The following is a 55,296-nucleotide window of genomic DNA, read 5'->3' on the forward strand; positions in this document are numbered from 1 at the left end:
GTTTTGTCTTAGGATTTTGCTTGTATAGCGACTAATGATAAACTAAAGCTATCGAATAGTCATGCGCTCAAATCCCAAGGGATTGGAAAATCATAAGTGTATCTTGAAAATCAGTAATTAGTATAAATTTGGGGGTGGCTATATAATGTGGCCTTTTAGTCAAGATGTTTACTCACTCGAAGATATTTATGGGATTGGAGAAGTACCGCCAGAGGATTGTCCTACTTATATTGAAAGAAAGGCACACAAAAGTTTTGTTTATACTGTCCAACATGAAAAACAACATATTGTGGTGTACGGTGCATCGCGGCAAGGTAAGTCTTGGTTAATTGAGAAGTATTGTCCTAATTTTATTAGAGTGGGTTGTGATGCGAAATTTACTCGTGAGAGTCTATTTAAAGCCATGCTTCACGAATTAAATATTAAAGTGGGTAGTCTTCAAAGAGGGAAGAACTCGGAGAAAAATAATGAACTACAAATAAACGGTGCAATACAGTTGCAGTTACCACTATTTGCAAAATCCGACTTAAAAGCCGGAGGCAAAGCTGCTATTAAAAAGGCAGAGAATGAGAGTTTCACTTATGTTAACATAGATTTGGAAAATCAAAGCGAGGTAATAACTGCTATAAGTGAAGTGATCGGTGATAAATTCATCGTACTAGAAAACTTCCATTATCTCGAACCGAGTGTTCAAAAAACTTTCGCTAGCTCTCTAAAAGAGTTTCTTTACTACCCGATTAGGGTAGTAATTGTTGGTGTATGGAAGGAAACGACAAAGCTTGTCTCCCTAGCAAGTGATTTAACCAACAGAGTTGAGCCAATTGACATTGGTGATTGGACTAAAGATGAACTACTTGAAATTGTATCTAATGGCGACAAAGCGTTAAACACATATACAGACAGTGCAATAATTGAGAAGTTTATTGAACATTCGGGGAGAAATGTCGGCATATTTAAATCTCTGATGAAAAACTACTGTAAATTGCACGGAGTATATCAATCACAAAAAAAGAAAACTATTTTAAGTGATCATAGCTTAGCAGATGAGGCTTTGGAAAAAAGTTATCAAGAAGTGGTCGTTCCTGCATTGGATAGACTCCATAAATTGGCTAGGTCTAAGAAGTCTGGAGGAAAAGGGCTAAGATACTATATTGTAAAATCATTGCTTGAAATAATGACTGAAAGCGACATTGATAAATTGGTGGATGGAATTCTAGTGAATCATGTAATTCAAAAAGTGCAATCTAACAAGGAAGTGAAATTTCAACAGCAAAATATCAAACAGGAACTTTTGATATTGCATACACGTGAGGAAACGGTAGCATCAGAAGGAACTGCCAGTACAAATTTTATACCTTTGTTCTATTTCGACCAAGGAAAAGATCGGGTTTTTATTGTGGAATCTGCTTTATTGGCGGCGTGTAGAAGTGGTAAAGTTGACTTATCAAATGTCCTTGGTCCTAAAACAATATATGTAAAGTAATTAATTAGATATATTGAAGCATTCTCTTATCGAGAACTAAGTAAATTCCCCCATTCCAATGGGGTATCAAACATTTAAAGCCTCCTGATAATCTCAGGAGGCTTTATCTTTGGGAACCTGTGCAAATGGATAATAACAAGTAACTTTGTGTACAAATGAAGATGGTTTATATATAATTACGATATAAACAAACTTTACTTTTCATTCAGTTGCTACGAGGGGGCATTCATTAATGTCTACGGTTGAATATATATCGACTTCGACGCTGGCGAGGATAACTTTGGCCAGACGGATCTCGGAATTGATGTCCGAGAAAGGGGATGCATATAGCATTCGTGCATTTGCTGAAAAAATAGGGATGAATCGTGAGACATTTCGTCAGATGTTGCTCGGAACAAGACGGATAGCTCCTTCTGAACTTGATAGTATAGCACAGGGCTTGAATATCTCTTTGGAACGGTTGAAGCAGGAGGATACGTATCAGAAAGAGCAGGAATTGAATACAATCTTGACCGGAAAACGCAGGACAAAAGTGATGCTGATTCGTGCGCAGGCGATTGCTAAGGAATTGGTCGAAGTATCGCGAGGTATCACAGAACGCGGCTATAGTTTGAATAACTTAGGCAGAGTTCATTATGTGCAAGAGCAGTATGAAGAAGCTCATAAAGTCTGGTTGGCTGCTTATGAGTATGCCAAGCGCTTGGAAGAAGACTTTGCAGACACTCAATTGTTACACATCGTAACTGCAAACCTGATGTTGACTTCCACTATTCGGAGGGAGTATAGCAATATTGAGGAAATGCTGAATCTCGTTGAAAAAGTATTCTCCGATGACTTTAATAAACTTGGGATGGCCTACTATACCCGGATGAAGATGTACGAAGACCGTGGAGAACTGAAAATGGCAAAAGAGATTGCATACCGTTCTCTGGAGCTTTTTGAGAAGACGAACGACGAGAAGCAAATCGGACACGCCCTCATCAATGTTGCTCATTATGAATACGTACTGGGTAACTACAATTCATCTGCTGAAGTATTGCTTTCTGCGATCAATACGGTTCAGCCGTTCGAAGGGATCTTGATAATCGCGGTAAAAGAATATGTAAAATCACTGATGCAACTCCGGGACTACCAAGCAGTCAAGAAAGTCATTGACGAATATGAATCACTCGCACAGGAATATCCTGAATATTGGGGCCGGTTACAGATTATGAAAACTGTCGTGTGTGATAATTCCTCGTTTGCTGAGGCCGTATTCAAGGACACAAGTCTTTCTGTTAATCTCCGTTATTTTGCTTGCAAAGCATTGATGGAATATTACTACTTGAAAGGTGACTGGGAAAGTGCAATAAGATACTATGAAAAGAGTCGCATGATAGCAGGTACGAAGAGTGAATTCTTAAATGAGGAGGAGTTTTAGTGAAAAAATGGGCTATTTCAGGCCTGATGTTTGCAGCCATACTTAGTTTGCTGTTAGGAACTTCTACAGTAACGAATATTGCGCAAACGTCTCCCCCTGACCCTGCAGGAATTGCATTCTATAAGTAGGAAACCGGCCCCTCGTTATTTATAGCGAGGGCATTTTTATGTCGTTTTTCAAAATGACATATGGCATTTTATATTATGGCAGATCAAATTAACTAAAATGAATTCTAACTGTGCCGGTCCAATTATCCTATTCTTAGTAATTAACATAAGGAAAGGATGTTGAGAATGGAGACTTTGGGTCAAAGGATACGTGGTTTCCGCTTGAAAAAAGGGCTTACTCAAATCGAGCTTGCGAGAGGTTTTATCACACCAAGCATGGTCTCACAAATCGAATCGGATCGGGCTCGCCCGTCTTATAAGGTTTTGGTCGAAATCGCATCGCGGCTTGATGTGTCGCTGGAGCAACTTATGAATGGGGTAAATTTTGACCTGGAATATACGAGCAAATATAAGTTGGCAATTGGCATGGTGCGGGCAAAAGAGTTTGGGGCAGCGATACCTTTGTTGGAGGGGCTTTTGGAAGCGGCGACACCCAAGGTATCCAAAGAGAATTTACTGATGGAGCTGGCACGGTGCCAGCTTGAGTTGGGGAACGTGGAGGAGGCGGAAAGCAAGTTGAACCAAGTGATGGATACCGACCAGGGGACAACATTGCTTCCGCTGGTATTGCTCTACCTGGGGAAGGTTGCACAGGTAAAGAGTGAGATTCCAATCGCCCTTTTCCACACGAAGCGAGCCTTGAATGAAGTTCAAAAGGCGCAGGCGATTGAAGCGGATCTGCATGTGAAGATTCTCATGCAGTTGGCGCTGCTTTTGGAAAAGGTCGGTAAGGCAGCTGAAGCAGCCAAGTACTATGAGCAGGCCTTGAAGTTGGATCACTGCAGCAGCGAGGAACGGGCGAAAACTTATCTCCGCTTGGCGGAGGTGTATGACCGGCAAAAGAAGTATGAACAAGCGGAAGAGTACGCTACGAAGGCAGCTATCTTACTTGGTGAACAGTCGAACCAGAAAATGAGGCAAGATCTGCAACACCGCTCGATCATGCTCCGTCGCGGCTCGGGAGATTGGAAGGAGTCTGTGCAAAGCCTTTTAAGCATTGCAGAAAAGTATGAGCAAAATGCTGACAGTGTAGTTGCGGGGAAAATGTACGCGGATATTGCTCAGATTTGTAGAGAAAATAAGGCTTTTGACGAGGCTCTTTCCTACGCCGAAAAAGCACGAATGAGTCTGCTGGATACTGATCCCGTGATGGGGAAAGTTCATCGTGTGCTGGCAGATGTCTTTTTTCACAAGCATGATGATCTAAAGGGCCAAAAACATCTCGATAATGCGATCAAGATTTATGAACAGCAGGGCATGACTGCCGAGTTGGAGGAGGTCATGCTGGCTAGTTGCCGACTCTTGAACAATAAAGGCGACTTCCAAGAAGCCTATCGAAAGTTGGAGCATTATCACCAGCATCTGATTCAGGAATTAGGACAGCGCGGGATAGTGCTATAAGAACACAAAAACATGTTGCAAAGTGATGTGCCACTTGTAGCCGCTCGATTTCCCTGATGGGAAAACGGAGCGGCTTTCTCATTTTGATTAGCGGAGAGAGTGGAATGGTTCTTTTGTTTTCGTTGTGGATAAGAGACCTCCCGTTTCGGATGCAGGAGGTCTTTTTTGCAGGGGGATGAACTCGATGCGCTCCGCTTGGTACATGTTGTTTTTAAAGCCATAGGTGATGTGGATCTCTCCGATGGAACCGCCTAAAAAGACGATTTGTGCTTGGGCGATGGCGGTGAGCTTGTTGTTGATGATCTCGAAGTGCAGGTGCGCGCTGAGGATGACCTCCTTTAAGATGTGCTCGGGGTCGTACTTGTATTGAGCAACGTCGACCACTGTGGTTTTGCCGTTGATGGTGATGGTGGCTTGCTGTTTGGTTAGTTTGGTATGCACGTTTTTGAGAAGGATTGCCATGGGGTTGTCGACAAGGAATTCGGGGTAGTGTCCACCACCATGAAAAACGTGCGCTTCTTGTTGGATGAGTCCGGTGCCATGGCCGGTGGTGAGTAGGATAATGATATCTTTTTGCTGATCTTGATTGATGTCTTGGAACAGCATCTGCGGGCCGAAGGCAGGGTTGTCCGAATTTTTCCAGTCTGGTCTTTGTTGGATGATGCCGTCAGTATAGAGCGTGAAGTCTCTGTAGTTGTCGCCTTGATGATGAGCGAATAAAGCAGCGTTCGCTTCGGGTTGAGTGGCGAGAAGAATGTTCAAGAATGCGAAGAGCAGGGGGGGCCAGGTGAAATGGTGTATCATGAGAAGCCTCTTTTCGGTAGTGTTGTCTTGCTTTATTATGGGGAGAAGGAATTATTTTACTCTTGTGGGCGGAACGGTACCTTTAGGAATTGGATTGCAGGCGGCAGCACACCGTCTGCTTTTTGCTAGAGTTGATGGGAAGCGGGTGGAGTATGAAACGTATAGTGGGGATAATCGCATTGCTGATGATCGGATTGACAGGGTGCTCTTATCAAACGCTGGACGAAGCGATCCAGAGCGATTGGGATACGCCGATTTCGGTTTTGATGAGAGAGGATATGAAAAACGGCGTCATTTTTTTGGATCATGATCAGTATGTCTTCAACACGTTTGAAGAAGAGGATGGAAAGTACCGCTATTCGACGGACGGGGAAGACGGCTGGTCGTTTACCGGCGGTCAGATACCGATGCTCGTCCGAACGATTTATAAAGAAGGCACCGGCCCCATTGTTTGGGGAGCGCTGAAAACAAACACCAAGCTCAAAGAGATTGAGCTGACGTTTGTTGGGCGAGAGCAAGAAGACGTCAAACACTCCATGACTCTGCCGCTCGTCAACAATGCGTTTATCGGGTATCCGCCTGCCACGCTATATTCATCGGAGACGGATGCGGCGCTCCGGTTGGAAGTGCAGACGGTCGTGTATGATGAACATGGCACTGTTGTGATGAAACGACAGGACAGGTGAGGTTAGGTGTGATTTTGAAAGATCGAACCATATCCGAAGGTGATAATCTCTTAGTAGAGCGATTTTGGACAGAGGTGTTCGACTGATCAACCCAAGATAATTAGCCATGAGAGGACTCGATCTACAACAATTGCAGAATCAAGCGTTAACTGAGAAACTCCTCACGAATTGTGAGGTTTTTTTTATTGGACAACAGCCTCAAGAATCGGTAATATTTATATATAAAAAATATTTAAATATTTATTTATGGGGTGTCTTTGATGCTGATCTCCATTACCCGATTGCACGTAAGAGGCCTGTGGGCGATGCCATTTTTCGCGATGCACGTTATTCGATCTGTCTCCCAATCCAGGCAGGCCAAAGGATTGCTGCACTTTTCTACGAATCGGGAAGGGCTTTATACGTATTGGACTTTAACTGCATGGGAAAGCGAAAGTGATATGAAGGAATTTCGGAACAAAGGAAATCACTTAAAAGCTATGCAGAAGGCGCGCGGCATTGCGGATGAGCTTCAGTACCATCGCTATGAAGGAGATACCGTCCCGAGTTGGGATGATGCGATGCGAGCGCTTCATGAGAAGTATGGGAGAGAATGAACGGAATTGTAAGTTAATAGGAGGAATCGGATTGTGAAAGAGAGACTAAAACCATTACATCATATTAATAGAATGGATTTATTTGTCACATAGGGAGGATATTGTCACAAAATATCGAAATTAGGTTTGATATTTGAGAGGAGGCATATTTGCCTAATGAAAAAGTTTTTATCAGCACTGATTGTGACCGGCATGCTCGCGGGAAGCATGGCATCGGTGGCATCTGCAGAAGTTCAGCCGATGTACACGCAGGGGAAGAACAGCAAAGTCAACGTCTACGTGAATGGAGCAACCTTGAAGGTTGACCAGCCCGCGATCGTGAAAAACGACCGCACGCTGGTGCCGCTGCGCGCGATTTTCGAGGCGTTGGGCGCGGAGATTCTGTGGGATGAGAAGACTCAGACGGTCACGGCAACGCGCGAGGACACCGTCATCAAACTTCAATTGAAATCCAAAAATGCTGTTGTGAACGGCAAAACGGTAACGCTTGACGTTCCGGCTGAGTCGATCAACTACCGCACGATGGTGCCGGTTCGCTTTGTCAGTGAAGCGCTTGACGCACACGTGGGCTGGGATGAAGGAACCGTTTCCGTTTTTGTCTCTCAGTATCCGGCTCCGTCGCTCGTGAAATTGGGCGAGTATGTGTATTTGATCAAAGAGAACTTAACTGCACTGAGTGAAGTAGCGGTAGAGTCGGATACGATCGTTAATAACTATATCAACAACAAGATCAGCCTTGAGCAGTTCCGTAGTCAACATAAAGCGAATTTGAAGGAAATGGCCGCCCTTACGGCCGAAATCAAAGCTGTCAAGGTTCCGGAAGATCAACTGGCGCAGCGATACGCGAACAAGACCATTATGCTGTTTGAAAACTTGTACAGCGTCTGTGAACTGCGCGGAATCGTCCTGGGCGAAACAACAGGCATGACTCGATTACAAGAACTGGCCGATGACAGCAAGCAATTGATGCTCGGTCAAGCCGCATATGAAAATGAGTTCGCTTTCTTCGCCGAGTTCGCAGAGTAGAGCAATCAGAAAGTAGCATCAAGATAGCAGGGCAAAACCTAGTAATCTTTCATTATTGTGAAAAGCTATATTTTGTAACCACTATATCTTACAACACACCCGATAAATCCTCGTGATTTATTGGGTGTTTGCGTTTGAGGTACTACCTTTTCATATAACCATTAAAACTATGTAATGTAGGTTACATTAATCATATACCAATAAAAGTGAAATACAGTCATAGATTGGAAGGAGTTAGATAGAGACTAATACGGAGAGAGGGATTCACATGAACAAAAGCAATAAGAGATTTCGCACTTTGAGTGTTTTGACGCTGGCTGCTGTACTGGCGATGGGAAATGCTCTGATTTTGCCGCAACTTCCGACCAAGGTGGAAGCGGCAGAAGTAACGCTTTTGAAGAATGGAAGTTTTGAACAATACACCGGCACGAATGGGGTGGCGAATGAATGGACGCTGGTCGCGCCGGATGCCCAATCCACCGCTTTGAGTGTCGTTACGTCTCCGGTGGAGGAAGGGACGAAAGCACAGAAGTTTTCGGCGAGCGGCTTGGCAAACGGCCATTACGCCGACCTTAACCAGACGATCACCAATGTGGCTACGAATACGCACTATCTGGTCGAAGGACGGTTTTATGTCGAGAGCTTGAACAATGCGCAGGTGGAGCTGTATATCGATTATTTTGATGCGACCGGCACAATCGTCGGCTCGGCGAAGACGGTGCAAAAAGACGGTCACCGACGGCTATGTGAAACTGGAAAACACACGGATCACTCCGCCGGGCACCGCTTCGATGCGGGTCTACGTGCTGCTACGCGCCACCGGGGACAACGGCTCCGGCACGTTCTATGTCGATCATATGCGTGCTGTGCAAGTGGCGCCGGTGCTTGATAATCCGGGCTTTGAACGCTATACGGGCACGATTGAAGGCATCGCGGACGGCTGGAGCACGTGGCAGGACCCGACGGCCGTCTCTGAATTCAGCGTCGTCAACGCACCCGTTGCTGAAGGGAGCCGGGCGCAGCGTGTCAGCGGAAGCAACCTGCCTTCTTACGGGGCAGTCGACGTTTATCAGGCCTATGATGTTCTCGCAAATGTTTCGTACACGGTGACCGGGAAGTTTCTGATCGAAGAACTAGACAACGCGAAAGTTCAACTCTACGTCGATTACTACGATATAAACGGCGACTCGATCAAAGTCTCGGCGGTTGACTACTGGCAGACGACAGACGGTTATATCGAGCTGAAGCACGAAGGGTTCACGCCGTCGAACACCGCTTACATGCGCGTCTACGCCGTGCTGCGCGGGATCACTGAAGGCTCGTCGGGCAGCTTTTATATCGATGACATGCACGTGGAGCGCACGTCAAATGATCTGATTCCGAAGATGATATCGAACAAGCTCCCGAGCGGTGTGGTGCTTCCGACGACGGAGCAGCTGTGGTATGAAGGCTACAAGGCGTTTGATGAGGACCCCGCGACCGCATGGAAGTCTCAGAACAATAGCGGGAACATGCTTGAATACAACTTCGAGACGGGGGCCGTCGTCACCAGTTATTCGGTGCGGGCGGTATCTGCGGAGAGCGCTCCGAAATACTGGAGCTTCCAAGCGTATGGTCCGAACGGCTGGTACAACTTGCATCAGGGATCGGCGACCGACTGGCAGCCGGGCATGGTCAAGACGTTTTCGTTCGACAACCGCTCGGCGAATAAGAACTATCGCCTCTATGTCAGCCAAGCAAACGGCGGCGCGTATTACGAGATCGCGGAAGTGGAAATGAAAGGTTACTACGCCAAGCCGGAAAAACCGTGGGGCGTGAATCTGGCCAAAGTAGGAGACGGCTACGTCATCTTGAACTGGAAGCCGATCAACGGCGTGCAAGGCTACAATATCTATCAAGGCACGGAGAAGATCAACAACGCTCCGATTACTTCGACCACGTATACGATCGGCGGTTTGACCAACCTGACCACCTACCCGTACCAGATCAGCGCGGTCAATCTGGCAGGCGAGTCGGTGAAAAGCGACATTGTGCAAGCCGTTCCTTATGCCGAAAGCGCAATTCCGGCGATGACCTCAAACACGACTCCTTACGGCTCGCTCAAATTCAGCCATTTTACGCCGGGTCACGATGGTTTCCATGCATTTGACCGCGATCCGGGCACGTATTGGGAAACTACGGTCGATGCTTCGAACAAAGCGCAGTCGGTCGAGTACACCTTCCCGCAGCAGTATTTGATCAAAGGGGTGACGATCACACCAGTCATGTCTTCTTCGGGCCCTCGCGTCATTTACTTTGCCCGCAACGGTCCGAGCGGAATGGGCACTTTTCATAACTTGACCATCACCGATTGGCAGGCAGGTGTGCCGAAAACGATCATCTTCCCGGTCGCTCAGACTGCGGAAACATACAGAATCGTGATGTACCCGCAACTGAACGACTTGTCGATGAAGATTTCCGAACTGGAGTTTATTGGCCAGCCGAAATAATAATTTGCAATCTAAAAACCCTTTGCTCTCGGCAAGCGAGCAAAGGGTTTTTACGTTTATTGGGATAAAAATTGATAGCCGGGTATGGTGGAACTGCTGGAGTAGTAGACAAGGTTGGGGTATACCCAAAATGAAGTTACGTTTGAATAAGAGGCGTAGAGCTTATAAATTCCGCCTTCTGTGACGTAGCTCCCGATTGCCCCGCCGAAGTGCGGATAGCCGGACGCGACCACTCTTTCTCCACAAGCGCACTTATACCAACCACCAGAAAAAATACGCGCTTTATTTTGATAGTTATCTGCATTTGCAAATCCCTGCGAAATCATCCGATGTGTTCCATAGATAGGGCAAGCACCGATTGCCAAAACGATTACCCCCATTCTTCTTTTTGCTTACATGCTTACTGTATATGTAGGCTATGGGGGATTTGTTACCGATCATTTTGTTTTATGGTAATGGTGGAATGGGCTTCTTGCTGCATGACGCCAGTACCGTGACCGAGCGTGAGCAGGATGAGGATGTCTTGCATTTGATCATGGTAGATGTTTTACTTTGTTTATTATACTTTTACTCCTGAAAGGCTGGGGAACAGATGAATTTGGATCGGGTACGGAAGCAGATGGATTTTCTTGTGGAGATCGACAAGTTGAAAAGTATCTATAGAAGAGCGGTTTTGATGAACCGTTCGCGAAATGAAAATGATGCGGAGCACTCATGGCATTTGGCGGTGATGGCGATGGTGTTGCTGGAACATGCAAATGAGTCGGTTGATGTGCTGCGCGTGCTGAAGATGCTGCTCGTGCATGACATTGTGGAGATCGACGCCGGTGATGTGTCGGCGTACGATCTGGCGGGGCAGGCAGGTAAACAGGAGCGGGAACTGGCGGCGGCGAAGCGGATTTTTGGACTTTTGCCGGAAGAGCAGCGGGAGGAACTTTTCGAGCTGTGGGTGGAGTTTGAGGAGCGCAAGTCGGCAGAGGCGCAATTTGCGGCTGCGCTGGATCGCTTGGCCCCGCTGCTGCATAACTACCAGACGGAAGGCCAGACCTGGAAGGAGCACGGTATCACGCTCGACATGGTCTTGGCGCGAAACAGCCAGATCGGGCAAGGCTCAGAGAGGCTGTGGGCATTTGCGCAGGAGATCATTCGTGAGTCGGTGGAAAAAGGGTATTTGCCAGAGAAGTAAATAGTGGGAAGTTCGAGCAGGCGGAAAAAGTCCGTCTGCTTTTTGTTATCGTTGGATTTTGGATATGACCCAGTGGGATTAGTGTCATTGATGGTCTCTGGCGGGGGACTGCACAAGAAACTTAAAATACTGTAAATTGTCAGACATCTTGATTCTGGTGACGGAGTTGTTTATCCTAGACCCACAGAGCAGTTCTAAAGCCAAAGGAGGCGTTTGGAATGGAACGGGATCTTAAGGATTTTAGCACCGAGGAATTGACGCGGGAGATCAAGCGGCGGAAGTTCGAGGAGATGAGATCACGCAGCCGACAGAGGGACCCGGAAAGTTTGCGGCGATTTTTTGCAACATTCGGATCGGTAAATGCGGCACCAGGTATCGACACGCAACAACTCTGCCGAGAGTTAAGGGGGAAGGCGTAAACGATGCCACTACATCCTGCTGATTTTGGAAAAGATGTCATTCCAGTTTTGGAGGGTGACATCTTTTTCCTTGATACGAATGTGATTGTCGCTGTACTTTTTCATATTGACCTCTTCCATAACCCCGCAACACTCTTCGTTCATTACCTCATGTTTCGGTCAGTTACCCTCATCACTTCCCATACGGTTATTACAGAAGCCATGCATATTTTAGCGAAGAACTTTTATTCTCAAGATCAACTCCTGTTAAAGGGAGGGAGGCTCTCCACGCATCGGGCGAATTGGAATAAGGTGATCAAAACAGAGCCTGAGGAGCTCGCCAAATACAATCAAATCGCCTGTGAAAAGCTCGCTGACCTTTTGAAAGAAGTTGAAGTCGTGTCTGGAGACGATCTGGACTTTGTTGATGCGATGGAGCGATGCGTATCCATTCCTTTGGGGTCCGCCGACGCATTTATTGCAACAACAGCCTGCAATTTGATGCAGGAGGGAGTGACCAGAATTGTCAGCCTGGACCGGGATATGGAGAATGTGCCGGAGTTGGAGGTCTACTCGACGGAGGTGCAAAACGCCTTTTTTGAAGCGGACAGGCTCATTGAGATGCTGGGGCAGGATTTTGAAAGATTTCTGATGGATGCGATTGGCCGGGAGCGGTTTACGGAGAAATATCGGTCGGGAAATGGAGTGCAGAGCATTCCGTGATTGATGAAATTAAACTGATCGGCGTAAGGTGTTTTACTTTTTATTTATCTTGCATACCACCGGCTGATCTTGTCGCTGGGGCTGGTCTTGACGTTTGCTTTAAGAGATTCGCACCAGCATGGAAGGGTCGTTCCAGGATCTGCATAGGCTGATTCAGGAACTGAAGGAGATCACAAAGCGTTCCGTATAACGGGGAAGGCTGTTGAAGAGATTCGGCAGTCTTTTTTGTAACAAGGAGCGGGCTGAAACGTCTACTTGCTGATCGGTTAGGAGGTGTTTCGTTGTGAAGAGAAAACTCGGACTTGTCTTTATCATGCTGCTTTTGATGGTCGGAACGTGGGGGGCGTGGCAGTGGGCGGAAGGGAAGACCGGACTGCAGACACCGCCGCAGGGGTCGGCGCCCGATCTGACGCCGAAGCCGGAGCAAGGACCTGAACAAGAGCCAGAGCAAGAACAGGTGCAGCCTGTCCCTGAAGAGCAGGAATTTGCGGTGCGGGGCGTGATTGAAGGGTTTTACGGCGAGCCGTGGACGCATTCGCAGCGCTTGGATCTGCTGGCGTTTATGGGGCGGCAGCATTTTAATACGTACGTCTATGCGCCAAAAGATGACCCGTATCAGCGGCGGCAATGGGGCGATCTCTATCCGCCGGGCCTCGGCGGGCAGATGCGGTCGCTTGCCGAGACTGCGAAGCGGAACGGAATTGATTTTGTCTATTCGATCTCGCCGGGCATCCCGATGCCGCTGCCAACGGAACAGGCGACCCCGGAGTGGGTGACGAACTCGATCACGATCACTTCGCAGGGCGATCAGCAGCGCCTGCTGGCCAAGATTGATCAGTTGCGCGGATATGGCGTGCATGATTTTCTGCTGTCGTTTGATGATGTGCAGGAGATCGTGAAGCCGGAAGATCAGGCGGTGTATGGAAACGACTACGCCACCGCGCATGTGGATCTCGCCAATGAAGTGTATCGGATGGAAAAGGAAAAAGATCCGGATTTTCAGCTCTGGTTTGCCCCGACCGACTATTACGGGCTGGGCGACTCCGGCTACTGGCGGGCGATCCGAAGCGGGCTCGACCCGGCGATTCCGGTGATCTGGACGGGGGAGTGGGTGCTGAATCAGGCGGTCACTTCGCAGCAGGCCGATCGGGTAGCCGAACTGCTCGGTCGCAAGCCGATGCTCTGGGACAACTTTCCGGTCAACGATTATACGTACGCGATCAACAAGCGCCCGCAGCTGATCATGGGGCCGCTCGAGAACCGCTCGGCCGACCTTGGGGAGCATTTATCCGGCTATCTCACCAATCCGCAGATCCAGCCGGAAGCGTCAAAAGTTGCCCTGGCAACGATCGGCGATTATCTCCACGATCCGCACGGGTATGACGCCCAAGCTGCATGGAAAGCGGCGATGCAGGCTCCGGACGGGGTGCAGGATGCGGAGGCGTTGCTGCTGTTTTGCAAGTACGCGGCGGAGAGCAAACTTCGCCCGGCTGGCAACCCGGATTTTGCAACGCTGGCGGCGAACTATTGGCAGAATCGCGACCCGGCCGCGCTGCGGCAGGAGTTCCAGGCACTGGCCGGTTTGCCGGAGCGCTTGCGCCGCAGCACGAACAATCCGGCACTGCTCGCGGAGATCGACCCATGGCTGACCAAGCTCGGGCGGGAGGGTCAAGCCGGCCTGCTTGCGCTTGATTACTTGCAAGACCCTGCTGACACAGGCGAGCCATTCCGCGCACTGCTTGGGCAGATCGAAGCGAACAACTTGAAGATCGGCGAGGAGATCGTTGAATTCCTGCAACAAGCGGCCCAACAATAAAGCGGCAGAGCGCATAGGCTGTAAAAAAAAGGATTACCAGCTCTTACAGCGAATAGAATCGGGATGTAAGGAAAACAGACAGGTGGTGGCATTATGAAAGCTCTCATTTTACTCTTTGACGGCTATGCGGAATTTGAAGTGAATCTGGTCGGGCTGTTTTTCAACGGAGACGGCAATGAAGTGGTGATGACGGCAGACCGCGACGAGGTGGACTATGTGACCGGTGGCGCTAACTTTCGCACCGTGCCGCATGTGAAACTGTCGGAAGTCAATCCGGCCGAATACGACGTGCTGGCGATTCCGGGCGGCAGTCTGACACATCTGCTCGACCATGAGCCGGTGCTGAACCTGATCCGCGCTTTCCATCGTGAAGGGAAAGTCATCGGCGCGATCTGCGCAGGCCCGGCGCTGCTCGGAGCGGCAGGGGTGCTGGGGGATCACAGCTACACGACCTCCTATTCGCCGGAGAACCATGAGGTTGCACATCTCTTTAACTGGGAGACATGCACCGGTCGAGCGGTCACCGTGGACGGCAACCTCGTGACGGCGAAAGGCAACGGATACGTGGAATTTGCCGTGGCGCTGGCTGAGCGGGTCAACATGTTCGATTCGCCGGAAGAGAAGGAAGGAACGCTCGACTACTTCAAGAACCGCCTGCCGGATGAACCGCAAGTCCTCTCCTAAAAGAGGGCTTTTTCTTTTTGAACCAGAGGACTATTTTTTGCATATTCTGCGAGCAAGTCTAAAATGTGAGGTTCATTACTTTCAAAAGGGAACCTGCAGTATAGACTAAAGCATTATGGGGAAAAGAAAGGGCGTGATGACGACATGGATCATGTGATGTCCAAAGTCCAGGAGATCCAGCCTGTCGAAGTGGCGGAGCGGCTTATGAAGAAGGAAATGGTCAAGATCATCGATGTGCGCACCGATCATGAAATCGAAGAGGGGAAGATCCCGGAAGCGGTGCACATTCCCATGTTCGAAGTCATCGACCGTTATCTGGAGTGGGATCGCAGCGAAGAGATCATCTTTGTCTGCCGTTCGGGCAGACGCAGCCTCGCCGTCTGCCAAGTGTTGGCTTTGGAAGGCTTCCGCAATGTCAAAAACATGGTTGGCGGCATGCTCGCCTATCCTGCCGTATAGCAGTTCGCAACAGCAAAACCTCCCCTTTACGGGGAGGTTTTTTCATGTTTGCGGAGCTGTCCGCCTTCCTTTTTCCAATACTCGACGCCGCCAAACATCTCTTTGACCTGGAAGCCCAATTCGCTCAAACAGAGCCCCGCTTTGGCTGCTGCGTTGCAGGCCGGGCTCCAGCAGTAGGTGACGATCAGCCGGCTTTTGTCAAAAGCGGCTGTGCTCTCGGCGGTGATCTCCCGGTACGGCAGAGAGATTGCGCCGTCGATGTGTCCGCTCGCAAACGCTTCCCGGCTCCGGGCATCGAGCAGCAAAAAATCAGCCGCGCCGCTTTCCAGCTCCATCCGCACATCGGCGGGGTCGGTCTCAAAGGCCAGTTTGTTGGCAAAATGACGGTATGCTTCCTGATTCATGGAAAATCGCTCCTTCTCATCTGGGTTACGTTTACAGTATCATGGGAAGAAGCATCACAGTTATCGATAAGAATTGATGATTGCCATCAACCATTTTGAAGATAAAGGGGGAGTGCTGGTGATTTTGCAGTATTTGCGGACGTTTTGCATGGTGGCCAAGTCGGGCAGCTTTACGCGGGCGGCAGAAGAATTGGGCTATGCACAGTCGAGCGTCACAACCCAGATTCAAAAGCTGGAGCAGGAATACGGCGTGGTGCTTTTCGAGCGCTTCGGACGCAAAATGCGGCTGACCCACAGCGGCGAGGCGCTGCTCGGCTACGCGGCGGAGATGATCCGCCTGCATCAGGAGTCGAAAGAAATCCTTTCCGCACAAACGGGCGGGACGCTGACCGTCGGGACGATCGAATCGCTGGCCGCCTACTTCCTGCCGCCGCTGTTGCAGCAGTTCCAAGCCGGGCACCCGCAGATGAACCTGCTGTTAAAACCGGGCTTGGAGCCGTCTGTCATCCAAGGCGTGAAGGAGGGGGATTATGACTTCGGCCTGATCCTCGACGTGCCGTTTGCCGACCCGGATCTGGAGGTACAGACGGTGCAGAGAGTCGACTTGATGATCACCGCTCCACCGGGCCATCGGCTGGAAGCATGCAGGGAGGTGCGCTATGCCGATCTGGCGCAGGAAAGCTTGATTTTGACCGAGGAAGGCTGCACCTACCGCGCGATGCTCCTGCAAGGGTTAAAAGAGGCGGGTGTGCCGTACCGCCTGACCTGCGAGTTTGGCAGCTTGGAAGCGATCAAACACTGCGTGATCCAAGGCCTCGGGATCGCCCTGCACCCGCGCATGGCGGTGCAGGCGGAGATCGACTGCGGCAAGCTGATCGCCCGTCCGTTGGCCGGACATCCGCCTTTTTACGTGCAGGTGATCCGACACAAGAAAAAATGGCTGTCACAGCCGTTGCAGGACATGTTGGGAATGCTTGTCGAAAAGGGATGAAACGGTTCCGCTCCCGTTCGCGTCTGATAGTTCATAAGGAGGGGAAGTCGTGAGAAAATCATTCTTGCTGGCCATTTCATTTTTGCTGATGATGCAAGTGCTGTCTTTGGTGTCGCCAATTCCGAGCTACGCCTGTTCCTGTGTCGAACCGAAGGCGCCAAAGGAAGCGTTGGCAGACGCAACGGCCGTCTTTGCGGGCCAGGTGCAGAAGATTGAGAAGCAAACCAAGTATTACAAGGTCACTTTGGCTGTGAACACCGCTTGGAAAGGGGTCGACAGCGCGGAAACGTCTGTGTTGACGGCGATCGGCGGGGAAGCGAGCTGCGGTGTGGAGTTTAAGCAGGGTCAGGAGTATTTGATCTATACCAACCAAACGCAGGACGGACAGAATTACGCCTCCCTGTGCAGCCGGACCAAGGAGTTGACCCGGGCTGATGAAGACCTGAAGGCGCTGGGAACCGGAACGGAGCCGGGGGTAACGCCGCCTGTGCAGCAGACCGAAAAAGCGATTGTGCCTGCAGCGCAGGAAGAGCCGTCCAAACAAAATGCGCTGCTTGCCTTTTTGGAAAAAGGCGTCTGGGTTGTCCTCACGGTGTTGGTTCTGGGCGGAGCAGCGATTTGGATGATCATGAGACGAAAACGAGGGAACTAGGATGAGCACAGAGACGATTTTGCAAGCAATGCCGATTTATGAAACGGAGCGCTTCCTGCTGCGGGAGATTCGGATCAGCGACGCGGACGATTTTTATGCCAATCTGTCGGATGAAGAGACGATGCGCTATTACGGCATGGCGCCGCTGACCGAGCCGGAGAAAGCGGTGAAGATGATCGAAAGCCGCGATCTGGACCGGCAGGAAAACCGCGCGGTGCGCTGGGCGATCGCACGCAAAGAGGACGACCGGCTGATCGGCACGATCGGGTATCACCACTGGGATGTGCGGGCGTTTCGCGCCGAGGTCGGCTATGAGATCAACCGCGCTTATTGGAATCAAGGCGTGGCGACCGAAGCGCTGCGGGCGGTGCTTCGCTGCGGATTTGGCGAGATGGGGCTGAACCGCATCGAAGCGCTGGCGTCACCGGAGAATCCCAGCTCGATCCGCGTGCTGGAGAAAGTCGGCTTCCGCAAAGAAGGTATTCTGCAAGAGTACATGCACTACAACGACCGCTTCCATGATGCGGTGATGATGGCTTTGCTCAAGCGGGATGATCAGGCATAAACGCAAACAACCCCGCTTCGCAAGGGAAGCCGGGGTTGTTTTTGTTAGAAGCCGTTGCCGAGATAGTGCGTGTCCAGTACGGTCTCCTGAATCGCGCCGCCGATCTTCTGTACGCGGTAGCCTTTCGCTTCCGGGCGCGAGGAGATGACGCGGTGCAGTTCGGTGCCGATAAAATGGAACGCGGCGCCGTCGTCAGCAGCGAGGCCGTTCTGCAGCTCGCCTTCGAGGATCATGCGCTGGTAGGACGGGCGGCGTTCCGCTTCGCCGTCATAGTGCGGCGAGGCGCTGCCGGGCAGGAAGCCGAGGCACGAAAGCGGGCTCAACTTGCCAAAGTTCGAGTCGGTGATGCCTTGCTCAAACCAGCAGATCATTCCGGCGCTGAGGCCGGTCAGGATCTTGCCTTCCTCCCACGCTTTTTTGAAAATGCGGTCGAGGCCCCATTCGCGCCACAGCACGATCAGGTTGCGGGTGTTGCCGCCGCCGACATAGATGATGTCTTTGTCCAGCACATACGCTTCGAGGTCTGCAGAAGGTGGACTGTAGACGTGCAGGTGGGACGGTTCGCAGTTCAATTCCTCCATCGACTTGTAAAAGCGTTTGGTGTAGTCGGGGGAGTCGCCGCTGGCGGTCGGGACAAAGCAGACTTTTGGTTTGTCCTTGCCCGATTGTTTTAGCACGTAGCGGTCGAGCAGCAGGTTCTCCGGTTCCATCGAGAATCCGCCGCCGCCCATGGTGATCAGCTGTTTCATAGGTGGGTCGCTCCTTGCTGTTCTGATTTTTTTCATTTTAACGAGAATTGGAAGGTTTGGGAAGGAGAGATTGCGAAGATGAGCAGGATGCGGAGACTGATGCCCTTTTTGGGGATGATTTCTGATCGTGTTTGCGCTGCCCTCTATAAAGGCAGAGCGCGAGCGGTGGTATAATAGATTCAACGCAGATTGATCATTAGGAGGCTGTACATAACATGGCAATTCGCAAAATTGAACACGTTGGCATCATGGTGCGTGATCTTGAAGCATCGATCAAATTTTATACAGAAGTGATCGGCATGGAGCTGCACGGGCGGCTGCAGCATACCAACGGGGTGATTCAGCTGGCGTTCCTTGGCTTCCAAGGGGCGAAGCAGACCGAGCTGGAACTGATCCAGGGTTACAACTCCGACCTGCCGCGTGAAGGCAAAGTCCATCACCTTGCGTTAAACGTGGACAACCTTGAAGAGGAGATCGGGCGACTCGAGCAGCACGGCGTCAAGTGGATCGACCAAGAAATCACCACCCTGCCCAACGGCACGCGCTATAAATTCTTCGAAGGCCCGGACGGCGAATGGCTGGAACTGTTTGAAGTAACGAAATAGCAAAAAGCCGCTTCCGATTGGAAGCGGCTTTTTGCTGCCCTTGGTTAGCGGGCCATGAACTTGATCGCATCTGCTGCGATGTAGAGGTTGTCGCCGGTGGCATCGCCGAATTTGACGGTGCCGGTGGTGCCGGCTGCGAAGCTGTAGGTGCCGAGGCTGACCCACTTGTCGGAGTAGTTGGCCTGGTTGACCGTTTTCACGATGGAGCCGCCGTTGTAGGTGATCGTGTATTTGACGTTGGTCGAAGTCGCGTAGTTGGACGGCACAAACACTTTCACTTCATAGTTGCCCGCTTGCGGAATGTTCGGGCGGTAGACAGTGTAGTTGACTTGGGTCAGGCCGTTGCCTTTCGTCCAGCGCATCGCGTTGCCGATGCCGTAGCCGGTCACGGAACGCCAGTACTCAACCGGACCGTAGAACGTAGCCTGCGGGTTGTCGACCGTCACGACGGAGTAGTTTTTCGTCACGCCGGTGATCAGCGACATGTAGTAGTTCCAATCCCAGTTGTTGCCCGGATCGGTATGCGTGTTGCCATACCACTCGCTGTGCGCGAGGATGTAGTCGCGGGTCATCGGGATGCCGTATTTCTGGCAGATGTTGCGCACCAGCGCCGCCGAAGCGCGGTACATCGCATCGGTGTACCAACCGGTCTGGTTGGCATAGCCTTCATGTTCAAGCCCAATCCCGTTCGAGTTGGCGCTGCGGGCATGCCACGCGATGTCTTTTTCCGCGACCATCTGGGTGATCTGCCCGTCGCTGGAGCGGATGACATAGTGCGCGGAAACGCCCGCTGCCGGGTCTTTGAACCAGTTGATCGCCGACGCGTAGGAGCCTTCGGTGTCATGGATGATGACATGCTTGATCGGGTGCGAAGTCGGACGCGTCGCCACCTGGTAGTTGCCCGAATACGCCGGGTTCCAGATTGCCGGCGCGTAGTCGGCCGATTCGGTGGTGATGCCGTCGTACACGATGCCTGCATACGTGCCTTTGTCCGGCGCGATCGCACCGTTTGCTTGCAAAGCCAGCGTTTCGCCGTCTTTGTTCAGCGACGCGCCATCTTTGAGCAGACGGTACACATCGTCCGCAAACAGCACGGTCAGTTCTTGATCTTGGGAGTCAAAATAGTTGGCGACCGCTTCGTACCACTCGTTGATGTCGCCGGACAGTGGCTTCTGCAACTCTTTTTGGTACATCGCCAGCAGGTAAGCGCCGGCGCGGATGTTGCCGATCGCGTTTTTCTGAATCTCCGTTTTGGAGAGGCCGAGGCCTTTTGCCGCTTTGGCGAGGTTCTTCTGCTTGTCGTTTTCCACGACGTGCATCAAGCCGTAGCCGTTGTCTTTGGACGGCTCGCCGTTGTGGTCCTGCCAGCGGGTCAGGGAGTAGGACAGCGCCATCAGCAGTTCTTTCGGCACTTGGAACTCTTCCGCCGCTTGTGCAAACGCTGCGTCGAGGTCGGCCAGATGGTCGGCTTTGAATGTATTTTGTGCGGAGGTTGCTTCTGTCGAAACGGTCAGCGTCGTACTCAGCGCTAATGTGAGCGCGGTTGTTGCCACTACCGCTTGCCACGTCTTTTTCATTTTTGAATGCACTCCTCTGTGGTATGAGTAATATGTAATAAGTTTAAATGCTATTTTGTGGTTTGTCTATGATTAATATTTACTAGTTTTTCTCTAATGAGTTTGGAATAATTAGAAAGATGCAGAGGTATCCTCGCTTTGGATATAATGGAAAGGAGTCGAGATGGAAAAGAGGAGATAGAGATGACCGAGCATTTGTCTGCCAAAAAAGTAAGCGAATCCCGCGCGGTAAAAGCAAGTATCGTGCTGCCTCCCGACACCAACACCCACCGTACGATGTTTGGGGGCAAAGTCATGGCCTACATTGACGACATCGCCGCGATTTCGGCGATGCGCCACTGCCGCAAGCGCGTCGTGACTGCGTCGACCGACTCGGTGGACTTTTTGAACCCGATCAAAGAAGGGGACTCGATCTGTCTGGAGTCCTTTGTCACCTGGACGCACAAGACATCGATGGAAGTGTTTGTGAAAGTTGTCGCCGAAGATCTGCTGACCGGCCAGCGCGTGCTGTGCGCAACTTCGTTTCTGACCTTTGTGGCGCTCGACCCGGACAATCGTCCCGCACCGGTGCCGCATGTGATCCCGGAAACGAAAGAGGAAAAGGATCTCTACGACAGCGCCCCGCAGCGCGCCGATGCCCGCCGCGCCCGCCGTGCAGAAAGCAAGAAGCATGCCGAAATGTTCAACCCGAAGAAACCTTGGGATCGATAAAAAGTAAAAAAAGTCCGGGAGACGCCTCCCGGACTTTTTTTATTTTTCGTATACGGTTTTGCCGCCGATGACGGTGCGGATGACGTTCGTTTCCAAAATCACATCGGGGTGTTCGGTCATGATGTTGCGGTCGAGGATGGTCAGGTCGGCGAATTTGCCCGGCGTGATCGTGCCTTTGACCTCTTCTTCGCGGGTGGCGTAGGTGCCGCCGACGGTGAAGAGCTGCACCGCTTCATAGGCGGTCAAGCGCTGCTCCGGCTGGTAGCCGCTGCGGGTGATCGCCGCGTGCAGGCCAAGCAAGGGTTCGATCGGCTCGATCGGCGCATCCGATCCGCCGCCGCAGAGCAGTCCGGCGTCGAGCAGCGTCTTCCACGCGTAGGAAGTTTTATGCAGCTCTGGCGCGATGCGCTCCAGCACCCACGGGTAGTCGGAGGTGACGAAGCGCGGCTGCAGGTCGAGAGCGAGCTTGTCGCCTAACTTTTGCATCCGGGTGATCTGCTCCGGGCGCAGGACTTGCGCGTGGATCAGGCGTTGGCGGTGTCCGGCGACCGGATTTTTCTCCATCGCTTCCAGCACCATGTCGGCCGCGCCGTCGCCGATGGCGTGAACGGCGATCGGCATGCCGTACGCCGCGCCGGCCGCCGCGATGCGGTTGAGCTCTTCCTGCGGCAAGATCGCTGTGCCATAGGTGTTCTGCGCATCGCTGTACGGGAGGGTCATCAGAGCGGTGCGGCCGCCCATCGCGCCGTCGGCGAAGATTTTCAGCGCGCCGATGTTCACCCACTCGTCGCCGTCGCCGGTGGTCAGGCCGGTCGCTTTCAGCTCGTCGAGGAACGGGTAGTAGATCAGCAGGTTGCTGCGCAGGCGCAGGTCTTCTTCCACGACCAGTTCGCGATAGAGGTTCCACGTGTTGTCGAAGCCGTCGAGGTAGCGCAGGTCTTCTGTATGTACGCCGGTCAGACCGCTGGCCAAGGCATGCTTGATGCCGCGGCGCAGGGAATCTTTCAGCTCGGCGCGGCTTTTTTTCGGGATCGCGTCTTGCAGCGGGCGGGAAGCGTTTTCATAGATCATGCCGTTCAGCGCCCCGCCGGCATCGCGTCCATAGGAGCCGTCCGCCGGGTCGGAGGTGCTTGCCGTGATGCCGGTGCGTTCAAAGGCCGGCGAGTTCGCCAGGTAGGCGTGGTTGCAGACGCGGTTCAGCAACACCGGATGATTGGGCGCCGCTTCGTTCAGCTCTTGCAGCGTCGGAATCCGGCGGTCGGAAAATTGGTTTTCGTTCCAGCCGACCCCGTGTACCCATTCGCCCTGCGGAACGCGAATCACCCATTCGCGGAGCATTTTCAGCATCTCGGCGGTGCTTTTGGCTGTGGTGAAGTCGAGCGTGGAGAGTTTGATGCCGTGGTTGGAGACATGCAGGTGGTTGTCGATCAGGCCGGGCAGTACCGTCGCGCCGCCGAGGTTGATCTCCTCCACGTCCGCGCGCCCGTACTGCAGGCGTATTTCCTCCGTATCGCCGACCGCGAGGATGCGGCCGTTTTCAATCGCCAAGGCGGTCGCCTGCGGCGTTTGCGGGTCCATGGTGTAAATCGTGCCGTTGGTATAGATCGTTCTCATAACTCCAGCCCCCTTTTGTCCCCATTGTACAGGAAAAAATGAGGCATCGGTAATAGATACCGTTGACCCCTGCCAATTGAAGTTCTAAAATACTAGAAGGCAGGAGGCGAATTTAGATGAACGAATTTAACCAAAGCCCGTTTTCCGAGGCTTTTACGTTTGATACACGACTTGGCATCTATGTGCTGCGTTCCGATCTGCACTGGGGCCAATTTTCTGAAGCGGACAAGAAGCGCATCGCATCGAAATGGGTGCTGATCTGCTCGGCCTTGACCGACCGGGTGACCGACTTGGAAGTGATGATGATGGACGCCTTGGAGCGCATGTACACCGCCAAGGACGAAGAGGAAATGCATCTGCTCAACAACGAGATGATGGACTACGCGAGCATCGCCTGCGACCTGAACATCTTGGCGCGCAAGGTGTATGACGATCTGGCGAAGGCGCATTTCTAAAAGAGAGAAGGCACAAAGATGAGCAAAGGATGGGAGTTTGTACCCGATGAGCGCCTGGGCATCGCCTTGCCGCAGCTCTGGCAGGACTGGTCGCTGTACACCCGCGAGCAACAGGCCCTGATGATCGAAGAGTGGGAGCGCGTCAAAGCCCGCATTCCCGACCGCGTGCAGGAACTGGAAGCGGTGATCAACGAGAAGCAGCTCTTGGCTTCGCAGGAAGACGACTGGGACACCGTCTGCGATCTGTATGAGAAAATCTATGAGATCGCCAGCATCATCAACGACCTGAACATCTGGAAGAACGTTGAGCAGTATTTGTCCCATGGAGAAGAGAATGCGCCGGGGATTGCGGAAGAGCATACGAACCGGGAAAAATAAGCATGTGCGAAGGCAGCGTCATGAAACGCTGTCTTTTTTTACATAAATGGCGCATAATGAGGAAGAGAGAAATCGAGCGGACCCTGCTTGAGAGGAGCAAGAGACGATGACACACGATCAATTGCTGACAGTGATGCAACATACCCCGCTGCCGGAGCGCATGGGGAATTTTGAGCGCACCCGCTCGCCGCAGCAACCGGAAGAGACGGAATCCGGTCTCTTGTTTGTGGAATACTCCCACTTGAGCGAAGACGTGAAGTTTCAAGCGGTGATGCAAGGCGAGCAGGCTCAGTTCCAAGTGGTGCTGCACGGCACGGCGACCCCGGTGCGCCAGTTGACGGTCGAAGAGGCGGGCCACGTGCTGCGCTCCGACCTGCTGATGATGTTAGAAGACCTTGAAGACGAACTGTAAGACTGGAGGCAATCCTATTGCAACTTTTGCTGATTGACGGCAATCATATCATGTACTCGGTCCTGTACCGCTTTATCGCCAAAGCGAAAAAGCGCGGGGACTATGAGGAAGCAACCGACGAGATTGTGGAGAAGACCGCCTCGCAGTTTGCCAAGATCATCAAAAAGCTGGCACGGCGCTTTCGGCCGACCCATATGTGCGTGGTCTTTGACAATGATGCGACGAACTTCCGCCACCAACTGTCCCCGATCTATAAGGCGAACCGCCGTGAACGTCCGAAGGAAGTGCACCCGCTGAAGCAGCGCATCTACGCGCAGTTTCGCGAGGAGAACATTCCGTATCTGTTTGCTTCCAACCACGAAGGCGACGACTTGATCGGCACGCTTGCAGCCCGGGCGGAAGAGCTGCCGCGCTGCAAGAAAGTGATCCTGCTGTCGGGCGACATGGACCTGGCGCAGTTGGTTACGCCCAAGACGCAGCTGTATCTGATCAACAACGGCATTTTTACCGGCTCTTGGGTGACCGACCGCAATGTGAAGAGCCTGCTCGATGTCGGACCGGAGCAGATCCCGGCGATCAAGTCGCTGCTTGGCGACCGCACGGACAATATCAAGGGCATCTCCGGCCTGCGCCGCCCGAATGTGCTGCGCGTGATCGAGAAGTATCCGGATATTGAAGAGTTCCTGCAGGTCGAGAAGAGCAAGAACAAGACAGAAGCGTTGATCCTGCGCCATCGGGAGCATGTGGAGAACAACTTGCTTCTCGCGCGCATCATCTGCGATATGCGCTTCCATCTGCGCTGGGAGGATTTTCTGGTCAGCGCGTGGATGGACACCGGCAAGAAGCCGGACGGCACGCAGGCTGCCAGCGCGGAAGGCAGACCGCCCCGCCGCCGCAAACCGACCGCTGCTAAAACAGCTGCACAAGCCACGGCAGACGCCGCTCAGCAGGTAAACGATCCGCCTGTTACGGATGGAGCGGAGCTGCAAGCGGAAGCGTCCGGTCAAGACGCCGCACCAGCAGGCGAAGCGAAGAAACGCAAGCGCAGACGCCGCTCGCGCAAACGCAAGCCAGCGGCAGGAAACAGCGATCAAATGTAAGATCCCGGTCCTAAATGGACACGGGATTTTTTATTTCCAACCTTTACAGGGAGGATTTGATTTGCTATACGTCAAACTTAAATAGAGTAAATTCTTCCAATGTGGAGGGGAGACATGGTGGTTGAATCAATCCTGAAAATTTTTTGGAAGGATCTGGGTGCTTATTTGCAAGAAGATGAGTACCTCACGTACTCCCAACACATGCGGGAGCTGGTCGGGTATGTTGATGAATTCATCATCACCGGCGAGCGGAACGAACCGGCTTGGGAGCCGTTTTTCGACTATGGGCGGGCGTACGGACATCGGGTCGCGACTCGCGGCATGCAGTTGGAGATCATGCTGGAAATGGGCAACATGTTCCGGGAATCGATCTTGAATCATGTTTTTCATAACCATCAAGTGAAACTGAATGAACAAGACGCGTTTGGCAAAATGCTCTATATATCCGCTAAGATCAATACGTACATGAACAAAATCGTGCTGGGCTTCCATCAGGCGCAGGAGGAAAAAGTCGAGAAGTCGTATGAGGAGCGCCGTCATCAAGTGTTGGAGCGGCTGCCGTTTTCGATCGTCGTTTACGATAAGGAAGGCTGTTTGCAGTTTGCCAACTCGATCGCTTTGGAACCGAACGGGCTTACGTATGAGCAGGTGGTGGGCAAGACGCGCGCAGAGCTGAAGCAGATGTTCAACCGCTCGACGGAGCCGGAGAGCACGTGGCGCAAGGTAATGAGCGGCGAACGCGTCAGATGGCGGGCCGATGTGCCGAGCCAGACCGATGAGTTGACGCAGGTGGATAAAGAGATGATTCCGCTGTTCGACGACGACGGCAATGTGAACGGGTCGATGACGATCATTTATTCGCCGATCACGGAAAAAGAGCGTTTGTACAATCTGCATAAGCAGTTTTCATTTGTGTTGAACTCGATGAACAGCGGTCTGCTGATTTTGAATCAGGACTTTTCGCTCACCGCTTATAACAAGAAGGCGGAGGATATTTTTGGCCTCGCTGCTGAGCAGGTGCTGGGGACGTCGCTGTTGGATCTGTATCACCGCTATACGGGCAAGGATATGAGCGAATCGAAGCTGAACTCGGCGATGAAGCGGGGGCTGCCGATTCGCGATCTGGAGTATCGGATTGTGATCAATGGGCGGTCTTTGACGATTCGCATTGACGGCAATCCGATTAAGAATGCCGAAGGCCAGCCGGTTGGCTATATTTTGATTATTGATGACCAGACGGAGCTGCTGGCGATGCGCGAGGCGATGATGCGCAATGAGAAGTTTGCTCTGATCGGTCAGTTTGCTGCGGGCATCGCACATGAGATTCGCAATCCGCTGACGACGGTGTTTGGCTTCCTGCAGCTGTTTGCGTCGAAGTCGGTGCAGCCGGATAATTTTCATGATTTGACGGTGAAGCTGCTGATTCCGGAGTTGGATCGGGCGAATACGATTTTGTCCGATTTCTTGATGGTATCGCGTCCGCAGGCTCCTCAGCGGCAGTTGGTCTGCACGGAGACGTTTTTGGCGGATGTGCTGCGGTTGGTGGAGTCGGAAGCGAACCTTCGCGGCGTTGTGCTGGAGGTGGAGGCGCCGGAAGACTTGCCTTCGCTGAATCTGGATGTGCAGCAGATGAAACAGGTGTTTCTCAATCTGTGTAAGAATGCGTTTGATGTGACTCCGCCGGGCGGCAAGTTGGTGTTGCGTGTGAAGGTGTTGAACAATGTGGTGCATTTTGAGGTGATTGATGAAGGGCCGGGGATTTTGGCGGAAGATCTGTCTCATATTTTTGAGCCGTTCTATACGACGAAGGAACACGGGACTGGATTGGGATTGCCGATTTCGCATCGGATTATTGAAGGGCACGGAGGAATGCTGACAGTGAGGTCGGCGGAAGGTGTGGGGACGACGTTTGTGATAGGTATTCCGTTTGCGCAGTAGTTAGATAGAAGGCAGGAAGGCCTCCGCATGGATGCGGAGGCCTTTTTTGTGGCTGGGTGGTCGGGTCCGGGCGGGACATGCTCCGGGTTCACGTTTCATCTTCACCCTTTTATTGAGTAAGAGCGTTTTTAGAGGAAGGGTAAAGATTCAAAGATCACCACTTCCGCATATCCCGCCCTCCCCCAAGGGAGTCGGAGCTCCAAGGGGGATAGAAAGATCTAAAGATTTTAGGTCTTATGGTCTGGGGTTGGAGGCGGGCGGGAGGATTAGGTGTTGGACGGCGTGGAGGATGCCGTCTTCTTGGACGTGGCGGGTGACATGGGGGCTACGGCAAGGAGCTCGGGGCTGGAATTGCCCATGGCGATGCCGAGGCCGACGTGCTGGATCATTTCGAGGTCGTTGTTGCCGTCTCCGAAGGCGGCCGCCTCGGCGGTCGGGATGTTTAGGTGGTCGAGCAGTTTTTGGACGCCGGTGGCTTTGTTGACTCCCAGCGGGTTGAGATCCAGTGCCCAGGTACGCCAACGGTGCAGGTAGAGCTGGTCTTGGAGATGCGCGGTGTACGGCGCTTCTTCCGCCTGCGGGGCGAACAGGATGCACTGGTAGATCTCCGGCAGCTCGTCTGCATTTTTGATTGGCTGCGGTTCCATGAAGCCGATCTCACGGTCCGCTTGGGTGAAATGCGGGCAGTCGGCGATCTTTTTGGTGGAATAGATGTTTTCTCCTCCGTAAAGGAGGAGCGTATGGCCGGGCGTGGTTTGCGCCAGGCGCACCCAGTCTTGGATTTGCCGTTTGGCAAACGGCACACCGGTCACGGTGCGCCCGTTTTGGCCGATGTGGGCGCCGTTGCAGGTGACCGCCCAGTCGATGCCAAGCGTTTCACGGACGGACTTCATTTCGTATTCGGGTCGGCCGGTGGCCAGGACGGGGATGATGCCGTGTTCTTTGAGGAGGTCAATCGCCTGGCGGGCGGAGTCGGGGATCTGTTTGTTGGTCATCAGCGTGCCGTCGACGTCGAAGAAGGCGATGCGGATCATGATTGGAGCCTCTGAGTGTACCATTTGTCGGAGAACTCCTGTGCCGCAACGCGGTACTTGCGCCCGTCTTCGAGCAGGACGAGGTACGCACTTTCCAGCATGCGTCCCATTTCATCGGCTTCGACCGGACCTTCCCACTGCATCCCGTCTAACGTTTCGATTTCATATAGTTGCATACCGCCATTTAGAAAGGTCACGTGTGCGGTCGCCACTTGCATGGCACGCTCGCCGCGCGGCTGGATGTGTATTGTCGCTTGATAAGTCATCTCGGGTTCACCTCGCTGTCCATAATACCACTTCCGTTTGCGAGATGGTACCCGATATCTGCTACAATAACAGGAGTGAGAAGGAGGGACGGACATGGGGATGAATGAGCTGATGCACACCGCAGCGGCGGTGCTGGATCACGTGTATGACGGGGTGGCGGCGATCGATGACCGGGGGAAGATCGTCTATGTGAACCCGGCGAATGAACGGATTACCGGGCTGAAAAGCGAGGAACTGGTCGGACGTCAGGTGAAGGACGCGATTCCCAGTGCGCACATTTTGGACGTGCTGGTCACCGGCGAACCGGTGATCGGCGTGCGGACGAAGGTCGGGGAACGACCCGTCGTTTCGAACATCGTGCCTGTGCTGGAAGCGGGCAGGCTGCTTGGGGTGGTCTCGGTGTTTCGAGATGAGACAGAGCTGCACAACCTCGCCCGCCAACTGTCCCAAGCAAATGAAACGATCGAACAGCTCGCCCGCCTCGTCGACCCGGAAGGACGCGGCGGCATGATCACCGGGGAAAGTGAAGCGATGCAAAAGGCACTCGCCCTCGCCACGAAAGCTGCCCGCGTCTCGTCACCGGTGCTGATCCAAGGCGAGAGCGGCACCGGCAAGGAAGTGCTCGCCCGCTACATTCATGACCAGAGCCCGCGCAAGTCGCAGCCGTTTGTGCCGATCAACTGTGCGGCGATCCCCGAGCACCTGCTGGAAAGCGAACTGTTTGGTCATGAGGAAGGCGCGTTTACCGGATCGAAGAAAGGCGGCCGGCCCGGCCTGTTTGAGATCGCCGACGGCGGCACGCTGTTCCTCGATGAGGTCGGGGACATGAGCATGCATTTGCAGGCCAAGCTCCTGCGCGCCATTCAGTTTCAGGAGATTCGCCGCGTCGGCGGAACGGGAACGAAACAGGTCGACGTGCGCTTTTTGTTTGCCACCCACCACAATCTGCTCGAAAGTGTGGCCGCTGGCTCGTTTCGCGAAGACTTGTATTACCGGATGGAAGTGGTCTCGATCCACCTGCCCTCCTTGCGCGAACGCCCGGAGGACATTCCGGTGTTTGCGGTGCACGCACTGAGCAAGATCACGAAAAAGCTCGGCCTGCCCGCCCTGAAGATCGGACAGGGGGGCATGCAGGCCTTTCGCCGCTACCCATGGCCGGGCAACATTCGCGAGCTGGAAAATGTGCTGGAGCAGGCGGCAATTCTCGATGAGGACGGCGTGGTCGAGCTGAACGACCTGCCCAAGCGCTTTGGCGACCGCGCAGGCCGCCACGAGGATGAGCTGTTTAAGGAGATTCCTACGCTGGAGGAAATGGAAGAAAAGCTGCTCCGTCAGGCGCTGCGCACCTATGTCACCAAAGGAGAAGCTGCTGCCGCCCTCGGCGTCTCGCGGGCGACGTTGTATCGTAAATTAGAAAAGTATAACTTGGCAGGCGATCGTTTTTCTCATAATGAGACGTGAATGTCTCGAAATGATACATTTCTGTGCGCTCATCACTTCCCAAGCCCGTTAAATCAAGGCAAAGTAGTTGGCATGATTTTTGCAAAAACTATTGGGCAGAGACAATAAGGCTAAGGAGAGATGACTGATGCGCACAGCAGAACCATATCGCATTAAAATGGTGGAACCGATTCGTTTGATCCCGCAAGAGGAGCGCGTAGAGAAGTTGAAGGAGGCGGGTTACAACCCGTTTTTGCTGCGTTCGGAGGATGTTTATATCGATTTGCTGACCGACTCCGGCACCGGGGCGATGAGCGACGCGCAATGGGGCGCGATGATGATGGGCGACGAGTCGTATGCCGGCTCGAAAAGCTTTTATAAATTGGAAAAATCGGTCCAGGACGTGCTGGGCTACAAATATCTGATCCCGACACACCAAGGGCGCGGGGCGGAACAGGTGCTGTTCCCGCTGATCATCAAGCACTCCGGGCAATATGTGCTGGGCAACATGCACTTCGATACGACGAAGGCGCACATCGAGCTGGCCAAAGGCCGCGCGCTGAACTTTGTCATCGAAGACGCATACGATTCTTCGACGTACCATCCGTTCAAAGGCAACTTTGACCTGGAGAAGATGTCGGCGTTTATCGATGAGCAGTCGGCCGAAAACATCGCCTTTATCCTGATCACCGTCACCTGCAACTCGGCCGGGGCCAGCCGGTGTCGATGGAAAACATCCGCGGCGTGCATGAGATCGCCCGCAAGCACAACATCGCCTTGTTCTTCGATGCGGCGCGCTTTGCGGAGAACGCGTATTTTATCAAGCAGCGCGAAGAAGGCTATGCGGACAAATCGGTGCAGGAGATCGTGCGCGAAATGCTCTCCTACGCAGACGGCCTGACCATGTCGGCGAAAAAAGACGGTCTGGTCAACATGGGCGGCATGATCGCGATCAAGGAAGACGAAGAGCTGTTCAAGCAGTGCCAGTCCTATGTCGTGCCGTTTGAAGGCTTCCCGACGTACGGCGGGCTGTCCGGCCGCGACATGGAAGCGCTGGCGCAAGGCCTGCGCGAAGGCGTCGAGGAAGACTACCTCGCGCACCGCATCGGCCAGGTGGAATACCTCGGCGAAAAGCTGCGCGAGATCGGCGTGCCGATCCAGTATCCGACCGGCGGTCACGCGGTGTTTGTCGATGCGAAAGCGCTCTTGCCGCACATTCCGAATCTGCAGTTCCCGGCACAGGCGCTGGCGAACGAACTGTATCTGGAAGGCGGCATCCGCGGCGTTGAAGTCGGCTCGTTCCTGCTCGGACGCGACCCGGAAACGCGCGAAGAGTTGATCTCGCCGATGGAGTTCCTGCGTCTGACCATCCCGCGCCGCACGTACACGAACAACCACATGGACTTTATCGTTGATACGTTCAAGCGCATCATGGAGCGCAAGGACCAGATTCGCGGCGTGCGCTTCACGTATGAGCCGCAGATTCTGCGCCACTTCACGTCCCGTCTGGAGCCGGTCGAAGCGGTTGGAGCTTCTGCAAAATAGGACGACGTTTGACGAAAAGATGAAACTTTTACGCCCCCGACTCGTATGTATTACCATACGAGAAAGGGGCGTTGTTTGTAGTGTCTACTGAAAGCAAGATTTTAGCGGTATTATCTCATGTATCGTATTTCTTTTTACCGATTATCCTCCCGGTGATCGTCCTGCTGGTCAAGCAAGATGACCAGTTTGTTAAACACCATGCCAAGCAGTCGCTTGTGTTCCATGCCGCGATCATTGTCGCGACCCTGATCGCTTGGCTTTTGACCCTCGTGCTGATCGGCTTCCTGCTCTTGCCGGTGATCTGGATCGTTGGGCTGGTCTTCACGATCATCGCGATCATCCGCGCGGTTGACAGCGAGTACTACCGCTACCCGGTTGCGGGTAATTGGGTGAAGTAAAGGCAAAGCTAACTAGCATCCTGTGCGAAAAGGGGTGCTCCATCATGGAAAACAGGCAGAACACGCTGGACACGATCTGGGAAGGGCTGCAAGAGCTTCCGCGCATGGAACTCAACCAGTTGTTTGCGTCGATGGGTCTGTCCAAAACGATGTATGCCAAGCTTCCGGACGAGGATGCGCGCAAGATGTTCCTCGGTCTTGCCACCCGCTTGGACGACAGCACACTGGGCGAAGTGGTTCAGCTCGTCCGGGCGTAGCACGGGAAAGGGGGCCGTGCGGCCTCCTTTTTTGTTTGCACCGGCCAACAACTGCATAGGTCGGCAACGGCTGCTAAATACTACCTGTACTCACATTTCGATGGAGGTGCAGCGTGGTGAATCCATACGCATGCCCGAATTGCCGCAACAAGATGAGGTTTCACATCTGCGATCAGAACCCTGTGTCAGTCAAGCTGAATCCGCAAACGGGCGAACTGGTGGAGTACATCGACCAGAACGATCTGATGGCGCACCCGTACAAAGGGGAAACGCGCCTGGTCGAATGCGCCGTCTGCGGGCTGGACGGCACGGAACTCCTGTTCGTCAAAGCAGCACAGCGGATGTAAAAAAATGGCGCCTCATCAACCTTTTGGGGGATGAGGCGGTTTTTTACGCTTTTGTCAAAGAAAATTCATGCTATACTAAATTGAGCCTGAAATCATGCATTTTATCTTCTGGAATTTTGGAAAGGTGGATTCTTCCTTGCTGCGAAATCTGTTTAGTATTTTGTTCCGCCCGCAAAAGACGGTCGACCGGCTGCTCGAAGAGCGCAAATTTGGTCAATCCTGGGGCGCAACTTGGTTCCTGATCGGCATCAACCTGCTGGTGATGGTCTTGCTGGGCGTCTGGCTGACCGGTGAAATCAGCGATTTGTCGGAACTGATCGATCCGTCCGGCGAGGGCATCGTCGATGCCTCGGCAATCGCTCTGATCTGGGGCGTTGGCGGCATCATCTCGCTGATCTCGATCGTGCTGAGCTTCATTTTGTCCCGTTTCTTCTTCAAATGGCTGGTCGTGCTGGGCATCCGCATGGTGGCTTCGCGCGAATATCCGACCGACCCGGCAGAGCGTCGGGAAAAAGGGCGTCTGGTCGAACTGATCCAGCCGTACACGATGTGGATTTACGTTGTGGCTTCGCTGGTCTCCGTGTTGTTCCTGCCGCTGGTCTTTGATATGAGCTCTATTGTTGAAATGATCGAGATGGCCGAAATGGGCGGCGACCCGGGCACCGATTCGGTCATGATGTTTGTCGGCCTCTTTATCTGGGGCGGGATTGTGCAACTGATCTCGCTGGGCCTGTTCATCTACATGATCATCGTCCGCGTGTTTGCGCTGAAGAAGATCTACAACATCTCGGCTGCCAAAGCGTTTTTTGGCCCGTTTATCACGTACATGATCGTGTACGTCGTGTTCTTTATCTTGTATATTCTGTTTGTTGCCACTGTTGCGATGATCCCGGCGTTGATCGATCCGAGCATGGTATAAGGAGTTATTGAGAGTTGAACGTGCGAAGTGCGCTGTATAAAATATTGTTCCGTCCTGCTGCCACGCTGGATGACCTGCTTTTTGAAGGCGATCAGAAAAGGTCTTGGCGGGCGACGAACGTTCTGGCGATCACGGATACATTGCTTGTGCTGGTCTTTTTGGCGGGCATGGCCATCTTGTATCTGGCAGGATCGGGAATCGCGACAGTTCCGTATTCCGAGATCTTCCCGATCTCGAAAACGCTGCTGATCACGATCCTTGTGGCAAGTGTGCCGCTGTCGTTTCTATGCTCGTGGGTGTTTCACGCGCTGGCCCGCTATTGCTTCGCTTGGATTGTGCGGACAGGGCTGCGGATTTCTGCCTGGGGGCAGTATCCGCGCGACCGGCAGGAGCAGGCGGAAAAGGCGAGGCAACTGCAGTTGATCCAGCCTTACACGGCGTGGGTCAACTGGATGCCCTCCCAGCTTTCGAATCTGCTCTATGGCGTCAGCATGTTTGTCGGCGCGTTTGTGGCGATGACCGGAAATACGGCTCTGACGGTGATCTGGTCGATCGTCTCCATCGTGCTTGGGCTGATCAGCTATATGGTTCCCCTCGGAAGTTACATCTACATGATCATCGTGCGCGTCATGGCGATTCAGAAGATTTACGGGATTTCCGGAGCGCGTGCGTTCTGGGGGCCATTTCTGATCTATGTGCTGATCTATGGGGTGCTGTTTGTCAGTTTCCTGGGCATCTTAGCTTGGGAATTCATGACGGGAACCTCAACCGCATAAGAAAAAGCCACCTCGTACAAGAGGTGGCTTTTTGCGTTTACGCGAGACGCTGGCGGACGGTGGTGACGATCTTGTCCTTCAGCGGGGTGATCGCTGTCAGAAGCGCGCCCCGCTCCGCTTCATAGGCGGACTTGCGCTCGGCGTCTTTCAGGCCGGGCAGGTTCATGTCCACGGTGAGCAGCGCAGACTGTGCAGCCGACTCCAGCAGGAAAGCTGCGATGCCGAGGTCGGAAATGACGTTTTTGTTCGCCGTCTCCGCGATCGTCTCCGAGATCTGCAGCGAATCGAGGCACAGGCGGGCCAGGCGCATCGGAACTTCTGTTGCATGGATCGACGCATCGGCCAGCGCCTGCGAACGGGACGCCTTTTGCTCGTCGGTGTCTTTCGGCAATTTTAAAGCAGCCATGTAGCGGTCAAACGATGCCATGTCTTCTTCGAGCAGTTGCTCAAATTGCGCGATCGCATCGGCCATCTTGCCGGCTGCTGCCGTCATCTCCGCTTCGACGTCGGCGAACTTCGCGCCTTGGGTCAGGTTGCCGACCATCGAGGTCATCGAAGCGCCAAGCGCTGCGACCAGCGCCGCGACCGAACCGCCGCCCGGTGTCGGGGAGTTGGACGCTGCCTGGGTCAGGAAAGAGCGGATCGTTGCATCAAACGTTGCCATTGAGATTGACCTCCTTGGTGCTCAGGTTTTGCAAAAGCATCGCCTGCATCAGGTTGGCGAACAGGAGCGCGGTGGTGACCGATCCCACGCCGCCCGGCGTCGGGGACATGCCGGCGACATGATCCATCACGTCAGGCGCCACATCGCCGGTGATGCCGCCGTCTTCCGTCTCGTTGATGCCGGCGTCGATGATCAAGAGATCCTTGTGCACCATCTCTGGCGTGACCAGGTTCTTCCGCCCGACCGCAACAAAGGCGATGTCCGCCTTGCGCAGGTGTGCGCCGATGTCCGGGGTGCGGGAGTGGCAGACGGTGACCGTCGCGTTTTCGCGCAGGAGCAAGTGGATCAGCGGCAAGCCAACCGTTTCGCCGCGGCCGACCAGCACGACATTTTTGCCGGCGAGGGAATGGCCGTAGTGCTTGAGCAGCCCAATGCATGCTTGCGGCGTGGCCGGGTATAGGCCCGGCGTGCCAGCTACGGTCGCCAAGAGATTGTGCGGATGCAGGCCGTCCACGTCTTTGTATTGCGCGATCGCCGAGGTCGCTTTTTTCGTGTCGATGTGTTTGGGCAGGGGCAATTCCAGCATGATGCCGTGCACCGCCGGGTCGTCGTTCAGCTGCTGAATGTTGCGCAAGAGTTCATCTTCGGTCACTTCGGTCGGGAAAGTGTGCAGCTCGTAGTCGATGCCGAGCTTCTCCGCCGCCTTGCCTTTCGCCTGTGCATAGTGATAGGAAGCCGGGTCGCCTTCGACCAGCAGCACCGCCATCTTCGGCGTGTGGCCTTTCGCTTTCCATGCTTCTGCCTTTTCTGTCACTTCTGCCCGGATAGCGTCTGCCACCGGCTTGCCTTTGAATGCTTGTGCCATCGTATCGATCCTCCTGAAATAGCGAACGATTTATTGTGTGGTACTAGGCAATGTTCGATATTTGCTGTTGTACCCGATTATACACGTCCAATTTCTGCTTGTCGACCCTGCTAAAAACGAAAAACGACCTCTGTTTGGTTTAGTTTTTCCAAGTGAGGTCGTTTTTTGCCGTGCTACACGTTTTTTGCCTTGCCTTTGACATACGTGTCGGAGAACAGGAACAGCCAGGCGAGGATGAACAGCCCCGGAATCAGCACCAGATAGCCGAGCCCAAGCGTCCAGAACAGGTACTTCGCCATCGTGGGATTGACGAACGCTTCTTCAATGTTCAAGAGCGGATAGAGCAGATAGGGCATGTGCGAATAGCCGTACGCCGCCACCGCCGCCGCATATTGCCCGATCACGAGCAGGAAGGTCAGCCCCGGCCATTTGCCGCGCTGCAGGAACATGTAGGCGTTGACGAACAGGAAGCCGGAGAGCAGCAGCAGCCACGAATATTCGGTCGACATCGCCAAAAAGTGCTCCGGGCGGTGATTGGCGAGCGGGAGCAAGATAAACGCCCCCGCTCCCAAGGCAGGCAGTCCGGTGTTCAGGGCAGCGAGGCGAAATTTTTCCCGGGCGACAGGCGAACCAGCGCGGGAGGCGTAAAAGTGCAGGAACACGGCCGACACGAACAGAACGCTGAGCAGCGCGAACAGCACAAACGTCCACTGCAGCGGGCTTTTCAGCACTTCGCCAAACAAGAGCACCAGCTTCCCGTCCTGTTCGACGACAAATCCGCCTTCCGAAACGGGGATGATGCTGACCAGCACCAGCGGCAGCAACAGCCCCGTCACCGCCTGCAAAAAGACGGCGAGCGGACTGCGCACTTTCGCGTAGTGGAAGTAGGCGAAAAAGGTGCCTTTCAGGATCAGCAGGAGCAAAGCGATCGTCCCCGGCAAGAGCAGCACCGTCCCGTACACATAGGCGCTCTTAGGGAAAAAGCCGACCAGCCCAACCACAAAGGCGATCAGGAACACGTTGGTCACTTCCCAAAACGGGGAGAGGTACTTTTCGATCACCTCTTCCACTTCGCGCGGCCACTTCCGCACCCGCGCCCAGAAGAGCAGGAACCCGGCGCCAAATTCCACCGAGGCCAGGATGATATAGGAGAACAAAAACAGCCAGAGCAGCGAAATCGCCAGTTCAGGAGTTGTCATCGCCGCATCCCTCCTCCGCTGTGGATCTCCCGGTACTGCGGATCTTGCTCAACCGGGCGTTTCTTAAAGAAGGAGATCATCACAAACGCCGTCGCCAGCGCGATCAGGAGATAAATCAGCACAAAGAGGAAAAAATACTCGCGTATCCCGGTCATCGAAGTGACCGCGTCTTCCATCTTCATCACGCCGTAGATGATCCAAGGCTTGCGTCCGATCTCGGTGAAGATCCAGCCGCACTCCATCCCGACGATGCCGACCGGTCCGAGCAGCACGGCGAGCCGGAGCATCCAGTTCGAGAAGGTGTATTTTTTCTTCCGCCAGCGCCCCCAGAGGAACAGTGCGGAGAGGGTGATGCCAAACACCCCGGCGGCCACCATCACTTGGAACATATAATGGATCTCCACCGGCGGCTGCACCTCTTTCGGGAAGGCATTCAGCCCCCGCACTTCCGCGTTGAAATCGCCGAAGGAGAGGAAAGACAGCATTTTCGGCAGCTCGATCTTATAATGAATCTCCTGCGTTTCTTTATCGACCAGCCCGCCGACGAGCAGCGGAGCCCCTTTTGTCGTTTCAAAAAGCGCTTCGGCAGCCGCCAGTTTCTCCGGGTTGTATGCGGCCATGTATTTCGCCGACACATCGCCGGCCACTGCGGTCAAAATCCCGGTGACGAGGGCAAAGCTCATCGTCAAGGTCAATGCTTTCTTGAAGTAGGAGATGCGCTTTTTGCGGAACAGAATGAAAAAGGCGGTCAAGGCGACAAGCGCGCAGGCGGTGGTGAAGTAGGACGAGGAGAGCACGTGAAACACTTTGCTGGGCGTCGCCGGATTCAAGATCGCAGCCAGCGGGTCGATGTCGACCAGTTGTCCATCCACGATGCGAAAGCCGGCCGGCGCGTTCATAAAAGCATTGACGGTGGTGATCAAGGCGGCCGACATCGACGAGCCGATGATCACGGGGAGGGAAAACAGCCAGTGCAGATAGGGGTTCTTAAAGCGGCCCCACGTATAGAGATAAATCCCGAGAAAAATCGCTTCCAGGAAAAACGCAAACGCTTCCATCATAAAAGGCAGGGAGATCAATTCTCCGGCCAGCTCCATAAATCTTGGCCATAACAAGTTCAACTGAAACCCGATCGTGGTGCCGGTGACCACGCCGACGGCGACGAGGATGACGAAGCCTTTCGACCAGCGTCTGGCCAGCAGGATGTATTCCGGATCTTTCTTGCGAATCCCGATCAATTCGGCCAAGGAGATCAAGACCGGAATGCCGACGCCAAGGGTGGCGAAAAAGATATGAAACCCGAGTGTAGTGCCTGTCAAAATGCGGCTGAACAGCAGATCGATCATCAAAAGCCACACCCTTTCTCTCTCTCTTTTTGAAGCGGAAGAAGCCTATCTGCTATTAGCATACGCCTGCCGCAGGGGTCAAAAAACGCGCTTTGGCGCGACGGAATGAACAGTTTGTGAAATAAATCACAATTGGAAAGCAGGACGAATTGGCGAGTCCATCGAAGTATATGAGTGTCCTTTTAAAAATAGAGGAGGTTCTCAATCCTATGAGCAAAAAAGATCGCAATCAGCAAAAACGCGATTTGAAAGCGCAACGTCGCGAGCGCGAGTTGAAAAAGAAAAAACGCCTGCCGATCATCTTCGGCGCAGTTGTTGCCGCGATCATCGTGCTGATCGGCGCGGTCGTGCTGTCCAACATGTACGACGAGAACCGTCAGCAGCAGGCAGCCCTGTATCAAAATGAGATCTCGACCGGCGAGATGGAGAAGAAGATCGCCAACAAAGAAGACTTCTTCGCCTACTTCTACCAGCCGAACTGCGAGCATTGCAAAGTGGTGTCGCCGATGCTGATGCCCTTGGCCGATGAGCTGAATGAGCCGTTGTTCCCGGTCAACATTTACAACAAGAGCGACGTGTGGACCGAATACACCGTGGCTGGCACCCCGACGTTGATCCACTTCCAGGACGGCAAGGAGGCTGGACGGATTGTCGGCGAACAACCGAAAGCAACCTTCGAAGAGTTCCTCAAGAAGTAATATCGTCAAGTGGCTGATCCTGGCCTTGCAGCTCGTTCTGGCCGGGATCTTCCTCTGGTCGGCGGTGTCGAAGTTTATGGACATCTTCACCTTTGGCGAGATCTTGCGCTCGTACAAGCTGCTGCCTGATGTGCTGATCAAGCCGTTGGCGATCCTGCTGCCGATCGCCGAGTTTTTCGTCGGCGTCGGCCTGCTGATCCGTCCGGTCGTCAACTATGCGGCGTGGGGCGTGATCGTGCTGTCGCTGACATTTGCGGTCGGACTCTTGTTTAACTACGGCGAAGTGCTGCCCTACGGGTGCGGCTGCTTTGGGCCGGAAGATGCGGCGGCGGTCGGCATCTGGGATGTTGGCAAAGACGTGCTGTTTATCGCTCTGGCGGCGCTCCTGTTGATTTTGAACCGCAAAAAAGCCCTTGCTTAAATGCAAGGGCTTTTTATATGATCAGAAGATTTTTTTGCGGTCGCGCTCTTCTTTGAGGATTTCAACCGCCTCGCGGAAACGCAGGGAATGGATCACTTCGCGTTCACGCAGGTAGGCGAGGCCGTCTTTGAGATCGGGGTCGTCGGTGAGGTCGATCAGCCATTGGTACGTGGCGCGCGCTTTTTCTTCTGCTGCAATGTCTTCGTAGAGGTCGGCGATCGGATCGCCTTTCGCCTGGATGTGACGCGTGGAGAACGGGACGCCGGCTGCGTTGACATAGAACAGGGCACGGTCATGATCGGCGTAGTAGGGATCGAGCCCGTTTTCCTTGATCTGTTCCGGGGTGGCGTCTTTCATCAATTTATAGACCATCGTGGCGATCATTTCCAGATGGGCAAATTCTTCGGTGCCGATGTCGTTCAATACGCCGATGACTTTGTCCGGCACGGTGTAGCGCTGGTTCAAATAGCGCAGCGCCGCAGCAAGTTCGCCATCTGCGCCGCCGTATTGTTCAAGCAAAAGCTTTGCCATGTGCGGGTCGCATTTGGACACGCGTACCGGGTATTGGAGTTTCTTTTCATAAATCCACACGTTGGCGTCTCCTCCTTACACTTGCCACGGCCAGGGTGCATCTCCCCACTCAAACGGTTCTTTGGAGAAGGAGTTGCCAAAACCCTGCAGCGGGCCAAATTTTGCATCGTGCTGCTGTTTGAGCTGCTGCTTCTTTTGGGCATAAAAGTTATATTGTTCAATCGCTTTCCGATCGGTGGGATGCGTGTTGAGATACAGGTTGAGTTCGACCAGCACGAAGTCGACCGCCTGCAGGTCGAGCAGGAGTTTGTAATACTCTTCGGGCATCTGTTTTTGATGATGCGTCATTGCTTCTCCACCTTCTTTCCTTCCACGCGCCCGTCATACGGGTCGTAGTACATCGGCCAGAGCGTTCCTTTCATCAGCGCTGTGTACGGGTCGAATTGCGGGAGATTGGGCGGCTGTACAGGCATATAAAGCTGAGGAGGCGTCTGGTAGGTCTTGGGCGTGATCGGCGGGCAGGGGTCAAACGGTGACACATACGGTTCGTAAACTTTACGACGGGTAAACATGTGGGCACAACCTCCCGTTTGTCGTGTTACCCCACAGTATGCAGGGACATCCGCACAGGTGCGGAGAGATCAAAAAAAGACCTGCGATACCGCCGATGCCGCCAAGGAAGAACCAGAATAACCATGCGACACCCGTCGATTTTTTATACTTGCTCAATCCTAAATCTAAAATCTGCAATTCCTGTGTTGTTAACTGCTGTTTTCGTAAAACGCTCAAAATTATTTTCATCCAATCGTTGCGGTTGGCCGCTTGAAAAAAATAGATATGGAAACAATGTTTGTCTAGCGGCTTCTTGCGATATATAATGGATTACGTGTATTAGGAATCGTCTCCTGTAACACTCTATTGGGAGTAACAATTTCCAGAGGAGGAACGAAATGAGCGACAAAGAGGTATTTCTGACCCGTGAAGGGCTCATGAAATTAGAAGAAGAATTGGATTTTCTGAAAAGCTCCAAGCGCAAAGAAGTTGCGGAACGGATCAAGATCGCAGTTTCTTACGGTGACTTGAGTGAAAACGCAGAATATGATGCAGCTAAAGATGAGCAGGCGTTCGTCGAGTCGCGCATCGTGCAGCTGGAGAAAATGATGCGCAATGTGCGGATCATCGAGCCGGGCGGCGATGACAAATCGATGGTCGCGATCGGTTCGACTGTGAAGCTGAAGGAATTGCCGGACGGCGATTTTGAAACGTATACGATTGTCGGTTCGACCGAATCTGATCCGTTTGACGGCAAGATTTCCAACGAATCTCCGATCGGGTCGGCGGTGATCGGGCGCACTGTGGGCGACAAGATCACGGTGAATACGCCGGGCGGCCAGATCGAATTCGAAGTTGTCGAGATCGTTTAGGGGCGGCCGGGTTTGATTCGAGGAGCAACCGCTGAGGACAGAGCGGCCGTACAGCGACTTTATGAACACCTGTGCCCGGAAGAGCCGGTTCGCGTGATCGCCTCGCGCATCGAAGCGATCTCAGAGGACCCGCACCATTTTCTCCTCGTGCATGAGACGGACGGAAGCGTCGACGGCAGTGTGTTTGTCAACTTCTGCCCAGACCCGATGTTTGGCACCCTGCCGTACGCGGTGGTGGAGAATCTGATCGTTGACCCGGAGCGGCGGGGGAACGGCATCGGCCGGCGTTTGCTGGAAGAGGTCGACAACCTCGCCCGTGAACACCGGGCGACGAAGATCATGCTGCTGAGTCACAAGAACCGGCAGGATGCGCATCAATTCTTTGCCAAACAGGGTTATGACGGCGACGTCTCCCGCGCTTTCAAGAAATATTTGGACAGCAACTAAGACGGCTTGGCTGCTTCGGCAGCCGGGCCGTTTTTGTTTTGTTAAAAAATTTCCAGGCTAGTCCGCCCACAGAGGCTGAATATCTTGTTACGAATGCTCTGGTACATCAACTTTATGGTTTCGGGGAGGTCGAGAATGGAGAATTGGAAAAAAGGTCTGGTCATAGGTCTCTTCTCGTCCATGCTGCTCGAGCAGCACGCAGTCGCGGCAAGCGTCGGGCTGAAGCGTGCGGATGCCACGGTTCATCACAGGACCGGGCTGCCGATGCCTTTGCTGGCCCTGCAGGAGGTGCCGCCATATCCGGTGGCGACGGCGAAGATTCAACAGCTTTGGCAAGAGCAGGAGGCATTGGTGTGGCAGCCGTTTGTGCCCGCCCCGGAGGCGGACCTGTCGGAAGGGATCGCCAGCAGGCTGGTGCTTGATGAGCTGGAAGTTCATGAGTTTGGGGAGCAGGAGGACGTGCACGAGGAAGTGCACGAGTTCGCCTCGCCGATGCTGGTCGCCAGCCGCAGCGGGATGAACCTGCCGCCGGTTGTGCCACAGCAGATGCAGGAGGAGGTCGCAGAACTGCCGGCGCCCGCTCAAGAGGTGCAAGCAGAGCAGCCGCAGGGGAGTCAGCCGGTGAGCAGTCCGGCTCCGACGCTGCAGCAAGGATCGGGTGCGACCGCGCCGCAGGGCGGCAAAGCGGTATCGGTGGCGATGCAGTATCAGGGCGTGCCGTATAAATACGGGGGCAGGACGCCTGGGGGATTTGATTGTTCCGGCTTCATACAATTCGTTTATAAGCAGTTGGGCGTCGAGCTGCCTCGTACAACGTATGCGCAGCTGGGCGCGGGAGTGCAGGTCTCGCAGGCGAACTTGCAGCCGGGCGACCTGATCTTCTTCTCCTGCGGCGGTGCGGCGACGTCGCATGCGGGAATTTACATCGGCAACGGGCAGTTCATCCATGCGGATGCGGACCGCGGGATCATGGTGGCAGCGCTCGACAATCCGTACTGGTCGGGCGTGTACCAGACAGCAGTGCGTATCTGATCCAATAGGGGTAATGGCACCTTTGACCGGCCGGATGAGTTCCCGGCCGGTTTTGTGCTACAATAAGCGGTAAGAGTTCCAAGATTGGACATGCCTGCAACAGATGAAGGAGGCACAACGTTTCATGACAGTGTTATGGTTACTGATCATCAGTTATCTGCTCGGTTCGATTCCGACCGCCTTGATCGTCGGCAAATTGGGCTACGGCGTCGATATCCGCACCGTCGGCAGCGGCAACTTGGGAGGCACCAATACATTCCGTTCGCTGGGCTTGACGGCCGGTCTGATCGTGACGGTGATCGACGTGCTGAAAGGGACGGCTGCAGCGGCGCTGCCGTATACGATGAACGTCGATCTGCACCCGATGCTCGCAGGTCTGCCTGCTGTGATCGGGCATTGTTTCCCGATCTTCGCCGGGTTTCGCGGCGGCAAAGCGGTGGCGACATCGGCCGGCGTCCTGCTGCTGGTCAGCCCCTTGTGCTTTGCAATCGCGGCGGTAGGCTTTTTCTCGACGCTTTACCTGTCCAAGTATGTCTCGCTGGCCTCGATTCTGGCCGTGATCTTCGCCCATACATATGCGATCTTCTTCGGTGATAAAATTCTTTCGATCGTCACCTTTGCCCTTGTCGTATTTATTCTCTGGCTGCACCGCGCCAACATCGAACGGATCGTAAACGGTAGTGAGCGCAAGATCACCTGGATGTAGAATGACGAATGAATAAAGACCCCGATTCTAAAAGAATTGGGGTCTTTAATTCGAATAGCCGGGCAGCCTGTTGTTTCATTTTTTCTCTCTTTCCAACTCTTCTACCCGTTCCTCAAGTTTACGGATTCTCATATTCAACATGTAGAACACAGGAAGATATGCAATTACCAGTGTGATTGCCCAACCCATTTTTTGACCTCCTTATGAATTCAAATGTTTGACAAATATGTATATACTTATTTCCCGAATACCTTTGAGTTTCCTGTTGATACACGGGAAGCATTTTTTCGTGCCTGTCCCAGTATGTATCAGGGAGGGGGACTGATCATGGAGCAGATCTATTTTCAGGAGCAAGTGAGCGGCACCGACGTGCTGATTTCGGACAAGGTGCTGCGCTTCGGACAGAAGACGTTCGTCAGCGAGCAGGTGACAACGGTTGATATCAAGAAAAGTGTGACGCGCAAAAATGTGCTGTTCTATTATTTCGTTGTCTGTTTCGGGTCGTACCTGGCGCTGCAAGAGCGCATCCTGACCTTTGCCGTATCGGATGCCTTGCGCATGGCCGGCTTCGCGGCGGCAGCGCTCTGCATTTTGCTGATCTGGCTGCAAGGGCGCAAGCAGACCCAGTACATCCTGCGCCTCGGCTCCTCGTCCGGCGTGGCAGATGCGTTCTCGACGCAGGATGCCAAGGCGGCCGTGCTGCTGCTCGACGAGATCAATGCGGCGCTTTCCAGACGCGAACAAGAAAAGACCCTCGGATGAGGGTCTTTTTGATGCTTGTTTGACTAGCTATGCGATCTGGTAGCAATAACCCTGAATGCAGATTCTATCACGTTCACACCAGCAGCCTGTTGCATTGCAAACTCTATGATAACCGATTCCGCATGGTACATCAGGTGCGATAGACTTGACGCCCATGGCGGAGGGAAGGAGGCATCGGCACCCTCTCTCGTCACAAACTAAAATCCAACCCGACGGACAAAAAGGAACAAATGCATAAGTCTGCTGCGGATTAACATTTGCCAAGAGATTGGTTCCTTGTGGATACGCCGACCGTCTTCTTTTTCTACACAAGATTGAACGCCTCCTCATGCTACCTGATTGGGTTCACATAGGCATGCTATTCCAATCTTCTACAAAAAGCTACACGACGCTCGACAAATGGGTTTTTGTCATCAGGATGGCGCTTTTAGAACGGTCTTGTTCGGTTAGAAGCCACAAGTAATCCGAAAAAGGACTCACTTCATTGCCCTTGAAGATATAAGAATAGAGTTGGAAATCTTCTCGAAAGGGCTTGGTCAGTTTGGAAGAAGTATACAACGGCATGTTGGCTATCGAGGCTTTAAAAAAGCGACTACAGACTTCCCCGGAAATTGTTGTTCAACTTGAGTCGGGTCATCTGGAAAACGTCACTTTCCGCTTTCAAGAACCTGCCAGTAGGAAGGAGCTGCATGCATTCAGCGAACATAAAGGATGGGTATTGCCTCCTGATTACAAAGCCTTCCTCGAGCGCCATAACGGAGCCATGCTCTTCACCCATCCTCGTAACGGTGGTGGGATGGAACTGCTCTCTACCGAAAGAATTTTCCTTGCAAACAATGCTTATGATGTTTTGCCCGATTTTGCGTATCCAGTTGGTTACGCCAATTTCCAATTTTGATCTGTATTGATTCGGAGCGTTGCAAGGCAGGACGTGAAGACTATCTGTTTTGGCAAAGCTGTTTGACCCAGTATGAGCATGCGGTCTATCTCAACTCGAACTTTTCCACTTGGCTGGATCGTTATATTATTGCTCAAGGGGCGGAGTTTTGGTTTTGGAAATGATAAATACAGAAAAAGCTGCCTAATAATCGGCAGCTTTTTCTGTATTTGATTGCTTGCTAGACGGATCATTTTTGGGGGCTACGAAGGAAGATTCCTCGTTGTTCTAATTGTTCCATCAAATACTGATGAAACTGCTCTAACCGTTCAAAAGACTCCTGATGCCTCCCTTGATCGCGCAAGAAGTGACAGAGACACATTGTGACTTCCTCTAGTTGATCGAGTTTGCCGTTGCGTTTAAAAATGGCAATTGCGTTATCAAGGTATGCAGTGCCTTTGTTTGTATCCTGTTGCTCGAAACAAATCAGGGCAAGAATGTGAAAAACATGTCCCATTGTAGAGTGCTGTGGAGGTAGTTTGAGCTTTGCTTTTTTCGCGTGTATCCATGCTTGATCGAATTCACCGTTTTCTACATAGATAAGGGCCAAATCTGCCAAAACTTGACCGGTTCTTGTTGTATCTCCTTTCTCCTCATATTTTTCGGTTAGCAGGAGCAATTCTTTTATGGAGCGTTCCACATCGTGCTTGCTACGTGTGAGCATTATCAATTTTTGTGCCCACTCTTGATACAGGTCGGCATCGTTTTGTTCTTCAAGTAGCAGACATGCTTTTGTGGCACATTCATCCGCACTTTCAAAGTTCCCTCGACGATAATGAGCATCGGCCAATTTGAGTAACATTTTTCCGCGATCAAGCGTATTGAGTTCGAGTAGATGCAACGCCTTTTCGTAAAAATCGGTCGCTTGGGAGAGTCTGCCTGTATTTTCGTAAAGGCTTGCCAACTGTACGAGAACTTTTGCCCGAAGTGATGAATCAATGTTCTCAGTCTTCTCTATCTCCTCATAAGCGTTCGTTGTGTGGTATATGGCGATGGCATAGTCATTATTCTTGCGATATGCGCTCCCGAGATGAAGCTGTGAGAGGATGAGAAGTTCTTTGTCGTTACGGATAAATGCCCACTCGTACACTTGTGTTAGATGAGGAATTGCTTCAGATGCATTGCCTAGCTCTAGATAGCAGTAGGCGATTTCAAGCTGAAGCTTAATTTTAGAGATATGGTGATTGTCCGATGTTAGCAATTCTTTCAGAAGGGGAATCGCAGAACGAAACTCTTTCGAACGAACAAGACCCACTGCCATCTTGTACTTGCTGCTATGTTCAAGTCCAAGCCCGACGTCTTTGAGCAAGTGTTCCAAAGGAACTTCAAGACGATCGGCGATTGCGTATAAAACTTTGTAGGAAGGGCGGGCACGATCGCTTTCAATCTGAGAAATCATGCTGGGTGTACATATGTCTTTACCAAGATCAATCTGGGTAAGTCCCTTCTTTTGTCTCAAGTCCCGGATTCTCTGTCCAAGAGAATTCATCACTCCACCTCTTTCACAAATGTTTTAAATATCCATTGTCTCGTTTAAAACGAGTATAGAAGTCGAAGTTTCCCCCAAGCAATACCAGAACAAGTACTTGGGATTAATACTGGTTAAGTTCGATTTGGTTAATATCGGTTGTGTAAACAAATGAGTCTGGGTATTATATTTATAGGGACTTTTCACAAAAGGAGAGAAATTATGTGGGTGTTCAGGAGATCGAGAGTGTTGGTCAAAGAATTAGGAGACTGAGGATTGAGAGAGGTTTGAGTCAAGTCGACCTTGCTGAACAGGTAGGCGTGTCGGACCGCTGGATAAGCCAAATTGAAAAAGGGAAGGCGACAGCATCGCCTGAACTTTTGAATAAAGTAGCAACGATTTTCAAAGTGCCAGTCATGGAGATTTTGCAACAGGAGGATCAATACTTTGAACTGGTAAGCCGGTTGAAGCTGGTGGAGGTCTTATTGGAATCGAAAAGTCCCACACAAGCTGAGGCGATCATCGCTGTACTTGGTACACTAGAAAATTTGTCTCGTGCAGATCAGACGCTTTTACAAACACTTGATGGAGAATGCAAATATCAACTTGGCCGATATGATGAAAGTCTTGCTATCCTTCAACCATTAGCGGATAAACTGGAATCGGATAACTACCGAGACGTACATATCCTTGCAAAGATCAGAAATATCATGGGCAGTTCGTATTTTCAAAAACAGCACTTCACAAATGCCCATTACAACTACCGGAAAGCATACGATCTCATTAATCAATTTGTACACTTCGATGCATTAGCTGCTAAAATCTCCTACAACGTTGCTGTCACCCTTCTGAAACAAGAGAGCTTTCAGGAATCGATCTATTACTTCGAACGCTCCTATTGTTACTTCAAAGAGAACAACAAAGCAGATGAGTTGGTTCACACGACGATCTCACAAGGGATCGCCTATCAGCATCTCCAAGAGTTCGAAAAGGCAATCGAGTATTTTAATTACGCGAAGGCGCTTTTGCAAATCAAAAACCAAAACCGGCTATTAGCGATTGTTGAACATACTATAGCTTCGGAAATCACTGCAAAAGAAGATCCAGAGCTAGCCTTGGAGCAACTAATGAAATGTATCCCGATCTTGGCTTGTGAAAAGGATTATTCAAGAATGGTTTTGATCTATTCCAAAGCAGCAGAGATAAATCTTAGACTTCAAAGATGGGATGAGGGGTCAGTTTGTCTCAATCAAGCTGGGGAACTAGTAAACAACTATGCTTTACATCAAGAAGCAGTCACAGGCGTCTTTCATAGAATTCGGGCAGAATTTTATTATAAAAGTCAGAGTTTTGATCAATCGCTAAGCGATGCATTTATTGCATCGGAAATATTTGCTACAATTGGTTTACTGAAAGAACAGGCAATGGCACTACAATTAGCTGTTGATTCATATCATCAGTTAGGTCATTTGGAAAAGGCATTGCAACTTTCTAAGGAATGTAATGCACTACTTCTTGATTATAGTAAAAAGGGGATTTGACTTCGTGAAAAAAATAATCGGATTACTGTTTATCGTTACAGTTCTGCTGGGGGTCGTTGATCTACAAAGCAAAGAGGAGGCATATATTGACACCCCTGGCCCGTTAACTATTTCGAAATTATTCACCTAAAATTAGGTGGAAAAGCCCTTCTCTCATGTTGAGGAGGGTTTATTTTAATATCTTTATTGGAGGTGTTTTGGTGCAAATCGACTGGTACTCAGTATTATTATCTGTGTTAGTAACAAGTGGCATTGGAACTTTTCTATTTCAGACCTTTATAAGAAATAAAATTAAAAACCTTTTTGATAAGAATCTTGAGAGTCATAGGCACACTTTAATGCTTATCACTGAGGAAACAAAATTTGATTTTCAGCGGAGGATTCAAGATTTTTCTCTCTTTACTTCGAAGAAGCACGAAGCATATCAAGAGTTGTATAAATTAATATTGATTGCTAATGGGAAGGTACTCAGTTTCTCTGGAGGATTCAAGTCAGAATTATCGTTTGAAGAGTTTTCAAAAGAGGATTTAGAGAAGTATATGACGGATAAGAAGGTTGTTTCGGGGAAAATGAAATATCTTCTTGAGATGTTGGAGTCTAACAGAAGAAAGGCAATAAAGGAGATGAAGGAATACATTTTGATGATTGATTTTCAAAAGGCATGGCATTCAATAAACGAAGCCCGGAATCTTCTCCTAATAAATGAGCTGTACCTATCGGATGAAGTTTCAAAGTCATCAAAGGATGTACTAAATATCATTGATCAATTGCTGTATTACTACGAATCACGGGATAAAGAGGATGTAAAAAATATCCAAATACTTGAATTGCAAAGACCGGGACAATTAGATCGTCTGAAAACATTGATGAGAGAAGAATTAGCTGGTATCTCAAAGGATAATTAGAAATATGTAAAAAGACCCTCGGATGAGGGTCTTTTTATCTGTATCGAAACCCAAACAACTGCTGCCCTGTATTCGCGTCATACACCAAGTTGGACTCGGTATGGTCCGGAGGTGCGTCGCCCGGTTTGGACGAAGGTACGCCTTTGACGGGGAAGTGGCCGTACAGCGTGACGATATAGACAGGGCGCTTTTGATAACGGTCTTGGCCGCTGAGCAGCCAGTATTCGATGCCGACCTTGTGCTTGGGGTCGGCGAAGGTGCGGCCGGTGGCGATTTTGTAGATCTCGCGCTTGGAGAGCGCGGGCGTGTCGGCCGGCTGTTCGAGGGTGATGTCGAGGTTCGTTTGCAGCTTGGCCAGATCTTGATGGACAAGGTGAAAGCGGGGCAGGTACATCAGGTACAACAGCAGGCAGCTGAGCAAAAGCACGAGCAGGGTCAGGGACCCTGCTCGTCTTGCATTTCTGCTCATGCTCATGCTTACACGATCTCCTTCGACCCGTCCGGCACTTTGCGCATCAGCCACATTCCGATCAGGACGAACAGGAGCAGCGAGAGGATCGCGATGCGCGAACCGAGGTCGCCGTAGTCGCGGAGCAGGTAGGTGATCACGCCCCAGACCATCGGGCCGATGATCGCGGAGACTTTGCCGGAGAGGGAGAAGAGGCCGAAGAACTCGCCGCGCTTCTCGACCGGGGACAGCTCGACGATCAAGGTGCGCGTCGACACCCAGGTCGAGCCCATGCCGATCCCGATCAGGATGCCGGTCACCCAGAACAGCGGCATCGTGTTCGCCACCGACGCGATGATCAGCGCCACCACCCACAGCCAGAGCACGACATAGATCGATTTCTTCGAACCGATCTTGTCGGTCACAAAGCCCATGATAAACGACCCGACCACCGCAAACGCCGTCGCCACCAGCAGGAACAGGGTCAGCTGCGACGCCGACAAGCCCATCACGCCCTGCGCATAGACCGACATGAAGGCGATGACCGTGTTGATCGCATCGGTGAAGAAGAAGTAGGCGATCAGGAAGCGGAACAGCCCTTTGTACTCTTTCGCCGACTTGAAGGTGCGCCAGACGCGGCTGTAGCCTTCTTTGACGATCGAGCCTTGAAACGCCTGTCCGTCCGCCGCAGCGTCGCGGCGGTCTTTGACCATGAAGAACAGGGGCAGGGAGAAGACGAGGAACATCAAGGCGGTTGGCACAAACGCGTTTAGATTGACGCCGCCTTCCGTGCCCGGCGCAACGGGCGCTAAGTACAGCACCTTCGACACCCAGTCCGGCACGCCGCCGGTGACAAACGGGGTGATCGCCAAAAGCCCGATGATCGTCCCGACATAGCCAAGCGCCACGCCAAATCCGGAGATGCGCCCCATCTCGGAGCGGGAGCCAAGGTCGGTGATCTGCGCGTTGTAAAAGATCAGCGATGCGTTATACGCGAAGTTGGCGAGGATAAAAAGTCCCAATCCTACATATAAAATGGAAGGATGAGTGCCAAGCATCTGTCCAACTACCCCGATTGCACCCGTTGCGACAATCGACGTCAAAGCAAAGGTGATCAGATAAGGACGCTTTTTCTGCCGCACATCGATCAGCACGCCGAACAAAGGCGAAAGCAGTGCGATGAAGATCATCGAGATCGACACGGCGAAGGAGAACATGATGTCTTCCTGACCCAGCGTTTCGGTCACAAACAGCGGGAAATAGCGGGAGACGATGTTCATCGAAAAGATCGTGTTGGCGAGGTCGTACATGGCCCATGCCAAAATCGGCAAGGAGAAGAACAGACTTGCGTTGCGGGAAGTGCCGCGTTCAATCTGCGGTTCCATGCGAATCCTCCTTCAGGGGATGAGAGTGAATTTTTGAAATCTTGTACTTGTTCAAGGATGTACGCAGAAAAACCTGCCCCCAGAACTATAATTTTACAGAAAAATAAAAGTTCAGGTATAATTGCTGGTAGAAGGGGGAGTCTGGATGTTCTTGTACCGTCTCGAAGCAAAAGGGAAAGGATTCCCTGATTCTCAACTGTTTGTCCTCGCCGAAGATGAGGAGGGAGCGTTTGCCTCGGCAGAAGCTCTGCTCGAACGCAGTGCCCTGGGCCTGATCACGATCGACGAGTTTGCCATCATTGAGAAAAAGCGGGCCGAAAAAGGGTCCGGCTATGTTGTGGAAACAACGAACTGATATACATATCAAAGGGGGAACCATGCCTTGTCGACCAACAAATTGTTGACCCGCGACCAAGTTGCGGAACATGAAAAATGGAACCTGGAAGCGATGTACGCGACCAACGACGCGTGGGAAGCTGATTTCAAAAAAGTGCAGGACCTGCTGCCGGAAGTGGCCCAGTACCGCGGCCGTCTCGGCGAAGGGGCTTCCACCCTGCTCGAATGGATGCGCCTGAATGAAAAGATCGGGCTGACCTTCGACAACGTATTTGTCTACGCACATATGCGCTACCACCAAAACACCGGCGATTCGTTCTACCAGGGCCTCTCCGACCGCGCGTCGATGCTGGCGGCCGAAGTGTCGAGCGAACTGTCCTTCGTCAACCCGGAACTGCTTGGCCTGCCGGAGGGCACGCTGGAGCGCTTCATGGACGAAAATGAAGATCTGCGCATGTACAAGATCGTCTTCACCCGCCTGCTTCGCGAAAAAGAGCATGTGCTGTCTCAGGAAGTGGAAGAAGTGCTGGCGAAAGTCAGCGAGATCGCCGAAGCGCCGGGCTCGATTTTCTCGATGTTCTCGAACGCTGACCTGAAAATGTCGTCCGTGCAGGACTCGGAAGGCAACGAGCACGAAGTCAACGAAGGCCGCTACCGCAACCTGCTCGAATCGAAAGACCGCACCCTGCGCGAGCGCGCATTCAAGTCGCTGTTTAGCGCATACGGCCAGTTCCGCAACACGCTGGGCTCCACGTACAACAACAACGTCAAGAAAAACGTCTTCTACGCGAAGACGCGCAAATACAACACCACGCTGGAAGCGGCGCTGTCCGGTGACAACGTGCCGGTTGACGTGTACAACAACCTGATCCAGGCCAACCACGACAACCTGCCGCACCTGCACCGCTACCTCGAACTGCGCAAGAAGGTGCTCGGCGTCGACGAGTTGCACTACTACGACTTCTTCGTGCCGATGGTTGAATCGGTCGACATGACGATCCCGTGGGAAAAAGGCAAAACGATGTCGCTCGACGCGCTGCAGCCGCTGGGCGAAGAGTATGTCACCACCGTGCAGCGCGCGTTTGACGAGCGCTGGGTCGACGTGTTCCCAAATGAAGGCAAGCGCAGCGGCGCTTACTCCTGGGGCACCTACACCTCGCCGCCGTTCCTGTTCCTGAACTACACCGAGACGCTGGATGACGTGTTCACCACCGTTCACGAACTGGGTCACTCCATGCACTCCTACTACACGATGAAGACCCAGCCGTTCATCTACGGCAACTACACGATCTTTGTCGCGGAAGTGGCTTCGACCTTGAACGAGAACCTCCTGCTCTCCAAGATGCTGCGCGAGGAGACCGACAAGCAGAAGCGCATGTACCTGCTGACTCATTCGCTCGACCAGTACCGTTCGACGATGTTCCGCCAGACGATGTTTGCCGAGTTCGAGAAGATCGTGCACGGCCTCGTCGAAGAAGGTCACCCGCTCAATGCCGACCTGCTGTCCCAGGTGTACCTCGACCTGAACATCAAGTACTACGGCCCGGTGCTGACCCTCGATGAGGAACTGAAAAACGAGTGGGCGCGCATCCCGCACTTCTACGATGCGTTCTACGTGTACAAATACGCGACCGGCTTCGCAGCTGCTGCAGCGCTGGCTCGCCAAATCCAAGAGGAAGGCGCTCCGGCTGTGGAACGCTACCTGAACTTCCTCAAAAAAGGCTCGTCGGAAGATCCGATCGACCTGCTGAAAGGCGCAGGCGTCGACATGTCTTCCCCGCAGCCGATCCACGACGCGTTCAAAGTGTTTGTGGAGCGTCTGGATGAACTGGAAGCGTTGATCAACGAACAGTAAAGCTATTGTAAATAGTAAAAAAGGCACCCTGATTACAGGGTGCTTTTTCTTGTTTTATCGAACAAAAAAAGGAATCTACAGGAAAAGTGAAGAACTTTAATAGAGTAAGCTTTCAGAAAATGAGCAGGTTGTGCAAGAGGTGTTTGAGAGATGACATCAGCCCTGTCAGAAACAATACTCGATTCGATGCCGTTGGGACTTGTCGCCATCGACAATACGATGACGATCATCCGCTATAACGAAGCGGCGGCGAACATCATGGGTTTGCCGGTGGAGCATGTGCTGGGCCGAAACATCGACGATGTGTTCCGCCCGCGCGCCAATGAGCGGACGATTCAATTGACGCTGGAAAGACAGATCGAGTTTCGCAACTATGAAGTGCAGATTGAAGTGTGCGGGCAGATGCAGTGGTTGTTGATCAACACCTGGCTGATGCGCGGCGACCACGGAGAGGTGCTGGGGGCCACCATGGCCTTTTCGGACATCACGGCGGTCAAAGAGATGGAGCAGCATCTGGTGCGGTCGGCGCGGCTGGTCACCATCGGCGAGATGGCGGCAGGCGCAGCGCATGAGATTCGCAATCCGCTCACGGTGATCAAAGGCTTTTTGCAGCTCTGGGAGCGAGATCATCAGCATCCCTATCTGCCGCTGATCCTGCGCGAGGTCGACCATATCGACAAGATCGTCCAGCAGTTCCTGCAGCTCAGCAAGAAAGATCTGCAACACACCGACGGACAGAAGGAGTTCGATCTGCTGGAAACGATCCGCGATCTCAACGGCCTGTGCGATTCGGAAGCGATATTGAACGGAATTGAGTTTACCTTGCACCATGAAGCAGACCCGATCCCGGTGCTGCTCAACCGCACGGAGTGGAAGCAGATCGTGGTCAATCTGATCCGCAATGCCTTTGATGCGTTTACGGAAGCGCATCCCAACAAACAGGTGCAGGTGCACCTGCGGCGGCGCAGAGATCATGCCGCCCTGTTTATCGTCGACAACGGGTCGGGCATGTCCAAGCAGTTGCTGCGCCAGGTCCGCGACGCCTTTTTTACAACCAAAGAAAACGGAACGGGCCTTGGCCTCGCGATCTGCGAGAGCCTGGCCGCCCGCAACGGCTGCCGGTTTCGCATGTATTCGCGCGAAGGCCGGGGAACGGTCGTCGTGCTGCAAGTTCCGTTGCGCTAAAAAGGAGTCCCTTTGCGGGACTCCTTTTTTAAAACGCTTCGTTGAGGTCTTTTTGCAATTGATGGCGCACCAGGAAGAAATACAGGAACGCTTGCACGGCGAGAATTAAGAAGGTGACAAAATAGATCGAGTTGTAGTCGCCGCCGAGCAGCAGGTATCCGGCCAACATGGAGGACAACGCGCCTGCCGCCGAGCGGAACAGGTTGCGCAGCCCGGAGTGCAGGCCGCGTTCGTCGTCGGCTGTCGCTTTCATCATCGAGGAGTCGATGAACGAGTTGAACAGCGTGCCGCTGAACCCTTTGCCGAGCAGGAACAGATAGAAGGCATAGACGATGACGTTAAAGCCCATCAGCAGCATGCAGATCAGCAGGAGCGCATAGGCGCTGTACAAGCCGACGCGCCGCCATGAAGTCTTCATCAGATACGGTGTGAACAGCGAAGCGAGGAAGAGCAGGAACGAGTTCACCGCCAGCATGTAGCCGATCGCGTCGTCGCTGAGCGTATAGCGTTCGCGCAGGATGACGTTTTCAAACGGCCCGAGCAGCTGCCAGATGAAGCCGTTGGTGGTGGCGAACAGCACGTAGATCATCACCTGCTTGCTTGGGATGACCTTCCAGCTGACTCTCTTCGGGCTCTTCGATTCCTCTTCGGCGACCCGTTTGCTTTTCG

Annotated in this window: 63 protein-coding genes and 1 pseudogene (1 of these 64 running past the window's edge); 45 read left to right on the forward strand and 19 right to left on the reverse strand. The window is 52.7% G+C overall.

The window, feature by feature from the left end:
• The first annotated feature begins 145 nt into the window (after nt 1–145).
• The 4 genes from CBW65_RS12875 (at nt 146) to CBW65_RS12885 (ending at nt 4,471) form a co-directional block, all read left to right on the forward strand.
• The gene (locus CBW65_RS12875) at nt 146–1,483 is read left to right on the forward strand and encodes a P-loop NTPase family protein (RefSeq protein WP_087457188.1); all 1,338 of its coding nucleotides are present in this window, start codon (nt 146–148) and stop codon (nt 1,481–1,483) included.
• Between the two features lie 232 nt (nt 1,484–1,715).
• Entirely contained in the window at nt 1,716–2,903 is a 1,188-nt protein-coding gene (locus CBW65_RS12880; RefSeq protein WP_087457189.1) for a helix-turn-helix domain-containing protein, read from the forward strand.
• Nucleotides 2,903–3,031, forward strand: a complete 129-nt coding sequence (locus CBW65_RS25100) for a hypothetical protein (RefSeq protein WP_269767931.1) — start codon at nt 2,903–2,905, stop codon at nt 3,029–3,031. Before CBW65_RS12880 ends, CBW65_RS25100 begins: the two co-directional genes overlap by 1 nt.
• A gap of 165 nt (nt 3,032–3,196) precedes the next feature.
• Nucleotides 3,197–4,471: a helix-turn-helix domain-containing protein gene (locus tag CBW65_RS12885; protein WP_198299614.1), complete on the forward strand. Its 1,275-nt coding sequence runs from the start codon at nt 3,197–3,199 to the stop codon at nt 4,469–4,471.
• An 87-nt stretch (nt 4,472–4,558) separates the two neighbouring features.
• Here the strand turns inward: CBW65_RS12885 and CBW65_RS12890 are convergent, their stop codons facing one another.
• Nucleotides 4,559–5,275, reverse strand: coding sequence for a hypothetical protein (locus CBW65_RS12890; RefSeq protein WP_087457191.1), 717 nt, complete (start codon nt 5,273–5,275; stop codon nt 4,559–4,561).
• A gap of 152 nt (nt 5,276–5,427) precedes the next feature.
• Here CBW65_RS12890 and CBW65_RS12895 point away from each other — a divergent pair, with 152 nt between their 5' ends.
• The 5 genes from CBW65_RS12895 to CBW65_RS25385 all read left to right on the forward strand — a co-directional run bounded on the left by CBW65_RS12895 (nt 5,428) and on the right by CBW65_RS25385 (nt 10,072).
• Nucleotides 5,428–5,961, forward strand: a complete 534-nt coding sequence (locus CBW65_RS12895) for a hypothetical protein (RefSeq protein WP_157721927.1) — start codon at nt 5,428–5,430, stop codon at nt 5,959–5,961.
• Nucleotides 5,962–6,221: 260 nt separating this feature from the next.
• The gene (locus CBW65_RS12900) at nt 6,222–6,557 is read left to right on the forward strand and encodes a hypothetical protein (protein WP_087457193.1); all 336 of its coding nucleotides are present in this window, start codon (nt 6,222–6,224) and stop codon (nt 6,555–6,557) included.
• A 156-nt stretch (nt 6,558–6,713) separates the two neighbouring features.
• A complete protein-coding gene (locus CBW65_RS12905; protein WP_087457194.1) occupies nt 6,714–7,583 on the forward strand; it encodes a copper amine oxidase N-terminal domain-containing protein in 870 nt (289 codons plus the stop codon).
• A 268-nt stretch (nt 7,584–7,851) separates the two neighbouring features.
• The gene (locus tag CBW65_RS25380; protein WP_087457195.1) at nt 7,852–8,472 is read left to right on the forward strand and encodes a hypothetical protein; all 621 of its coding nucleotides are present in this window, start codon (nt 7,852–7,854) and stop codon (nt 8,470–8,472) included.
• Between the two features lie 886 nt (nt 8,473–9,358).
• Entirely contained in the window at nt 9,359–10,072 is a 714-nt protein-coding gene (locus CBW65_RS25385) for a fibronectin type III domain-containing protein (protein WP_408646555.1), read from the forward strand.
• A 56-nt stretch (nt 10,073–10,128) separates the two neighbouring features.
• Here CBW65_RS25385 and CBW65_RS24255 read toward each other — a convergent pair whose 3' ends face one another.
• Entirely contained in the window at nt 10,129–10,437 is a 309-nt protein-coding gene (locus tag CBW65_RS24255) for a hypothetical protein (protein ID WP_157721929.1), read from the reverse strand.
• Between the two features lie 254 nt (nt 10,438–10,691).
• Here CBW65_RS24255 and CBW65_RS12920 point away from each other — a divergent pair, with 254 nt between their 5' ends.
• The 6 genes from CBW65_RS12920 (at nt 10,692) to CBW65_RS12945 (ending at nt 15,338) form a co-directional block, all read left to right on the forward strand.
• Entirely contained in the window at nt 10,692–11,258 is a 567-nt protein-coding gene (locus tag CBW65_RS12920) for an HD domain-containing protein (protein ID WP_332457840.1), read from the forward strand.
• A 218-nt stretch (nt 11,259–11,476) separates the two neighbouring features.
• Nucleotides 11,477–11,677, forward strand: coding sequence for a hypothetical protein (locus CBW65_RS12925; protein ID WP_087457197.1), 201 nt, complete (start codon nt 11,477–11,479; stop codon nt 11,675–11,677).
• Between the two features lie 3 nt (nt 11,678–11,680).
• Nucleotides 11,681–12,379: a type II toxin-antitoxin system VapC family toxin gene (locus CBW65_RS12930; RefSeq protein WP_087457198.1), complete on the forward strand. Its 699-nt coding sequence runs from the start codon at nt 11,681–11,683 to the stop codon at nt 12,377–12,379.
• 283 nt (nt 12,380–12,662) lie between these two features.
• Entirely contained in the window at nt 12,663–14,195 is a 1,533-nt protein-coding gene (locus CBW65_RS12935; RefSeq protein WP_087457199.1) for a protein O-GlcNAcase, read from the forward strand.
• Between the two features lie 93 nt (nt 14,196–14,288).
• Nucleotides 14,289–14,879, forward strand: a complete 591-nt coding sequence (locus tag CBW65_RS12940; protein WP_087457200.1) for a DJ-1/PfpI family protein — start codon at nt 14,289–14,291, stop codon at nt 14,877–14,879.
• Nucleotides 14,880–15,023: 144 nt separating this feature from the next.
• On the forward strand, nt 15,024–15,338 hold the full coding sequence (locus tag CBW65_RS12945) for a rhodanese-like domain-containing protein (protein WP_232463316.1): 315 nt from the start codon (nt 15,024–15,026) through the stop codon (nt 15,336–15,338).
• 26 nt (nt 15,339–15,364) lie between these two features.
• Here the strand turns inward: CBW65_RS12945 and CBW65_RS12950 are convergent, their stop codons facing one another.
• Nucleotides 15,365–15,742, reverse strand: a complete 378-nt coding sequence (locus CBW65_RS12950) for a rhodanese-like domain-containing protein (RefSeq protein ID WP_087457201.1) — start codon at nt 15,740–15,742, stop codon at nt 15,365–15,367.
• Nucleotides 15,743–15,860: 118 nt separating this feature from the next.
• Here CBW65_RS12950 and CBW65_RS12955 point away from each other — a divergent pair, with 118 nt between their 5' ends.
• The 3 genes from CBW65_RS12955 to CBW65_RS12965 are packed head-to-tail and all read left to right on the forward strand — an operon-like array spanning nt 15,861 to nt 17,950.
• Nucleotides 15,861–16,733, forward strand: coding sequence for a LysR family transcriptional regulator (locus CBW65_RS12955; RefSeq protein ID WP_087459226.1), 873 nt, complete (start codon nt 15,861–15,863; stop codon nt 16,731–16,733).
• 49 nt (nt 16,734–16,782) lie between these two features.
• On the forward strand, nt 16,783–17,385 hold the full coding sequence (locus CBW65_RS12960; protein ID WP_087457202.1) for a hypothetical protein: 603 nt from the start codon (nt 16,783–16,785) through the stop codon (nt 17,383–17,385).
• Between the two features lies 1 nt (nt 17,386).
• Nucleotides 17,387–17,950: a GNAT family N-acetyltransferase gene (locus CBW65_RS12965; RefSeq protein ID WP_087457203.1), complete on the forward strand. Its 564-nt coding sequence runs from the start codon at nt 17,387–17,389 to the stop codon at nt 17,948–17,950.
• A 44-nt stretch (nt 17,951–17,994) separates the two neighbouring features.
• Here the strand turns inward: CBW65_RS12965 and CBW65_RS12970 are convergent, their stop codons facing one another.
• Complete coding sequence (locus tag CBW65_RS12970) at nt 17,995–18,699, reverse strand: Type 1 glutamine amidotransferase-like domain-containing protein (protein WP_087457204.1); 705 nt, start codon at nt 18,697–18,699, stop codon at nt 17,995–17,997.
• A gap of 215 nt (nt 18,700–18,914) precedes the next feature.
• Here CBW65_RS12970 and CBW65_RS12975 point away from each other — a divergent pair, with 215 nt between their 5' ends.
• Entirely contained in the window at nt 18,915–19,304 is a 390-nt protein-coding gene (locus CBW65_RS12975) for a VOC family protein (RefSeq protein ID WP_087457205.1), read from the forward strand.
• 44 nt (nt 19,305–19,348) lie between these two features.
• Here the strand turns inward: CBW65_RS12975 and CBW65_RS12980 are convergent, their stop codons facing one another.
• Complete coding sequence (locus tag CBW65_RS12980; RefSeq protein ID WP_087457206.1) at nt 19,349–20,881, reverse strand: N-acetylmuramoyl-L-alanine amidase; 1,533 nt, start codon at nt 20,879–20,881, stop codon at nt 19,349–19,351.
• Between the two features lie 183 nt (nt 20,882–21,064).
• Here CBW65_RS12980 and CBW65_RS12985 point away from each other — a divergent pair, with 183 nt between their 5' ends.
• Nucleotides 21,065–21,592, forward strand: coding sequence for an acyl-CoA thioesterase (locus CBW65_RS12985; RefSeq protein WP_087457207.1), 528 nt, complete (start codon nt 21,065–21,067; stop codon nt 21,590–21,592).
• A gap of 39 nt (nt 21,593–21,631) precedes the next feature.
• Here CBW65_RS12985 and CBW65_RS12990 read toward each other — a convergent pair whose 3' ends face one another.
• Entirely contained in the window at nt 21,632–23,206 is a 1,575-nt protein-coding gene (locus CBW65_RS12990; RefSeq protein WP_232463317.1) for an amidohydrolase, read from the reverse strand.
• Between the two features lie 116 nt (nt 23,207–23,322).
• Here CBW65_RS12990 and CBW65_RS12995 point away from each other — a divergent pair, with 116 nt between their 5' ends.
• From CBW65_RS12995 to CBW65_RS13015, 5 genes are all read left to right on the forward strand, one after another.
• On the forward strand, nt 23,323–23,661 hold the full coding sequence (locus tag CBW65_RS12995; RefSeq protein WP_087457208.1) for a hypothetical protein: 339 nt from the start codon (nt 23,323–23,325) through the stop codon (nt 23,659–23,661).
• An 18-nt stretch (nt 23,662–23,679) separates the two neighbouring features.
• Nucleotides 23,680–24,039: a hypothetical protein gene (locus CBW65_RS13000; RefSeq protein ID WP_087457209.1), complete on the forward strand. Its 360-nt coding sequence runs from the start codon at nt 23,680–23,682 to the stop codon at nt 24,037–24,039.
• Nucleotides 24,040–24,145: 106 nt separating this feature from the next.
• On the forward strand, nt 24,146–24,451 hold the full coding sequence (locus CBW65_RS13005; protein WP_087457210.1) for a hypothetical protein: 306 nt from the start codon (nt 24,146–24,148) through the stop codon (nt 24,449–24,451).
• 17 nt (nt 24,452–24,468) lie between these two features.
• Entirely contained in the window at nt 24,469–25,551 is a 1,083-nt protein-coding gene (locus tag CBW65_RS13010) for a 5'-3' exonuclease H3TH domain-containing protein (protein WP_087457211.1), read from the forward strand.
• 114 nt (nt 25,552–25,665) lie between these two features.
• Complete coding sequence (locus tag CBW65_RS13015; RefSeq protein ID WP_198299616.1) at nt 25,666–27,489, forward strand: ATP-binding protein; 1,824 nt, start codon at nt 25,666–25,668, stop codon at nt 27,487–27,489.
• Between the two features lie 266 nt (nt 27,490–27,755).
• Here the strand turns inward: CBW65_RS13015 and CBW65_RS13020 are convergent, their stop codons facing one another.
• Nucleotides 27,756–28,547 (reverse strand): HAD family hydrolase, encoded by a 792-nt coding sequence (locus CBW65_RS13020; RefSeq protein WP_087457213.1) that lies wholly within the window; start codon nt 28,545–28,547, stop codon nt 27,756–27,758.
• Nucleotides 28,520–28,789, reverse strand: coding sequence for a hypothetical protein (locus CBW65_RS13025; RefSeq protein WP_087457214.1), 270 nt, complete (start codon nt 28,787–28,789; stop codon nt 28,520–28,522). The genes CBW65_RS13020 and CBW65_RS13025 overlap by 28 nt, the downstream gene beginning before the upstream one ends.
• A gap of 94 nt (nt 28,790–28,883) precedes the next feature.
• Here CBW65_RS13025 and CBW65_RS13030 point away from each other — a divergent pair, with 94 nt between their 5' ends.
• The 7 genes and pseudogenes from CBW65_RS13030 (at nt 28,884) to CBW65_RS13060 (ending at nt 34,472) form a co-directional block, all read left to right on the forward strand.
• Nucleotides 28,884–30,251: a sigma-54 interaction domain-containing protein gene (locus tag CBW65_RS13030; RefSeq protein WP_087457215.1), complete on the forward strand. Its 1,368-nt coding sequence runs from the start codon at nt 28,884–28,886 to the stop codon at nt 30,249–30,251.
• Between the two features lie 157 nt (nt 30,252–30,408).
• Nucleotides 30,409–31,775: pseudogene (locus CBW65_RS13035) on the forward strand (tryptophanase).
• A gap of 80 nt (nt 31,776–31,855) precedes the next feature.
• Entirely contained in the window at nt 31,856–32,173 is a 318-nt protein-coding gene (locus CBW65_RS13040; RefSeq protein ID WP_157721930.1) for a DUF4870 domain-containing protein, read from the forward strand.
• Nucleotides 32,174–32,217: 44 nt separating this feature from the next.
• A complete protein-coding gene (locus CBW65_RS13045; protein ID WP_087457217.1) occupies nt 32,218–32,430 on the forward strand; it encodes a hypothetical protein in 213 nt (70 codons plus the stop codon).
• Between the two features lie 116 nt (nt 32,431–32,546).
• Nucleotides 32,547–32,777: a DNA alkylation repair protein gene (locus CBW65_RS13050; RefSeq protein ID WP_232463318.1), complete on the forward strand. Its 231-nt coding sequence runs from the start codon at nt 32,547–32,549 to the stop codon at nt 32,775–32,777.
• A 136-nt stretch (nt 32,778–32,913) separates the two neighbouring features.
• A complete protein-coding gene (locus CBW65_RS13055) occupies nt 32,914–33,696 on the forward strand; it encodes a hypothetical protein (RefSeq protein ID WP_157721931.1) in 783 nt (260 codons plus the stop codon).
• A 14-nt stretch (nt 33,697–33,710) separates the two neighbouring features.
• A complete protein-coding gene (locus CBW65_RS13060) occupies nt 33,711–34,472 on the forward strand; it encodes a hypothetical protein (protein ID WP_087457220.1) in 762 nt (253 codons plus the stop codon).
• A gap of 37 nt (nt 34,473–34,509) precedes the next feature.
• Here CBW65_RS13060 and CBW65_RS13065 read toward each other — a convergent pair whose 3' ends face one another.
• From CBW65_RS13065 to CBW65_RS13080, 4 genes are all read right to left on the reverse strand, one after another.
• Nucleotides 34,510–35,136, reverse strand: coding sequence for a cyclodeaminase/cyclohydrolase family protein (locus CBW65_RS13065; protein ID WP_232463319.1), 627 nt, complete (start codon nt 35,134–35,136; stop codon nt 34,510–34,512).
• On the reverse strand, nt 35,123–36,001 hold the full coding sequence (locus CBW65_RS13070; protein ID WP_087457222.1) for a bifunctional 5,10-methylenetetrahydrofolate dehydrogenase/5,10-methenyltetrahydrofolate cyclohydrolase: 879 nt from the start codon (nt 35,999–36,001) through the stop codon (nt 35,123–35,125). Before CBW65_RS13070 ends, CBW65_RS13065 begins: the two co-directional genes overlap by 14 nt.
• A gap of 173 nt (nt 36,002–36,174) precedes the next feature.
• Nucleotides 36,175–37,200 (reverse strand): cytochrome d ubiquinol oxidase subunit II, encoded by a 1,026-nt coding sequence (locus CBW65_RS13075; protein ID WP_087457223.1) that lies wholly within the window; start codon nt 37,198–37,200, stop codon nt 36,175–36,177.
• Complete coding sequence (locus tag CBW65_RS13080) at nt 37,197–38,546, reverse strand: cytochrome ubiquinol oxidase subunit I (RefSeq protein WP_198299617.1); 1,350 nt, start codon at nt 38,544–38,546, stop codon at nt 37,197–37,199. Before CBW65_RS13080 ends, CBW65_RS13075 begins: the two co-directional genes overlap by 4 nt.
• A gap of 209 nt (nt 38,547–38,755) precedes the next feature.
• Between CBW65_RS13080 and CBW65_RS13085 the strand changes: the two genes are divergently transcribed.
• Together CBW65_RS13085 and CBW65_RS13090 are read left to right on the forward strand one after the other, a co-directional pair.
• Nucleotides 38,756–39,244: a thioredoxin family protein gene (locus CBW65_RS13085; RefSeq protein WP_157721932.1), complete on the forward strand. Its 489-nt coding sequence runs from the start codon at nt 38,756–38,758 to the stop codon at nt 39,242–39,244.
• Nucleotides 39,195–39,665 carry a MauE/DoxX family redox-associated membrane protein gene (locus CBW65_RS13090; RefSeq protein ID WP_157721933.1) on the forward strand — a complete coding sequence of 157 codons (471 nt, stop codon included), beginning with the start codon at nt 39,195–39,197 and terminating at the stop codon, nt 39,663–39,665. The genes CBW65_RS13085 and CBW65_RS13090 overlap by 50 nt, the downstream gene beginning before the upstream one ends.
• 21 nt (nt 39,666–39,686) lie before the next feature.
• On the opposite strand, the gene CBW65_RS13095 is transcribed toward CBW65_RS13090, so the two are convergent.
• From CBW65_RS13095 to CBW65_RS13105, 3 genes are read right to left on the reverse strand one after another with little or no spacing between them, the layout of a single operon-like run.
• Nucleotides 39,687–40,256 (reverse strand): manganese catalase family protein, encoded by a 570-nt coding sequence (locus CBW65_RS13095; RefSeq protein ID WP_087457226.1) that lies wholly within the window; start codon nt 40,254–40,256, stop codon nt 39,687–39,689.
• A 15-nt stretch (nt 40,257–40,271) separates the two neighbouring features.
• Entirely contained in the window at nt 40,272–40,544 is a 273-nt protein-coding gene (locus CBW65_RS13100) for a spore coat protein CotJB (protein WP_087457227.1), read from the reverse strand.
• On the reverse strand, nt 40,541–40,768 hold the full coding sequence (locus CBW65_RS13105) for a spore coat associated protein CotJA (RefSeq protein WP_087457228.1): 228 nt from the start codon (nt 40,766–40,768) through the stop codon (nt 40,541–40,543). Before CBW65_RS13105 ends, CBW65_RS13100 begins: the two co-directional genes overlap by 4 nt.
• Nucleotides 40,769–41,146: 378 nt before the next feature.
• Between CBW65_RS13105 and greA the strand changes: the two genes are divergently transcribed.
• The 6 genes from greA (at nt 41,147) to CBW65_RS13135 (ending at nt 45,465) form a co-directional block, all read left to right on the forward strand.
• Nucleotides 41,147–41,620, forward strand: coding sequence for a transcription elongation factor GreA (gene greA / locus CBW65_RS13110; RefSeq protein ID WP_087457229.1), 474 nt, complete (start codon nt 41,147–41,149; stop codon nt 41,618–41,620).
• A gap of 12 nt (nt 41,621–41,632) precedes the next feature.
• Nucleotides 41,633–42,067, forward strand: coding sequence for a GNAT family N-acetyltransferase (locus tag CBW65_RS13115; RefSeq protein WP_087457230.1), 435 nt, complete (start codon nt 41,633–41,635; stop codon nt 42,065–42,067).
• Nucleotides 42,068–42,202: 135 nt separating this feature from the next.
• Complete coding sequence (locus CBW65_RS13120) at nt 42,203–43,099, forward strand: C40 family peptidase (RefSeq protein WP_198299618.1); 897 nt, start codon at nt 42,203–42,205, stop codon at nt 43,097–43,099.
• Nucleotides 43,100–43,223: 124 nt separating this feature from the next.
• Nucleotides 43,224–43,805, forward strand: coding sequence for a glycerol-3-phosphate 1-O-acyltransferase PlsY (plsY, locus tag CBW65_RS13125; RefSeq protein WP_087457232.1), 582 nt, complete (start codon nt 43,224–43,226; stop codon nt 43,803–43,805).
• Nucleotides 43,806–44,132: 327 nt separating this feature from the next.
• Complete coding sequence (locus CBW65_RS13130) at nt 44,133–44,567, forward strand: DUF6232 family protein (RefSeq protein WP_087457233.1); 435 nt, start codon at nt 44,133–44,135, stop codon at nt 44,565–44,567.
• 541 nt (nt 44,568–45,108) lie between these two features.
• Complete coding sequence (locus CBW65_RS13135) at nt 45,109–45,465, forward strand: SMI1/KNR4 family protein (protein ID WP_157721934.1); 357 nt, start codon at nt 45,109–45,111, stop codon at nt 45,463–45,465.
• Nucleotides 45,466–45,694: 229 nt separating this feature from the next.
• Here CBW65_RS13135 and CBW65_RS13140 read toward each other — a convergent pair whose 3' ends face one another.
• Nucleotides 45,695–46,993 (reverse strand): helix-turn-helix domain-containing protein, encoded by a 1,299-nt coding sequence (locus CBW65_RS13140; RefSeq protein ID WP_087457235.1) that lies wholly within the window; start codon nt 46,991–46,993, stop codon nt 45,695–45,697.
• Between the two features lie 203 nt (nt 46,994–47,196).
• On the opposite strand from CBW65_RS13140, the gene CBW65_RS13145 reads away from it, so the two are divergent.
• Nucleotides 47,197–48,513 (forward strand): helix-turn-helix domain-containing protein, encoded by a 1,317-nt coding sequence (locus tag CBW65_RS13145; protein ID WP_157721935.1) that lies wholly within the window; start codon nt 47,197–47,199, stop codon nt 48,511–48,513.
• A 200-nt stretch (nt 48,514–48,713) separates the two neighbouring features.
• Entirely contained in the window at nt 48,714–49,418 is a 705-nt protein-coding gene (locus tag CBW65_RS13150) for a hypothetical protein (RefSeq protein ID WP_087457237.1), read from the forward strand.
• Between the two features lie 34 nt (nt 49,419–49,452).
• On the opposite strand, the gene CBW65_RS13155 is transcribed toward CBW65_RS13150, so the two are convergent.
• Nucleotides 49,453–49,893, reverse strand: coding sequence for a hypothetical protein (locus CBW65_RS13155; protein WP_087457238.1), 441 nt, complete (start codon nt 49,891–49,893; stop codon nt 49,453–49,455).
• A 2-nt stretch (nt 49,894–49,895) separates the two neighbouring features.
• On the reverse strand, nt 49,896–51,251 hold the full coding sequence (locus CBW65_RS13160; protein WP_087457239.1) for an MFS transporter: 1,356 nt from the start codon (nt 51,249–51,251) through the stop codon (nt 49,896–49,898).
• A gap of 145 nt (nt 51,252–51,396) precedes the next feature.
• Between CBW65_RS13160 and CBW65_RS13165 the strand changes: the two genes are divergently transcribed.
• From CBW65_RS13165 to CBW65_RS13175, 3 genes are all read left to right on the forward strand, one after another.
• Nucleotides 51,397–51,606: a DUF3906 family protein gene (locus CBW65_RS13165; protein WP_087457240.1), complete on the forward strand. Its 210-nt coding sequence runs from the start codon at nt 51,397–51,399 to the stop codon at nt 51,604–51,606.
• Between the two features lie 27 nt (nt 51,607–51,633).
• Nucleotides 51,634–53,442: an oligoendopeptidase F gene (gene pepF, locus CBW65_RS13170; RefSeq protein ID WP_087457241.1), complete on the forward strand. Its 1,809-nt coding sequence runs from the start codon at nt 51,634–51,636 to the stop codon at nt 53,440–53,442.
• 150 nt (nt 53,443–53,592) lie between these two features.
• On the forward strand, nt 53,593–54,627 hold the full coding sequence (locus CBW65_RS13175) for a two-component system sensor histidine kinase NtrB (RefSeq protein ID WP_087457242.1): 1,035 nt from the start codon (nt 53,593–53,595) through the stop codon (nt 54,625–54,627).
• Between the two features lie 28 nt (nt 54,628–54,655).
• Here the strand turns inward: CBW65_RS13175 and CBW65_RS13180 are convergent, their stop codons facing one another.
• Nucleotides 54,656–55,296, reverse strand: partial view of an MFS transporter gene (locus tag CBW65_RS13180; RefSeq protein ID WP_087457243.1) — the 3' portion only. It continues 580 nt past the right edge of the window; the window shows 641 of its 1,221 coding nt (coding positions 581–1,221); its start codon lies off the right edge, out of view; its stop codon occupies nt 54,656–54,658.

It is taken from the genome of Tumebacillus avium, from assembly GCF_002162355.1.
Lineage (GTDB): Bacteria > Bacillota > Bacilli > Tumebacillales > Tumebacillaceae > Tumebacillus_A > Tumebacillus_A avium.

Excerpts from the sequence above, each read along its gene's own strand:
- CBW65_RS12875 (WP_087457188.1), top strand. The coding sequence starts at position 146 with ATGTGGCCTTTTAGTCAAGATGTTTACTCACTCGAAGATATTTATGGG.
- CBW65_RS12880 (WP_087457189.1), top strand. The coding sequence starts at position 1,716 with ATGTCTACGGTTGAATATATATCGACTTCGACGCTGGCGAGGATAACT.
- CBW65_RS12885 (WP_198299614.1), top strand. The coding sequence starts at position 3,197 with ATGGAGACTTTGGGTCAAAGGATACGTGGTTTCCGCTTGAAAAAAGGG.
- CBW65_RS12890 (WP_087457191.1), bottom strand. The coding sequence starts at position 5,275 with ATGATACACCATTTCACCTGGCCCCCCCTGCTCTTCGCATTCTTGAAC.
- CBW65_RS12895 (WP_157721927.1), top strand. The coding sequence starts at position 5,428 with ATGAAACGTATAGTGGGGATAATCGCATTGCTGATGATCGGATTGACA.
- CBW65_RS12900 (WP_087457193.1), top strand. The coding sequence starts at position 6,222 with ATGCTGATCTCCATTACCCGATTGCACGTAAGAGGCCTGTGGGCGATG.
- CBW65_RS12905 (WP_087457194.1), top strand. The coding sequence starts at position 6,714 with ATGAAAAAGTTTTTATCAGCACTGATTGTGACCGGCATGCTCGCGGGA.
- CBW65_RS25380 (WP_087457195.1), top strand. The coding sequence starts at position 7,852 with ATGAACAAAAGCAATAAGAGATTTCGCACTTTGAGTGTTTTGACGCTG.
- CBW65_RS25385 (WP_408646555.1), top strand. The coding sequence starts at position 9,359 with ATGAAAGGTTACTACGCCAAGCCGGAAAAACCGTGGGGCGTGAATCTG.
- CBW65_RS12920 (WP_332457840.1), top strand. The coding sequence starts at position 10,692 with ATGGATTTTCTTGTGGAGATCGACAAGTTGAAAAGTATCTATAGAAGA.
- CBW65_RS12925 (WP_087457197.1), top strand. The coding sequence starts at position 11,477 with ATGGAACGGGATCTTAAGGATTTTAGCACCGAGGAATTGACGCGGGAG.
- CBW65_RS12930 (WP_087457198.1), top strand. The coding sequence starts at position 11,681 with ATGCCACTACATCCTGCTGATTTTGGAAAAGATGTCATTCCAGTTTTG.
- CBW65_RS12940 (WP_087457200.1), top strand. The coding sequence starts at position 14,289 with ATGAAAGCTCTCATTTTACTCTTTGACGGCTATGCGGAATTTGAAGTG.
- CBW65_RS12945 (WP_232463316.1), top strand. The coding sequence starts at position 15,024 with ATGGATCATGTGATGTCCAAAGTCCAGGAGATCCAGCCTGTCGAAGTG.
- CBW65_RS12950 (WP_087457201.1), bottom strand. The coding sequence starts at position 15,742 with ATGAATCAGGAAGCATACCGTCATTTTGCCAACAAACTGGCCTTTGAG.
- CBW65_RS12965 (WP_087457203.1), top strand. The coding sequence starts at position 17,387 with ATGAGCACAGAGACGATTTTGCAAGCAATGCCGATTTATGAAACGGAG.
- CBW65_RS12970 (WP_087457204.1), bottom strand. The coding sequence starts at position 18,699 with ATGAAACAGCTGATCACCATGGGCGGCGGCGGATTCTCGATGGAACCG.
- CBW65_RS12975 (WP_087457205.1), top strand. The coding sequence starts at position 18,915 with ATGGCAATTCGCAAAATTGAACACGTTGGCATCATGGTGCGTGATCTT.
- CBW65_RS12980 (WP_087457206.1), bottom strand. The coding sequence starts at position 20,881 with ATGAAAAAGACGTGGCAAGCGGTAGTGGCAACAACCGCGCTCACATTA.
- CBW65_RS12985 (WP_087457207.1), top strand. The coding sequence starts at position 21,065 with ATGACCGAGCATTTGTCTGCCAAAAAAGTAAGCGAATCCCGCGCGGTA.
- CBW65_RS12990 (WP_232463317.1), bottom strand. The coding sequence starts at position 23,206 with ATGAGAACGATCTATACCAACGGCACGATTTACACCATGGACCCGCAA.
- CBW65_RS12995 (WP_087457208.1), top strand. The coding sequence starts at position 23,323 with ATGAACGAATTTAACCAAAGCCCGTTTTCCGAGGCTTTTACGTTTGAT.
- CBW65_RS13000 (WP_087457209.1), top strand. The coding sequence starts at position 23,680 with ATGAGCAAAGGATGGGAGTTTGTACCCGATGAGCGCCTGGGCATCGCC.
- CBW65_RS13005 (WP_087457210.1), top strand. The coding sequence starts at position 24,146 with ATGACACACGATCAATTGCTGACAGTGATGCAACATACCCCGCTGCCG.
- CBW65_RS13015 (WP_198299616.1), top strand. The coding sequence starts at position 25,666 with ATGGTGGTTGAATCAATCCTGAAAATTTTTTGGAAGGATCTGGGTGCT.
- CBW65_RS13020 (WP_087457213.1), bottom strand. The coding sequence starts at position 28,547 with ATGGTACACTCAGAGGCTCCAATCATGATCCGCATCGCCTTCTTCGAC.
- CBW65_RS13025 (WP_087457214.1), bottom strand. The coding sequence starts at position 28,789 with ATGACTTATCAAGCGACAATACACATCCAGCCGCGCGGCGAGCGTGCC.
- CBW65_RS13030 (WP_087457215.1), top strand. The coding sequence starts at position 28,884 with ATGGGGATGAATGAGCTGATGCACACCGCAGCGGCGGTGCTGGATCAC.
- CBW65_RS13045 (WP_087457217.1), top strand. The coding sequence starts at position 32,218 with ATGGAAAACAGGCAGAACACGCTGGACACGATCTGGGAAGGGCTGCAA.
- CBW65_RS13065 (WP_232463319.1), bottom strand. The coding sequence starts at position 35,136 with ATGGCAACGTTTGATGCAACGATCCGCTCTTTCCTGACCCAGGCAGCG.
- CBW65_RS13070 (WP_087457222.1), bottom strand. The coding sequence starts at position 36,001 with ATGGCACAAGCATTCAAAGGCAAGCCGGTGGCAGACGCTATCCGGGCA.
- CBW65_RS13075 (WP_087457223.1), bottom strand. The coding sequence starts at position 37,200 with ATGACAACTCCTGAACTGGCGATTTCGCTGCTCTGGCTGTTTTTGTTC.
- CBW65_RS13080 (WP_198299617.1), bottom strand. The coding sequence starts at position 38,546 with ATGATCGATCTGCTGTTCAGCCGCATTTTGACAGGCACTACACTCGGG.
- CBW65_RS13085 (WP_157721932.1), top strand. The coding sequence starts at position 38,756 with ATGAGCAAAAAAGATCGCAATCAGCAAAAACGCGATTTGAAAGCGCAA.
- CBW65_RS13100 (WP_087457227.1), bottom strand. The coding sequence starts at position 40,544 with ATGACGCATCATCAAAAACAGATGCCCGAAGAGTATTACAAACTCCTG.
- CBW65_RS13105 (WP_087457228.1), bottom strand. The coding sequence starts at position 40,768 with ATGTTTACCCGTCGTAAAGTTTACGAACCGTATGTGTCACCGTTTGAC.
- greA (WP_087457229.1), top strand. The coding sequence starts at position 41,147 with ATGAGCGACAAAGAGGTATTTCTGACCCGTGAAGGGCTCATGAAATTA.
- CBW65_RS13120 (WP_198299618.1), top strand. The coding sequence starts at position 42,203 with ATGGAGAATTGGAAAAAAGGTCTGGTCATAGGTCTCTTCTCGTCCATG.
- plsY (WP_087457232.1), top strand. The coding sequence starts at position 43,224 with ATGACAGTGTTATGGTTACTGATCATCAGTTATCTGCTCGGTTCGATT.
- CBW65_RS13130 (WP_087457233.1), top strand. The coding sequence starts at position 44,133 with ATGGAGCAGATCTATTTTCAGGAGCAAGTGAGCGGCACCGACGTGCTG.
- CBW65_RS13140 (WP_087457235.1), bottom strand. The coding sequence starts at position 46,993 with ATGAATTCTCTTGGACAGAGAATCCGGGACTTGAGACAAAAGAAGGGA.
- CBW65_RS13155 (WP_087457238.1), bottom strand. The coding sequence starts at position 49,893 with ATGAGCATGAGCAGAAATGCAAGACGAGCAGGGTCCCTGACCCTGCTC.
- CBW65_RS13160 (WP_087457239.1), bottom strand. The coding sequence starts at position 51,251 with ATGGAACCGCAGATTGAACGCGGCACTTCCCGCAACGCAAGTCTGTTC.
- CBW65_RS13165 (WP_087457240.1), top strand. The coding sequence starts at position 51,397 with ATGTTCTTGTACCGTCTCGAAGCAAAAGGGAAAGGATTCCCTGATTCT.
- CBW65_RS13175 (WP_087457242.1), top strand. The coding sequence starts at position 53,593 with ATGACATCAGCCCTGTCAGAAACAATACTCGATTCGATGCCGTTGGGA.